General features: G+C 68.4%; 34 protein-coding genes and 1 pseudogene (1 of these 35 only partly in view). 13 read left to right on the top strand and 22 right to left on the bottom strand.

The genetic code is table 11. The features are described 5' to 3' along the window. The 8 genes from ABZV58_RS25245 to ABZV58_RS25280 all read right to left on the bottom strand — a co-directional run. Positions 1–475, bottom strand: the 5' portion of a protein-coding gene (locus ABZV58_RS25245) for an alpha/beta hydrolase (protein ID WP_355002609.1). The gene continues 488 nt to the left of window position 1, outside the view; 475 of the gene's 963 nt are visible here — the first part of the coding sequence; it begins with the start codon at positions 473–475; the stop codon falls past the left edge of the window. Between the two features lie 76 nt (positions 476–551). After that, complete coding sequence (locus ABZV58_RS25250) at positions 552–1,058, bottom strand: GNAT family N-acetyltransferase (protein ID WP_355002610.1); 507 nt, start codon at positions 1,056–1,058, stop codon at positions 552–554. 81 nt (positions 1,059–1,139) lie between these two features. Continuing rightward, on the bottom strand, positions 1,140–2,603 hold the full coding sequence (locus ABZV58_RS25255) for an NCS1 family nucleobase:cation symporter-1 (protein WP_355002611.1): 1,464 nt from the start codon (positions 2,601–2,603) through the stop codon (positions 1,140–1,142). Between the two features lie 26 nt (positions 2,604–2,629). Next, complete coding sequence (locus ABZV58_RS25260) at positions 2,630–4,138, bottom strand: CoA-acylating methylmalonate-semialdehyde dehydrogenase (RefSeq protein WP_355002612.1); 1,509 nt, start codon at positions 4,136–4,138, stop codon at positions 2,630–2,632. Then, entirely contained in the window at positions 4,135–5,463 is a 1,329-nt protein-coding gene (locus ABZV58_RS25265; protein WP_355002613.1) for an aspartate aminotransferase family protein, read from the bottom strand. The genes ABZV58_RS25260 and ABZV58_RS25265 overlap by 4 nt, the downstream gene beginning before the upstream one ends. Further along, positions 5,460–6,485, bottom strand: coding sequence for a TIGR03842 family LLM class F420-dependent oxidoreductase (locus ABZV58_RS25270; RefSeq protein ID WP_355002614.1), 1,026 nt, complete (start codon positions 6,483–6,485; stop codon positions 5,460–5,462). The genes ABZV58_RS25265 and ABZV58_RS25270 overlap by 4 nt, the downstream gene beginning before the upstream one ends. 9 nt (positions 6,486–6,494) lie before the next feature. Then, on the bottom strand, positions 6,495–7,916 hold the full coding sequence (gene hydA / locus ABZV58_RS25275; RefSeq protein ID WP_355002615.1) for a dihydropyrimidinase: 1,422 nt from the start codon (positions 7,914–7,916) through the stop codon (positions 6,495–6,497). Between the two features lie 13 nt (positions 7,917–7,929). Beyond that, positions 7,930–8,778, bottom strand: coding sequence for a nitrilase-related carbon-nitrogen hydrolase (locus tag ABZV58_RS25280; protein ID WP_355002616.1), 849 nt, complete (start codon positions 8,776–8,778; stop codon positions 7,930–7,932). 105 nt (positions 8,779–8,883) lie between these two features. Here ABZV58_RS25280 and ABZV58_RS25285 point away from each other — a divergent pair, with 105 nt between their 5' ends. Continuing rightward, a complete protein-coding gene (locus ABZV58_RS25285; protein ID WP_355002617.1) occupies positions 8,884–10,260 on the top strand; it encodes an aminotransferase class I/II-fold pyridoxal phosphate-dependent enzyme in 1,377 nt (458 codons plus the stop codon). Between the two features lie 40 nt (positions 10,261–10,300). On the opposite strand, the gene ABZV58_RS25290 is transcribed toward ABZV58_RS25285, so the two are convergent. Continuing rightward, positions 10,301–10,750, bottom strand: coding sequence for a DUF6463 family protein (locus tag ABZV58_RS25290; RefSeq protein WP_355002618.1), 450 nt, complete (start codon positions 10,748–10,750; stop codon positions 10,301–10,303). Between the two features lie 71 nt (positions 10,751–10,821). On the opposite strand from ABZV58_RS25290, the gene ABZV58_RS25295 reads away from it, so the two are divergent. After that, positions 10,822–11,388, top strand: coding sequence for a TetR/AcrR family transcriptional regulator (locus ABZV58_RS25295; protein WP_355002619.1), 567 nt, complete (start codon positions 10,822–10,824; stop codon positions 11,386–11,388). A gap of 96 nt (positions 11,389–11,484) precedes the next feature. On the opposite strand, the gene ABZV58_RS25300 is transcribed toward ABZV58_RS25295, so the two are convergent. After that, a complete protein-coding gene (locus tag ABZV58_RS25300) occupies positions 11,485–12,123 on the bottom strand; it encodes a hypothetical protein (RefSeq protein ID WP_355002620.1) in 639 nt (212 codons plus the stop codon). A gap of 37 nt (positions 12,124–12,160) precedes the next feature. Further along, positions 12,161–13,060, bottom strand: a complete 900-nt coding sequence (locus tag ABZV58_RS25305; protein ID WP_355002621.1) for a LysR family transcriptional regulator — start codon at positions 13,058–13,060, stop codon at positions 12,161–12,163. Positions 13,061–13,181: 121 nt separating this feature from the next. Here ABZV58_RS25305 and ABZV58_RS25310 point away from each other — a divergent pair, with 121 nt between their 5' ends. Next, a complete protein-coding gene (locus ABZV58_RS25310; protein ID WP_355002622.1) occupies positions 13,182–14,603 on the top strand; it encodes an MFS transporter in 1,422 nt (473 codons plus the stop codon). Here the strand turns inward: ABZV58_RS25310 and ABZV58_RS25315 are convergent. Both ABZV58_RS25315 and ABZV58_RS25320 read right to left on the bottom strand, forming a co-directional pair. Continuing rightward, positions 14,590–15,204 (bottom strand): hypothetical protein, encoded by a 615-nt coding sequence (locus ABZV58_RS25315; protein WP_355002623.1) that lies wholly within the window; start codon positions 15,202–15,204, stop codon positions 14,590–14,592. The genes ABZV58_RS25310 and ABZV58_RS25315 overlap by 14 nt on opposite strands. 152 nt (positions 15,205–15,356) lie before the next feature. Beyond that, positions 15,357–16,232, bottom strand: a complete 876-nt coding sequence (locus ABZV58_RS25320; protein WP_355002624.1) for a LysR family transcriptional regulator — start codon at positions 16,230–16,232, stop codon at positions 15,357–15,359. A 55-nt stretch (positions 16,233–16,287) separates the two neighbouring features. Here ABZV58_RS25320 and ABZV58_RS25325 point away from each other — a divergent pair, with 55 nt between their 5' ends. Continuing rightward, positions 16,288–17,088, top strand: a complete 801-nt coding sequence (locus ABZV58_RS25325) for an EamA family transporter (RefSeq protein ID WP_355002625.1) — start codon at positions 16,288–16,290, stop codon at positions 17,086–17,088. Then, positions 17,085–17,717 carry an NAD(P)H-binding protein gene (locus ABZV58_RS25330; protein WP_355002626.1) on the top strand — a complete coding sequence of 211 codons (633 nt, stop codon included), beginning with the start codon at positions 17,085–17,087 and terminating at the stop codon, positions 17,715–17,717. Before ABZV58_RS25325 ends, ABZV58_RS25330 begins: the two co-directional genes overlap by 4 nt. A 1,091-nt stretch (positions 17,718–18,808) precedes the next feature. Here the strand turns inward: ABZV58_RS25330 and ABZV58_RS25335 are convergent. Together ABZV58_RS25335 and ABZV58_RS25340 are read right to left on the bottom strand one after the other, a co-directional pair. Next, positions 18,809–19,600 (bottom strand): FkbM family methyltransferase, encoded by a 792-nt coding sequence (locus ABZV58_RS25335; RefSeq protein ID WP_355002627.1) that lies wholly within the window; start codon positions 19,598–19,600, stop codon positions 18,809–18,811. After that, complete coding sequence (locus tag ABZV58_RS25340) at positions 19,594–44,031, bottom strand: non-ribosomal peptide synthase/polyketide synthase (RefSeq protein ID WP_355002628.1); 24,438 nt, start codon at positions 44,029–44,031, stop codon at positions 19,594–19,596. Before ABZV58_RS25340 ends, ABZV58_RS25335 begins: the two co-directional genes overlap by 7 nt. A 1,134-nt stretch (positions 44,032–45,165) precedes the next feature. On the opposite strand from ABZV58_RS25340, the gene ABZV58_RS25345 reads away from it, so the two are divergent. Next, a complete protein-coding gene (locus ABZV58_RS25345; RefSeq protein WP_355002629.1) occupies positions 45,166–45,504 on the top strand; it encodes an Lsr2 family protein in 339 nt (112 codons plus the stop codon). A gap of 70 nt (positions 45,505–45,574) precedes the next feature. On the opposite strand, the gene ABZV58_RS25350 is transcribed toward ABZV58_RS25345, so the two are convergent. The 5 genes from ABZV58_RS25350 to ABZV58_RS25370 all read right to left on the bottom strand — a co-directional run bounded on the left by ABZV58_RS25350 (position 45,575) and on the right by ABZV58_RS25370 (position 49,581). After that, the gene (locus ABZV58_RS25350; protein ID WP_355002630.1) at positions 45,575–46,039 is read right to left on the bottom strand and encodes a hypothetical protein; all 465 of its coding nucleotides are present in this window, start codon (positions 46,037–46,039) and stop codon (positions 45,575–45,577) included. Between the two features lie 134 nt (positions 46,040–46,173). Then, positions 46,174–46,644, bottom strand: a complete 471-nt coding sequence (locus tag ABZV58_RS25355; protein ID WP_355002631.1) for a GNAT family N-acetyltransferase — start codon at positions 46,642–46,644, stop codon at positions 46,174–46,176. 106 nt (positions 46,645–46,750) lie between these two features. Continuing rightward, complete coding sequence (locus ABZV58_RS25360; protein ID WP_355002632.1) at positions 46,751–47,905, bottom strand: DJ-1/PfpI family protein; 1,155 nt, start codon at positions 47,903–47,905, stop codon at positions 46,751–46,753. 83 nt (positions 47,906–47,988) lie between these two features. Then, a complete protein-coding gene (locus ABZV58_RS25365) occupies positions 47,989–48,927 on the bottom strand; it encodes a helix-turn-helix domain-containing protein (RefSeq protein WP_355002633.1) in 939 nt (312 codons plus the stop codon). 90 nt (positions 48,928–49,017) lie between these two features. Then, positions 49,018–49,581 carry a PadR family transcriptional regulator gene (locus tag ABZV58_RS25370; protein ID WP_355002634.1) on the bottom strand — a complete coding sequence of 188 codons (564 nt, stop codon included), beginning with the start codon at positions 49,579–49,581 and terminating at the stop codon, positions 49,018–49,020. Between the two features lie 126 nt (positions 49,582–49,707). Between ABZV58_RS25370 and ABZV58_RS25375 the strand changes: the two genes are divergently transcribed. From ABZV58_RS25375 to ABZV58_RS25390, 4 genes are all read left to right on the top strand, one after another. Next, positions 49,708–50,124, top strand: a complete 417-nt coding sequence (locus tag ABZV58_RS25375; protein ID WP_355002635.1) for a nuclear transport factor 2 family protein — start codon at positions 49,708–49,710, stop codon at positions 50,122–50,124. After that, positions 50,121–51,608 carry an NAD(P)/FAD-dependent oxidoreductase gene (locus ABZV58_RS25380; RefSeq protein WP_355002636.1) on the top strand — a complete coding sequence of 496 codons (1,488 nt, stop codon included), beginning with the start codon at positions 50,121–50,123 and terminating at the stop codon, positions 51,606–51,608. The genes ABZV58_RS25375 and ABZV58_RS25380 overlap by 4 nt, the downstream gene beginning before the upstream one ends. Positions 51,609–51,621: 13 nt before the next feature. Then, positions 51,622–52,758 carry an FAD-binding oxidoreductase gene (locus ABZV58_RS25385; protein ID WP_355002637.1) on the top strand — a complete coding sequence of 379 codons (1,137 nt, stop codon included), beginning with the start codon at positions 51,622–51,624 and terminating at the stop codon, positions 52,756–52,758. Positions 52,759–52,825: 67 nt separating this feature from the next. Next, the gene (locus tag ABZV58_RS25390; RefSeq protein ID WP_355002638.1) at positions 52,826–53,632 is read left to right on the top strand and encodes an SGNH/GDSL hydrolase family protein; all 807 of its coding nucleotides are present in this window, start codon (positions 52,826–52,828) and stop codon (positions 53,630–53,632) included. Positions 53,633–53,716: 84 nt separating this feature from the next. Here the strand turns inward: ABZV58_RS25390 and ABZV58_RS25395 are convergent, their stop codons facing one another. Further along, positions 53,717–53,935 (bottom strand): hypothetical protein, encoded by a 219-nt coding sequence (locus ABZV58_RS25395; protein ID WP_355002639.1) that lies wholly within the window; start codon positions 53,933–53,935, stop codon positions 53,717–53,719. 146 nt (positions 53,936–54,081) lie between these two features. On the opposite strand from ABZV58_RS25395, the gene ABZV58_RS25400 reads away from it, so the two are divergent. After that, positions 54,082–54,270 (top strand): hypothetical protein, encoded by a 189-nt coding sequence (locus tag ABZV58_RS25400; protein WP_355002640.1) that lies wholly within the window; start codon positions 54,082–54,084, stop codon positions 54,268–54,270. Here the strand turns inward: ABZV58_RS25400 and ABZV58_RS25405 are convergent. Next, positions 54,252–55,451, bottom strand: coding sequence for a helix-turn-helix domain-containing protein (locus ABZV58_RS25405; RefSeq protein WP_355002641.1), 1,200 nt, complete (start codon positions 55,449–55,451; stop codon positions 54,252–54,254). The genes ABZV58_RS25400 and ABZV58_RS25405 overlap by 19 nt on opposite strands. 285 nt (positions 55,452–55,736) lie before the next feature. Here ABZV58_RS25405 and ABZV58_RS25410 point away from each other — a divergent pair. Both ABZV58_RS25410 and ABZV58_RS25415 read left to right on the top strand, forming a co-directional pair. Further along, positions 55,737–55,952: pseudogene (locus ABZV58_RS25410) on the top strand (GMC oxidoreductase); the annotation flags it as partial. Further along, positions 55,949–57,655 carry an aldehyde dehydrogenase family protein gene (locus ABZV58_RS25415; RefSeq protein WP_355002642.1) on the top strand — a complete coding sequence of 569 codons (1,707 nt, stop codon included), beginning with the start codon at positions 55,949–55,951 and terminating at the stop codon, positions 57,653–57,655. The pseudogene ABZV58_RS25410 and the gene ABZV58_RS25415, both read left to right, overlap by 4 nt. The last annotated feature ends 16 nt before the right edge of the window (positions 57,656–57,671 follow it).

A 57,671-nucleotide genomic window follows, 5' to 3' on the forward strand; every position in this document is an offset into this window, starting at 1 on the left:
CGATGATGCCGCGCAGCGTGCCACGCGGTGCGTGCGCCGCCACGTGGTAGGTGAGCATGCCGCCCGCGCTGAGGCCGTACAGCACGATCGGACGGTCGTCGCGGGTGCTTTCGTAGGCGAGGAAGTCGGTGGTGAGCTGGATCCAGTCGTGATAGCCGGGCGCGGCGCCGTCGGCGACCTGGGTCAGGCCGTAGCCGAGGTTGTCGAGCGCGACGGTCTCGAAGCCGCGCTGGGCCAGCGTCGCGCCCGCGACCAAGCTCATCTGCCTGCCGTTGGTGCCGACCCCGTGGTGCAGCACGACCTTGGCGGGAGCGTCGGGCAGGGGATACCGGTCCAGGTGCACGTGATGGCCACGCCAGTCCCAGTACTCCTCGGCGGGCTCGTTGTCGCCGGTCAGTCGGAGGCGTTCGGGCAGGAACTGCTGTAGGTCGCGCCACGCCTGTTGATCGCGATACCACCGCGGACGCTCGCTCATGGCAACTCCTCGCTCACTCAGCTAAATTTTGGCTAACGACTGAGTTGGAGTGTATTCCAGCGGGCGATCTGGATCTTCACGCCGGGACGGCGGGATCCCAGGTGTATTCGTACTCCGGCAACTCGAACCCGGCCTCGAACCGCCCGATCCGCGCGTCCGTCCGTCGTCCGCCGCGCCGTTCGTAGAAGGCGATCGCGGCGGTGTTGTCGCGCAACACCTCCAGATACACAGCGCGGCGGGGGAATTCGGTCGCCGCCCACTTCAGACCGTGCTCGAGCAGGCGGCTGCCGATCCCGCGGCCACGACTGTCGGGCCGGGCGTGCAGGTTGTCCAGCAGCACCCGGCCGTCCGCCGTGGGAACGAGATAAGCGAAGCCGAGCAACGCCGCGGCATCCTCGGCGACGAACAGTCCCGGCATCACCGCCTCGGTCAGGCGTCGACTCCAGAGCTCGGCCCGATCCGTCTCGAGCGGCCCGCTCAGGTACTCGTCCGGCATGATGCCCGCATAGGCCGTCCGCCAGCTCGCGGTGTGCAGCTCCGCGATCGCCTCCACGTCCCCGGCGCCGCCGCTCCTGATCGACATGCGGCCAGCATCATCGTCGCCGCCCGCTTTGTCACGTCGATTTCCGACCGCTCCCGCCGCGCCAACCGACCCGACTCAGGATCACTCCGCGTGCGCGTCAGCGGGCACGGACGGGCGGACGGCGTCGAACGCGTACATCAATACCGCGCCCAGCGCCGCGCCGACGGGCCACGACAGCGCGGTCACCTCCTGGGAATCCGGAGCCAGCGCGACGATCACCGCCACCGTCCCCGAAATACTCAGCGCCGCCAGGGCTTTCGGGTTGAACCCGCGGGAGAAGTAGTAGCGCCCCTCCGCGGTGTCGGAGTACAGCTCGGCGACCGCCGTGCGCTGCCGCCGCACCAGGTAGTAGTCGACGATCAGGATGCCGAACACCGGGCCCATCAGCGCGCCGACGCCGCCGAGGAAGTAGATGATGAAATCCTGGTTCTCCCAGAGCTTCCACGGCATCACCAGGATGGACAGCACGGCGGTGACGATGCCGCCGGTGCGGAACGAGATGTATCGCGGTGCGGCATTGGAGATGTCGTAGGCCGGGGACACGAAGTTGAGAACCACGTTGATGCCGACGGTCGCCGTCGCGAACAACACCGCGGCGACGACGACCACGACATCGCTGTCGATGTCGGCGACCAGCTGCACCGGGTCGGTCAGCACCTTCCCGTACACCTTCAGCGTGGCCAGCGAGATGACGATCGACAGCACGACGAACGCGGTCTCGTTGAACGGGATGCCCCAGGCGTTGCCGCGCAGCACCGCCTTCCTGCTGGGCGAGAATCGCGCGAAGTCGGCGTAGTTGACGAGCGGACCCGCCATGAACGACACCATCAGGAAGGCGACGCCCACGAACGCGGCCACCGTCGCACCGCCCGACAGCGGCGCACCGGCACGGGCGTTGAAGTCGATGCTCCACTCGGCCTTGCCGAGAATCCAGATCGCCAGCGCGATCATGCCGATCCACACCGCGGGACCCGCGAAGTCCGAGGCCTTGCGCACCACTTCCATGCCGTAGTTGATGATCGCCAGCTGCACCGTCCACAGCACGAGGAACGCGATCCAGCCCAGCGTCGACAAGCCGAGGAAGCTGGATTCGGTCCACGACGCCAACCCCGGCGACACCCGCAGCAGCAGCACCATCAGCGCGGTGGACGCCAGATAGGTCTGGATCCCGTACCAGAACACCGCGACGATCGCCCGCAGCAGCGCGGGAACGTTGGCGCCGAACACGCCGAACGCGGCGCGGGCGAAGACCGGGAACGGCACCCCGACCTTCTGTCCCGCGACGCCGACCAGATTGCTGCCCAACCACAGCACGAGCACGCCAGTGAACAGGGCGAGCATGGTCTGCCACCCGGTCATGCCGAGCGCGAGCATGCCGACGGCGAACCCGTAGCTGGCGATGCTGTGCGCCGAGGTCATCCAGAGACAGAAGATGTCCCAGGTACGCCAGGTCGCCGTCGCCTCGGTGGTGGGGGCCAAGTCGTCGTTGACCAGCGTGGAACTGCCCGGCGCGCCGTCCAGCGGCCGTACCCGAGTGTCTGTCATCGAGTGTCCTTCGTGCTTCGGTGGTGCTAACTGTTCCGCGGAAAACCGAGGTCTATGCCGCCGTGGCTGGGGTCGAGCCAGCGGGAGGTGATCGCTTTCTCCCTCGTGAAGAACGCGAATCCGTTGGGGCCGTATGCTTTCGCGTCGCCGAACAGCGACGACTTCCAGCCGCCGAAACTGTGGTAGGCCACCGGGACCGGGATCGGCACGTTCACTCCGATCATGCCGACGTGCACCTGGCGCTGGAAGCGCCGCGCCGCGCCGCCGTCGTTGGTGAAGATCGCGACGCCGTTGCCGTAGGGCGAGGCGTTGACGATCTCGACGCCCTGCTCGAAGCCCTCGACCCGCACCACCGAGAGCACGGGTCCGAAGATCTCGTCGCGATAGACCGCCGAGGTCACCGGCACCCGGTCGATCAGGCTGGGTCCGAGCCAGAACCCGTTGGGGTCGCCGTCGACGGCGCTGTCGCGGCCGTCGACCACGACCCGCGCCTGGTCGGCGACGGCGGTGTCGAGGTAGGCGGCGACACGGTCGCGGTGCTCGCGGGTGATCAGCGGCCCCATGTCGCAGCCGCGGCGGCCGTCTCCAGTGCGCAGGCCGGTCATCCGTGCCGCGACGCGTTCCACCAGGTCGTCGGCGATGGTGTCGACCGCGAGCACCACGCTCACCGCCATGCACCGTTCACCCGCCGATCCGAAGCCCGCGTTGACCGCCGCGTCGGCGGCCAAGTCCAGGTCGGCGTCCGGCAGAACGAGCATGTGGTTCTTGGCGCCGCCGAGCGCTTGCACCCGTTTGCCGTGCGCGCCCGCGGTCCGGTAGACGTAGTCGGCGATCGGGGTGGAGCCGACGAACGAGATCGCCGCGACCCGCGGATGGGTGAGCAGCGCGTCGACGGCCTCCTTGTCCCCGTGCACGACATTCAGCACGCCCGCGGGCAGACCGGCGTCGGCCGCGAGTTCGGCGAGCCAGTTCGCCGCCGACGGATCCTTCTCGCTGGGCTTGAGCACCACCGTGTTTCCCGCGGCGATCGCGATCGGGAAGAACCACAGCGGCACCATGGCCGGGAAGTTGAACGGACTGATGATGCCGACGACGCCGACCGGTTCGCGCACCGAGTACACGTCGATCCCGGTCGAGGCGTTCTGGCTGAACTCGCCTTTGAGCAGATGCGGCATGGACAGCGCGAACTCGACGACCTCGAGCCCGCGGGCGACCTCGCCCGCCGCGTCGGCGAGCACCTTGCCGTGCTCGGCGGTCAGGATGCTCGCCAGTTCGTCCTTGCGTGAGTTGAGCAGTTCCCGGAAGTTCAGCAGGAACCGGTGCCGGGTGGCGATGGAGGAGTCGGCCCAGCCGGGCAGCGCCGCCGCGGCGGCGGCGACGGCGGCGCCCACGTCCTCGGCGGTGGCCATCCGGACGCTGCGCTGCGCGACGCCGAGCGCCGGATCGAAAACCGGTGCGGTGCGTTCGGATTCGCCGGTCCACGGCTTGCCGTCGACCCAGTGGTCGACGATGTCGGTGGTCGCGGGATTCGTCATCGGATCTCCTCGGCTGGCAGGGCGGTCAGTACGTCACACAGGATGGCGGCGCCCTCGGCGATCTCGGCCTCGGTCACCACGCAGGGCGGCGTGACGTGAATGCGGTTGTCGGCCAGGAACGGCAGGTAGCCCCTGGCGATCAGGTCGGATTTCACCCGCGCCATGGTGGCGGCCGACACGGGTTCGCGGGTGGCGCGATCGGCGACGAGTTCGACGGCCCAGAACACGCCTTCGCCGCGTACCTCGCCGATCACCGGGCAGTCGTCGGCCAGTCGCGCGAGCGCGGGGCCGAGCACGGTGCGGCCGATGCGTTCGGCATGGGCGACGATGCCCTCGTCGGCCATCACGTCCAGTGCGGCCACGATCGACGCCGCGGCCAGCGGATGCCCGCTGTAGGTGAGGCCGCCGGGGAAGACGGTGTCGTCGAAGGTGCGAGCGATCGCGTCGGAGATGACGACGCCGCCCACGGGGACGTAACCGGAGTTGACGCCCTTGGCGAAGGTGATCAGATCGGGCGCCACGTCGTAGCCGTCGAACGCGAACCACCGTCCGGTGCGGCCGAATCCGCACATCACCTCGTCGAGGATCAGCACAATGCCGTACCGGTCGGCGATGGCACGGACGCCGGCGAGGTAGCCGGGCGGCGGCACCAGGATGCCCGCGGTGCCCGGCACGGTCTCCAGCAGGATCGCGGCGATGGTCGCGGGTCCTTCGCACTGCACGACCCGCTCCAGGTGCCGCAGCGCGCGTTCGCTCTCCTCTTCGGGGGTGCTCGCCCAGAACTCGCTCCGATACAGGTAGGGGCCGAAGAAATGCACGTGGCCGCGCGCGTATTCGTTCGGCATCCGCCGCCAATCGCCGGTCGCGACGATGGCGGCGCCGGTATTGCCGTGGTAGGAGCGGTAGGTGGAGAGCACCTTGTCGCGGCCGGTGTGCAGGCGCGCCATCCGGATGGCGTTCTCGTTGGCGTCCGCGCCGCCGTTGGTGAAGAACACCTTGTCCAGACCGTCCGGCGCGAGGGCCGTGATCCGCTGGGCCGCTTCGCCGCGTCGCAGGTTGGCGGTGGCCGGTCCGATGGTGGCCAGGCGCGCGGCCTGGTCGGCGATCGCGGCCGTGACCACCGGATGCTGGTGGCCGATGTTCACATTGACCATCTGACTGGCGAAATCGAGGTATTCGCGGCCCGCGTGGTCCCACACCCGGCAGCCGCGACCGCCCGCGAGCACCACCGGCTGCAGCGCGGCCTGCGCCGACCACGAGTGGAACACATGGCTGCGGTCGAGTTCGTAGGCGCGCGCGTCCAAGTCGACGCGCACGGCGGTCATGCCGTCACCTTCGTCGCCGTAATAGCTTGCCGCAGTTGCGGAATGATTGTCTCGCCGTAGACGCGCATGGTCTCCTCTTTGTTGTCGTGTTGCAGGTAGCCCGCGAACTGATCGACGCCGAGGTCGGCGAGCCGCCGGAGTTTGGCGATGTGCTCGTCGGCGGTGCCGAGCAGGCAGAACCGTTCGACGATGTCGTCGGAGACGAAGTCGGCGTGCACGTTTCCCGCCCGGCCGTGCTGGTTGTAGTCGTAGCCCGTTCGGTCCGCGATGTATTCGGTGAACGCGGGCGGCACCGCACCGCTGGCGCCGTAGCGCGCGACGATGTCGGCGACGTGGTTGCCGACCATCCCGCCGAACCAGCGGCACTGGTCGCGCATGTGCTTGCGGTCGGTGCCGATGTACATCGGTGCGGCCACGCAGATCTCGAGCGAGCCGGGGTCGCGGCCCGCCGCCTCCGCCGCCTTCCGCACGGCGCCGATCATCCACTCGGCGATGTCGAGGTCGGCGAGTTGCAGGATGTAGCCGTCGGCCACCTCGCCGGTCAACGCCAGCGCTTTCGGCCCGTAGGCGGCCACCCAGACGTCCAGCGTCGAGCCGACGCTCCAGGGGAACTGCACGGTGCTGCCGCCGTATTCGACGGGTCGCGAGTTGGCAAGTTCCCTGATCACGTGGATGGATTCGCGCAGCGTGTTCAGTGTGGTGGGCTTGCCGCCGCCGACGCGTACCGCCGAATCGCCGCGCCCGATGCCGCAGATGGTCCGGTTGCCGTAGGCCTCGTTGAGTGTGGCGTACAGCGACGCCGTGACCGTCCAGTCCCGGGTCGCCGGGTTGGTCACCATGGGCCCCACCATGATTCGCTTCGTCTCGTGCAGGATCTGGCTGTAGAGCACATAAGGCTCCTGCCACAGCAGGTGCGAGTCGAAGGTCCACAGATGGCTGAACCCATGCGCCTCGGCCAGTTTCGCCAATTGGACGGTGCGCGCCGCCGGGGGATCGCACTGTAGTACCGCTCCGAATTGCATGGCGTCTCCTCAGATCAAGTACTGGCACGGATCGCGGCGCACGAACTGCCCGTCACCCTTGCGGCCGCGATACTCGCCGTCCGCGACCACGACCTTGCCGCGCGAGAGCACGGTGTCGACGCGGCCGTCGATCTCGTAGCCCTCCCACGCCGAGTGGTCCATGTTCATGTGATGGGTCTTGCCGAGGCCGATGGAGGTGTGGCCGTCCGGGTCGTAGACCAGGATGTCGGCGTCCGCGCCCGGTGCGAGCACGCCCTTGCGCCCGTAGAGGCCGAACATCCGGGCCGGGGTGGTCGAGGTGATCTCCACCCAGCGCTCCAGGGTGATGCGGCCCTCGACGACGCCCTGGTACATCAGGTCCATGCGGTGCTCGACGGTGCCGATGCCGTTGGGAATCTTGGAGAAATCGCCGATCCCCATGTCCTTCTGTCCCTTCATGCAGAAGGGGCAGTGGTCGGTGGACACCATCTGAAGGTCGTTGGTGCGCAACGCCTGCCACACCTGGTCCTGATGCTCTTCGCGCCGCGAGCGCAGCGGGGTCGAGCACACCCACTTCGCGCCTTCGAAACCGGGCGCGCCGAGGTTGTCCTCCAAGGACAGGTACAGGTACTGCGGGCAGGTCTCACCGAAGACGTTGCTGCCCCGGTCCCGAGCCGCGGCCAACTGGGCCACGGCCTGCTTCGCCGACACGTGCACCACGTACAGCGGTGCGCCGGTGAGATCGGCGAGCATGATCGCGCGGTGCGTCGCCTCCTCCTCCAGCTGCCAGGCGCGTGCGATGCCGTGGTAATAGGGGTCGGTCTTGCCCTCGGCCAGCAGTTGCTCGACGAGAACGTCGATGGCGGGGCCGTTCTCGGCGTGCATCATGGTGAGCAAACCGGTGTTCGCGCCGATCTGCATGGCGCGCAGGATCTGCGCGTCGTCGCTGTAGAAGACTCCCGGGTAGGCCATGAAGAGCTTGAAGCTGGTGATGCCCTCGTCCGGCAGCCTGCGCAGCGCGGCCAGGGATTCGTTGTCGACGTCGCCGATGATCTGGTGGAACGAATAGTCGATCGCGCACTGGCCCGACGCCATCTTGTGCCAGGTGTCCAAGGAATCCTGCACGCGCTCACCGAACTTCTGCACCGCGAAGTCGATGATCGTGGTGGTTCCGCCCCAGGCGGCGGCCCTGGTGCCGCTCTCGAAATCGTCGGAAGCCGTTGTGCCGCCGAACGGCATCGACATGTGGGTGTGCGCGTCGATGCCGCCCGGGACGACGTACTTGCCGGTCGCGTCGATGACGGTGTCCACCGTTTCGGCCAGGTTCGCGCCGAGCGCCGTCGTGCCCGGCTCCAGCAGCGCGACGATGCGTTCGCCGTCGACCAGGATGTCGGCCGCGCCGCGCCCGGTCGCCGAGACGACCGTTCCTCCGGTGATCAGTGTGGTACCCATGGTCCCTCCTGGTTCAGGGCGCCACGATGGCGTCGTAGGTATCCGGTCGCCGGTCGCGATAGAACTGCCAGTCGCCGCGGACTTCGCGCACCAGGTCCAGATCGAGTTCGCGTACCACCAGTTCGTCGGTGTCGGTGGAGGCCCTTTCGCCGACGTAGCAGCCGCGCGGGTCGACGAAATACGAAGTGCCGTAGAAGGTCACGGCGTCGTCGCCGAACTCCTCCGTCTCCGTACCGATGCGGTTGTTCGCACCGATGAAGTACTGGTTGGCGGCCGCCGCGGCGGGTTGCTCCAGCTCCCACAGTCGTTCGGACAAACCGGGTTTGGTCGCGGACGGGTTGAAAACGAGTTCCGCGCCCGCCAATCCGTAGGCGCGCCAGCCCTCCGGGAAGTGGCGGTCGTAGCAGATGTAGACACCGACCTTGCCCACGGCGGTGTCGAAGACGGGGTAGCCCAGGTTGCCCGGCCGGAAATAGAACTTCTCCCAGAAGCCGGACAGCTGCGGAATGTGGTGCTTGCGGTACTTGCCCAGGTAGGTGCCGTCGGCGTCGATCACCGCGGCGGTGTTGTAGAGCACGCCGGGCTGGTCTTCCTCGTACACCGGAAGCACCATCACCATCCGGTGCTCCCTGGCCAGTTCCGCGAACCGCTCCGTCGTCGGACCCGGCACGGATTCGGCGTACTCGTAGTACTTCTTGTCCTGCACGTTGCCGAAATACGGTCCGTAGAACAGTTCTTGGAAGCAGATGACCTGCACGCCCGCGGCGGCGGCCTGCTCGACGAAACCTTCGTGCTTGGCCAGCATCGACTTCTTGTCGCCGGTCCACGTCGCCTGGGTGATGGCGGCTTTGATTGTCGTCACCTGTCGATCTCCCTACCGAAGTTGGTTATGTTATCTTCGAAGGTAAACATTTCCTGAATATTTCAGTCGGTGCCGAAAGTGTAAATCTCGCGAGGTGATCGAGGCATGGAAACGAACGACCGAATCCAGATCGATGACCCCACTCCCGCGGGCATCGCGGGCGCCATCGCCCGGCTGATCACCAGCGGCGAGCTACGCGCCGGTGACCGGCTGCCCACGGTGCGGGAGCTGTCGAATCGCCTCGGGGTCAGTCCGGCGACCGTGAGTCACGGCTGGCGGGCACTGGCGCAGGCCGGGCTGGTGGTGTCCCGCGGTCGGAGCGGGACGTTCGTCGCCGACGGCGGGGCCAGGGCGGGGTCCTCCCGGACCGACAGCATGACCCGCGGCGCGAGCTCCGCCCGGCTGGACCTCTCGCTCGGCACGCCCGATCCGGCGCTGCTGCCCGAGATCGGATCGATCCTGTCCCGGCTGGCCCTGAACGCCGAGACCACCGACTACCACCAGGCGCCGGTGGTTCCCGAGCTCGGGCGGTTGTTGCAGGCGGACTGGCCCACCGGGTCCGGCGCGCTGACCGTCGTCGACGGCGCCATGGACGCGGTCGCCCGCAGCCTGCAGGCCGTCGTTCGATTCGGTGATCGGGTGATCGTCGAGGATCCCACCTTCCCGCACATTCTCGACTACCTGGAATCCATTGGCGCGCAGATCGTTCCGGTGCGCATGGACGCGGAAGGGGTGCTGCCCGACGAGTTCGCGCGGGCGGTGGCCACCGGCGCGACCGCGGCGGTTCTGCAACCGCGCGCGCAGAATCCCACCGGCGCGTCGATGAGCACCGAGCGCGCCGAGGAACTCGTCGCGATCCTGCGCCGCGGCGATCACCGCTGCATGATCATCGAGGACGATCACTCCGGAGCCGTCGTCCCCGCCGAGGACATCAGCCTCGGCCGCTGGCTGCCCGACCGGGTGCTGCACGTGCGCAGCTACTCCAAATCGCACGGTCCCGACCTGCGGATCGCGGCCCTGTCCGGTCCCGAGGAGATCATCGACCGGATCGTCGCCACTCGGGTCCTCGGGCCGGGTTGGACGCCGCGCATCCTGCAGCGCCTGCTGCACGAGATGCTTCGCGACGACACCGTCACCCGCACCGTCGACCACGCGCGCGAGCAATATCAGGCCCGCCGCCGCGCCCTCGCCGCCGCGCTTCGGCATCACGGCGCCCGGCTCGCCGAAGGGCAGGGCCTCAACGCCTGGCTACCGGTCGCCGACGAGCGCACCGCCCTGATCCACTTGGCGGCCAACGGAATCCGCGTAGCACCCGGCGGCCCTTTCTTCGTGGCCGATCGCGGTCATCCGGAAGCGGTGCGCGTGACCATCGCGCCGCTGTCGGGCGGCATCGACGAGGTCGCCGCCGCCCTCGCCTTGGCCGCCCGCCCGCGGCAGTCGGAGTACTTCTCGCTCGATCCGGGGTCTCGGGACGGTCGATAGCCTCCTCGCCGCCGCCCGGCCGTGACGCTACCGGGCGACGTCAGGCCGGGTCCATCGCCCGCTCTCGTGCCGTGACCGACCGATCGCCCTGTCGCGCCGCCAAGACGACCAGGACTCCGGCGACTGTGCCGGCGAAGTACGGGGAGGGCACGAGAAGCACGCCGCCCACGGCACACCACACTGCCAAAGCCCAGCCGACCCAGGCGGGCACTGGCACGCCGCGCCGCGCGAGATGCCAAGTGAGACAGCCCAACAGAATCAACGGCACGGCGAAGCTGCCGGGGCCGCTCCAGAAAGTCAGCGCGTTCTGCGTGGACGCGACCGTCTCCTCTTCGTCGGTGAGGCCGAGCGGGACGGCCGCCCACACTCCGCGATCCACCCAGTCGGTGATGTCGCTCCACGCGAAGAGTGCCAACAGGATGAGATGGCCGGTGCCGAGGACGATCATGATCCCGCTCGCCCAGCGTAGCAACGACTTTCCGGCGTTCATCGGTTCGCCTTCCCTTTTATACGGTACCGTACAGTTCGTTTGTACGGTACCGTATAAACGAGAGGCGATCAATGGAGGTGACCCCGATTCCCGCTGTGGCCCGCACGACACGCGCCCGCTGGATAGCGGCGGGTCTCGACGCGCTCGCCGGGGGAGGCCCCGACGCGGTCCGCGTCGAAACGCTCGCCGCCGCACTCGGAGTGACGAAGGGCGGGTTCTACGGGCACTTCGACGGCCGCGCCGCGTTTCTGGCGGAGATGCTCGACGAGTGGGAACGCCGCTGCACCACGGAGGTCATCGCCCAAGCCGACGCCGAGGGCGGCGACGCCGCCGAGCGCATCCGGCGCGTCGGCCAACTGACCTTCTCCGAGGACCTGCACCGGATCGATCTCGCGATCCGGGCATGGGCCAACCGCGACGAATCCGTCGCGGCGCGGCTGCGGCGCATCGACAACCAGCGAATGGACTTCCTGCGCAAGATGTTCGGTGCCTTCCTCGACGATCCCGACGAGATCGAGGCGCGCTGCATGCTGACCTTCGCGCTGGCCATCGGCCGCCACTTCATCGTCGCGGACCATCCCGGGTACACCAAACTCGAGGCGATTCAGCTTGCCGGAGAGCATCTTCTGCGTCCGTAGTACCGCGCTGGTCTGCCGGGTTTCTTTTGGTGGACCCGCCTCGATGTAGCGGCGGTGGGCTGCGCCGCCGTCGCGGTACCCTCGTCCAGCTTCGGATCAGAATGGAAACTCGGCGTAGGCTTCTCCCGCGAACCACGACCGGGCGTGCTGACGCAACCGCCTGCTGTAAGCAGCGTGATCGAAAAGCGCTGTGTAGGTAGGAAATTCGGTACGGATGAGTCCCGCCCGGTCGGCCAGGTAGACATCGATGCCGGGATACATCAAACCGACGAACGGCAGGTCGTCGACGTCCAGGGCGAGGACGGGATACTCGCCCTCCGAATCCGTTTCGCCGACGGCGAGGATCCGGCGCGAATCCGAGCCGCCCGGGAGAACGAAGCACTCCTCGAAACGCTCGGCGAGCGGGGCATAACACTCGGCCCATGGCTCGCCGAGCTCGTCGCGGACCAGCTCGTCGAGCCGCCGGGGTGCGAAGCCGTCGTCCGTTCCGAACCAGTCGTAGCGCTCCAGCAGGCCGATGTCGAAGGCCAGCCACGCCCGCAAACTCGGCGACAACGGACGCCCGGAGGGAAAGACCGTCTCGGCCAACACCTCCGCCGCCATCGGCCGCGGGGCGCCCGTCACCCACGGCACGTGCCGGTGCGGGAGCATGGAAGCTCCCGGGTCTTGCCGCACCGCCTCGATCACGCGCTCCACCAGAGGCGCTCCGTGGGCGGAGCTTCCGTCGATCACCATGCCGCGGAAGGTAGCAGGTCGCGCCGACATCGGCGGGTCAGTCGTCCTCGAAGTGACACACCGCTGAGACGCGATCGCGCAACCACCGGTGCGCCGGGTCCGCGTCGAGCCGGACGTGCCACAGCAGAGAGATCGTCACTTCCGGGGCACGGAAAGGCAATTCGAACGAGCGCAGTCCCGCACGCAGGTTCGCCGTGTGCCGCCGCGGCACCGTGGCGACGAGGTCGGTGGCTCGGGCGAGCGCCAGCGCCGCGCCGAAGCCGTCCACGACGGTCACGACGTCGCGGCGGTGGCCGGTCGGTTCCAGCGCCTCGTCCACGAGTCCGGCGGTCAGTCCGCGACGGGAGACGTGCACGTGGCGCGCCGCGGCGTACCGTGCGGCGGTCACCTTCCCGGTGCCGAGGGGATGCTCGGCGCGGACCACGCCGATGAAGCGGTCGGTGAACAGTGGTTTGCTGAGCACATCCGGCGGCGGCGCGTTCTCGACGACGCCGGTTTCCAGGTCGACGACGCCCTCGCGTAAGGGCGCGGTGTCTTTCTTGGTCTTCTGAAGGAACCGCAAGCGCACGCCCGGCGCCGCCTCGGCGACCTCGGCAACCAGCGCGGGCCCGAATCGCTCGACGAACCCATCGCTGCCGCGCAGCGCGAAAGTCCTTCGCAGCGTGGCCAAATCGAGAGTTTCGACCGGCCGCAACACCGCTTCGGCTTCCTGGACGAGCCCGCGCACCCGTTCGCGCAACTCGACGGCACGGGGAGTGGGGACCAGGCCGCGTCCCGCGCGCACCAGCAACGGGTCTCCGGTGGCGCGCCGGAGCCGGGCGAGCGCGCGGCTCATCGCGGACGGACTCAGTGCGAGCCGTTCGCCCGCCCGCGTCACGCTGCCCTCCTCGAGCAGAACGTCCAGGGTGACGAGCAAGTTCAGATCGGGCCGCGCCATGCGGACAGGATCGCACACCTGGCGTCCGGTGCACAGTTGGCTTTACTTCTTTGCGTCTTCCGCCAGGCCGGAACGGAACCTACGTTCGAGGCACACCGTCGAAGCCAGGAGGAAGACCTTCATGTCCAGATCAGCAACACCTCCCGGCGTCGGGCACGAGCCGGTGGGCCTTCGCGCACCGAGCTGGGTGCTCACCGCACTCTCGCTGTCGATGCTGCTGCCGTCGCTGAGCATCAGCATCGCCAACGTGGGCCTGCCGTCGATGGCGGTGGCGCTGGACGCGTCCTTCCACGAGGTCCAGTGGATCGTGATCGCCTACCTGCTGGCCATCACGACGCTGATCGTCGGGGTCGGTCGGCTCGGCGACCTGGTCGGCCGCCGTCGGTTACTGGTGCTCGGTATCGCGGTGTTCACCGTCGCGACGCTGCTGTGCGGTCTCGCTCCGAATCTGGCGCTCCTGATCGCCGCGCGGGCGCTGCAAGGGATTGGTGCGGCGTGCATGATGGCGCTGGCGATGGCCTCGGTCGGCGCGGTCGTGCCCGAACATCGCACGGGTAGCGCGATGGGGCTGCTTGGCACGATGTCGGCCGTCGGTACGGCGCTCGGGCCGTCCCTCGGCGGTGTGCTGATCGATGTATTCGGTTGGCGAGCGATCTTTTTGGCTGTCGTGCCGGTCGGGGCGCTCGCGCTGGCGCTCACCCTCCGGTTGCCTGCGGACAGTGCGTCCGGAACCTCGGCCCGGCGTTTCGACACCATGGGCACCGTACTGCTGGCCGTGACGCTGGGGGCTTATGCGCTCGCCGTGACCGCCGGGTCGTTCGGGCCGCTCTCGCTCGGCCTGCTCGGCGTCGCCGGTGCGGGTCTCGCGCTGTTCGCGGTCGTCGAGAGCAAGGTGTCGTTCCCGCTGCTGACCCTCGGGATGTTGCGCGATCCGGCGCTCGCCGTCGGGTTGACGACGAGTGCCCTGGTCTCGGCCGTCATGATGACGACCCTGGTCGTCGGCCCATTCCACCTGGGCGGTGCCCTCGGTCTCGGCACCGCCGCGGTGGGGCTCGTGATGTCGGCGGGTCCGGCGGTCTCGGCGCTCACCGGCGTGCCTGCCGGGCGCGCCACCGACCGCTTCGGGTCGGGAACGATGGTGATCGTCGGGCTCGTCGGCATCATCGTCGCCACACTGACGCTGTCGGTGATGCCCGTGGCGGCGGGCGTCCTCGGCTACGTGCTGCCGTTGGTCGTCTGCACCGCGAGTTACGCGACGTTCCAAGCGGCCAACAACACCGCGGTGATGAAAGATGTTGCCGCGCAACAGCGTGGCTTGGTGTCCGGGATGCTGAACCTCTCCCGCAACCTCGGTCTGATGACCGGTGCGTCGGTCATGGGCGCGGTCTTCGCGCGCGCCGCCGGAACGCGGGACATCACGACGGGTACACCGGCGGAGATAGCGCGGGGAACGCACTGGACTTTCGCGGGCGCGGCACTGCTGGTCGGTGCCGGTTCGGTGTTGGTTCTGATGCTGCGCAGGCCTCGGGCTATGTCGCGCTGAGTCTTTCGAGCCACGGGTGCCCGGGATGAATCCGCGACAGCCATTCGGCAAGCCGAGACTTCTGCGCTGGGTTCATCGCGGGGAGCACTCGCTGGAAGTCGGCTTCGTCCTTGTCGCGCTGCGCTTTCGCCTTGAAGAGCAGCGCGGCTTCGGGCGTCGAGTACGGGATGCCCTCGGCGGTGCGCAGAATCAGGTCTGCGTACGGCAGCGTGATCGCCGGGTCGCGGCGGCACACCCAGCGATCACCGATATGCGGTTCGCGAAACACGTCGAGGTGATAGCGCCCGGTCGCCGGATTCCGCAGCCAGGTCTGATGCTGATTCTCGGCTTCCGCGGGAAACGGCCACACCCGTCCGTCGCCGACGACATCCCACTCGAAACCGGGAAAAGCGGCGACAACCTCGCCGAATCGTTCTCGCGGAATACCGATTTCGAGATCGCTGTGTTCGCGAGCATCGCCTCCGGTGAACAGATCGAGCGCCCACCCGGCGGCCACGTACCACGGCGCCGAGACGCCCGCCATACGTTCCGCGACTTCGGTGGGAGTCCACGCCGCCCACAGTTCGGCAGCCTCCTCGGCCGAAAGCGGATATCCGGTCACCTCGAGCAGCCTACCGTTCCTTCGAGTAGTGGCGTGGCTCGAAGTCTGCCGACGACGACCCGTTCGAGCCTCGCTCTCGAGAGCGCCCCTTCTTGCGCCGCGCGGTTCGATTGGCCAACCGGCGGCTTCGCGTGCCCGGCTGGTGAACTCGCTCAGGTTGGGATGTCGAGAACCGAGAGGAACGCGGTCGCCGCCGGGGTGCGGGTGGACTGGCCCCAGATGGCGTACTCGACGCGGGCGGGAGCGTCGGTGATCTCGAGGGTGACGACGCCGGTGAGCCGTGGCGCGTAGGACGAGGCGAGCAGGGCGATGCCGAGCCCCTGCTCGACGAGCCGCGACATCAGCGAGTCCGCGGTGCTCACTTCGAAGGCGACGTCCCGGGCGAGACCGGCCGCGGCGAAGGCTTGGTCGGACTGGGCGCGTCCGGCTGTCCCGGCCGGCAGGTCCACGAACACTTCGGAAGACAGCCTGCGTAGGTCGACCGCGGGTTCGCCCGCGAGCGGATGGTCTGGCGCGACCACGGCGACGAGCCGGTCGCGGGCGAGTTCGTGGGCGGCGACACCCCGCGGTTGCGTCGTGGTCGGCAGTCCTAGGAAGGCCACATCGATAGCTCCCCGCTCGACCTGCTCGGTCAGCTCCTCGCTCGCACCGACCCGCAGGTTGACGCGCACGTGCGGGTACCGCCCGCGAAATTCGCGCAGCGCCGCGGGGAGATCGACCGCGGCGACAGTCGGAATCAGCCCTACGGCGAGTCGTCCGCGCACCTCGCCGACGGCGGCGGCGACTTCGGCGGCCGCGCGTTCGGCGGCGTCCAGACACTGACGCGCGGCCGGGAGGAACGCAGCGCCCGCCGGTGTCAGCCGCACCCGGCGGCTGGTGCGCTCGAACAGCCGCGCACCGAGTTCCCTTTCCAGACGGGCGATTTGGTGACTGAGCGCGGACTGGACCACCAGACACCGTTCGGCGGCGCGGGTGAAGCTGCTCGTCTCGGCGACGGCGACCACGTAGCGCATCTGCTGAAGCTCCATGAATCAATCGTGGATCGCGATCGATGAAGTGACAAACATGTGTTGGACTCATTGATTGCCGCTTCTCCCACCGGGACACCCGCTGTTCGCGGGTCTCCTTCGCGCGTTGCCCGCCGGTGTGATCGCGCTGGCCATCACCCGGACGCTGCCGCGCGGCGCGTGGTGGTGGAAAGCCGCGGCACTCGGCGTGCTGAACATCGGCCTGCTCACCGCGCTGCTGTTCGTCTCGGCCGAACGCCTGCCGGGCGGCGTTGCCGCCACCTTGGCCGCGGCCCAGCCGCTCATTGTCGCCCTACTGGCCGTGGCTGTGCTGCACGAGCGTCCGTCCGCTTGGCGCCTCGCGTGGGGAGTGACCGGCGTGGTCGGCGTCAGCTTGGTGGTGCTCGGTCCGAGTGCGGCACTCGACTTCACCGGGATCGTGGCGGGTCTGGGCAGCGCGGCCTCGATGGCGTTCGGGCTGACCCTCACCAAGCGCTGGGGACGCCCCGCCGAAGTCGGCGCCACCGCGTTCGCCGCGTGGCAGCTCACCGCGGGTGGCCTCTTCCTGCTTCCCGTCACCCTTCTCGTCGAGGGCCCGCCTCCGGCGATCGACCCGACCGCCGCGCTCGGCTACCTCTGGCTGGGTCTGGTCGGCGGTCTGATCGCCTACGTGCTGTGGTTCCGCGGCCTCGGCACCTTGCCCGTCTCCTCGGTCGCGGTTCTCGTCCTGCTCTCGCCGCTTGTCGCCGCAGTGCTCGGCGCGGTCCTGCTCGGCCAGACACTCGGTCCGATTCAACTCGTGGGGTTCGGGCTCGCGCTCGCCGCGATCGTCGCTGGACAGCTGCCCGAACCAACAACCGATAGGACACCAGAATGAAGATCGCCGTCGTCGGAGCCACCGGCATGGTCGGCTCGCGCGTCGTCGCCGAAGCCGCGCGCCGGGGCCACGACCAGATCGCGGTATTCCGGTCCCGGCGGCCCACCGCCCTGCCTCCTGGCGTGCCGGCCGTCGAGGGCGACGCGAACGACCCCGACCGCATGAGCGGACTGTTCCACGGCGCCGACGCGATCGTCGCCGCGACCCGTCCCGCCGACGGCAACGAGCACACGGCGGCGACGACCACGACCGCACTGCTCGACGCGGCCGCGACAGCCGGGACCCGCATCCTCTTCGTCGGCGGCGCCGCTCCGTTGCGGCTCCCACGGCACCCCGATCGGCTCGTCATCGACAGTCCGGAGTACGTACCGGAAGCGATTCGCGCCATCGCGGCCGCGAGCGCGGCGCAACTGGAAGCCTGCCGAGCGCACCCGGCCGATTGGGTCTACCTCAGTCCGCCCGCCCTCCTCGAACCCGGTTCTCGCACCGGGAAATACCGGCGCGGTGCCACCACGCTCCTCGTCGGCGCCGACGGCACATCCCGGATCTCGGCCGAAGACCTCGCCGTCGCGGTCCTGGACGAGCTCGAAAACCCCGTCGGCAGCGAACATTTCACAGTCGGCTACTAGCAAGATCGGCGACGGAGGAAAGGGTGCGATGAGGCGAGTCCTCGGTATCTCGGTCGCGCTGACGTGCTTCGGCGTGACAGCGCTGGTGCCCGCGGACCGGGCGGACCACCATTTGGCGTATCCCGTCACGATCGACCTGCCCGCCGGATTCCAGCCGGAGGGCATCGCGATCGGGACGTTGCCGGTGGCCTACTTCGGTTCTCGCGCAGACGGTTCCGTCTACGCCGCGAGCCTGCTGACCGGCCGGGGTGCCATCCTGAGCCCCGGCCCTGGGACGCCGTCGCTGGGACTCGCGGTCGACGACCACGATCGGTTGTTCGTCGCGGGCGGCACCGGGGGTGACGCCCGCGTCGTCGATACCCGGACTGGCTCGCTGCTGGCCGGCTACCGGCTCGCGACGCCGCCGGACACGTTCGTCAACGACGTGGTCCTCACGCCCGCCGGCGCGTGGTTCACCGACTCGCGCACGCCCGTGCTCTACCACCTGCCCGTCGGCGACGACGGCAGTTTGCCGTCGCCCGCCGCCGTGGTGCGCCGCCCGCTGACCGGCGACATCGTTCAGGTGCCAGGAGCGATCAACGCCAACGGCATCGTGCGCACCCCGGACGGCACGGGGTTGATCATCGTGCAGTCAGTGACCGGCAAGCTCTTTCGCGTCGACCCGTCGACCGGCGCGACCCGGCAGATCGAACTCGGCGGCGAAGCGGTGCCGAACGGTGACGGACTCCTGCTGCACGGCAACACATTGGTGGTCGTGCAGAACCGGCTGCATACGATCGCTGTCGTCGCGCTCGACCCCGCGGGCGCGACGGGCGCCGTCGAGCGACGCGTCACCGACCCGCGCTTCGACGTACCTCACCGTCGCGGCGTACGGCGGGCGTCTCTACCTGCCGAACGCTCGCTTCACGACACCGCCTTCCCCCGCCACGCCCTACAACGCCGTCGCCGTCGAACGACCTCGATGAATGCCGGATCGTTCGACATCGGGGAAGGCGGCGACGACGCGGTGGCTCGCGTTCATGCCACCTATCGTCCGGTCACCTCGAGCAGCCTACCGTTCCTTCGAGTAGTGGCGTGGCACGTGATTGGTATCAGGCGGCGCGCGGTCTGGTCGCGAATACCTCGTGTATTTCGGTTCCGACCAAGCGTGGATCCTGCTGGGCTTGCACCGACATGCCGTGCTGATCGAACAGTTCGCGGACTTCTCGTAGGCGATCTTCGATGTCGTGGATCTCGGCGACGACGGCGTGAATACGTCGCCAGTCCGTGTCGGTGATGCCGCGCAAGACATCCAACTCCGCGCGCTCGACATCGACTTTGAGCAAGCCGATCTCCCGGTCGCGGCAGTGTTCGTCGAGGATTGCCGAGACGGTGGTGACCTCGACCTGCAAAGGCACGCCTTCGTGCAGCCCGTTGGTGATGAGCCCGATGGCTTTGTCGTCCAGGCCACAGTTGCGCAAATAGATCCGGGTGGCTTGATCGTCCGCCTCGCGGTCGGCGAAGAAACCGGAGTTCGCCGAAGCGCGCGGGTACCAGGTGAACGCCCGGGTACCCGGGCTCGCGCCGACCGCGAGTTCCAGGGAGAGCCCGGCCGGGACATGCGCCGCGATGTTGCGGTCCAGGCAGCGATAGGTCATCGGCGCGGGCTCGACGGCGATGACCTGGATTCCGGGGCAGATATCGGCGAACATCATCGCGGTCAGGCCGATGTTCGCGCCGATGTCCAGGGCGATATCGCCGGGTCGAAGGTGTTCGGCTGCCCGCCGGTAGAACCCGTGTGCCGAGGTCGTCTCACCCCACAACATGCGGGCCTCGGCCGGACTGGTGCAGGTCACCGTTCTGCCGTCGTCGAGCCGCAGTTGCTGCAAAGCTGTGGTCAGCATTGTTCCATGAACCTCTCCAGGACGGGGCCGATGACGGCCAGGGCATGCGGATGGCTCAGCTCGAGGTGACGGGCGTCCACGACGACGTTGTGCACCTCTCCGCTGACGTAGGGCCGCCATGTGTGGACGAGCCCGTCGTGGTCCGGGTGGTCTTTCCCGGCGGTGAAGAACACCAGGTCGCCGTCGAACACCTCGGGCCGGTGCGCGGCGGATATCTGGCTCGCGGTCCGGAAGCTCTCCATCACCCGATCGGTCTGCTCGGCGCTGAACAAGCCCGTCGCGACCACCTGATCGCGGATGATGTGCCAAGCCTGTTCATGACTGCCCGCCTGCACGTCGTCGTCGAGGCCGAACAGCTCTCGCCAGCCACCGAGCAGATCGGCCATCAGCTGTCCCGGTGCGGGTTGGTCGGTCGGCGCCGATTGCGGCGGCGCGTCGGCCGCGCAGTCGAGCAGGGCCAGCATGCCGACCAGGTCGCCGTCGCGTCGCAGCCGGACCGCCATGGCGTGCGCGATCTGACCACCCAACGACCAGCCGAGCAGGTGGTACGGACCCGCCGGTTGCACGCGGCGAATCTCGGCCACATACCGGTCGGCCAACTCGTCGACCGACCGCGCATCCGGCTCGCCGGATACGACGTGGGGATCCTGCAACCCGAACACCGGCCGATCCGGATGCAAATGTTCGACGAGGCCGCCGTAGAACCACGCCAGGCCGCCCGCCGGGTGCACGGCGAAGACCGCAGGTTCTGTTCCGCTCCCACGCAGCGCGAGCAGCACCTTCAGCCCGGAGTGGCCGTCCGCGTCGTCGGCCCGGCGCGCCAAGGTTCTCGGCGTGGCATCCTCGAACATCCAGGGCAACTCGATGGTCACTCCGCGCGCACTCGACTCGGTCACCGCCATGGTGGCCAGCAGTGAATTGCCGCCCAAGTCGAAGAACCCATCGGTCGCCCCGACCCGCGGCACACCCAGGACCCGCGCGTACACCTCGGTGAGCACCTTCTCGGTGTGCGTGCGCGGCGCGACGTACCGCTGGACCGATCCCTCGAAATCGGGCGCGGGCAACGCTTTCCGATCCAGCTTGCCGTTGACCGTCAGCGGCAGATCGGGCAAGACCATGACCACCGAGGGCACCATGTAACTGGTCAGCACTTCGGCGGCGCCCGCGCGGACCTGCCCCGGATCGAGCCGCTGCCCATTGCTGCTGACGACGTAGCCGACCAGCTGGTCCACGTCGCGCTCGTGGCGGTGCACCGCCACTGCGGCCCGCGACACCGCAGGATGGCGCAGCAGCGCCGACTCCACCTCGCCCAGTTCGATCCGGTACCCGCGTAACTGCACCTGCGCGTCGGCACGGCCGAGGTAGGTCAATTCGAGCCCCTCGGTGGTCTCGTGCCAGCGCCCGACATCGCCGGTGCGATACAATCGCCCGCCGTGTGGATCGAACGGGTTCGCCACGAAGCGGCTCGCCGTCGACGCGGGCGCTCGCAGGTAGCCGCGCGCGAGTTGCCCTCCGGCGACATAGATTTCGCCACGTACACCGACCGGCACCGCTTGCAGCCGGTCGTCGAGCACGTAAACCCGCAGCCCCGGTAGCGGCGTGCCGATCCCGGCGGCGTCCGGACTGTCGACCTCGGCGAAGGTCACGTGCACGGTCGTCTCGGTGATCCCGTACATGTTGACCAATCGCGGCGATCCGGGCTGGTGTGCGGCCAACCATCCGGTCAACCGCGCCGCATCCAGCGCCTCGCCTCCGAAGACCACATACCGCAGCGCGAGATCGCCGCAGCCGCATCCGGATTCGCGGTATCGACGCTCGGCGTCGACGAATCCGTAGAACGCCGACGGTGTTTGGCTCAACACCGTGACGCTCTCCCGCGCAACCAGTTCCACGAATGCCTCCGGCGACCGGGAGGTGGCGTAGTCGACGACGACCACGCGGCCCCCGCTCAGCAGCGCGCCCCACATCTCCCACACCGCGAAATCGAAGGCGTAGGAATGGAACAGCGTCCACACGTCGTCGGGGCGCAGGTCGAATCGCTCGGCGGCGTGGGTGAAGAGCGTGACAGCTTCGCGATGGCTGACGGCCACTCCCTTCGGCGTACCGGTCGACCCCGAGGTGTAGATCACATAGGCGAGGTTGTCCGGCCGCGCGGCCGCGGGTAGCGGGCGGTCCGCGACCAGGTCCGGGGCCGCTTCGATCAGGACCGTCGGCGCCGCGTATTCCGGTATGTCCGTCGCCGACTCGGCCGATGTCAATACCGCGGCGGGACGCGCGTCATCGAGGATGAACCGCAAACGCTGCGGAGGGTTGGCCATATCCAGCGGCAGATATCCCGCCCCCGCGCGCACCACCGCGAGCAGCCCGACGACCAGATCGAGGGAGCGCGGCAATGCCACCGCCACCAGGGTTTCCGGGCCCACACCGTGTTCGGCGAGCCGAACCGCGAGCCGGGTCGCGCGCCGGTCCAACTCGGCATAACTCAGCTGCGACACGCCGTCGGTGACCGCGATCGCATCGGGCTGGGCGGCGACCTGGGCGGTGAACAGCTCGGCCAGACTCACTTCCGCGACCGGACCGCCGTCGACTCCGGCGGCCGCGAGCACTTCGTGTCGCTGGTCGGGGTCCACGATCTCGATATCGCCCACCGCGACAGCGGGATTCGCGGTCGCCTGCTCGAGGATTCGGCTGAACGCGCGCGCGAAACGAGACATCGTCTGCTCGACGAACAGATCGGCGGCGAAGGTCAAGCGGCAGGCCATGCCGCTCGGTGCGCCCCCGGCGTCGAACTGTTCGACGAGTTTCACGTTCAGATCCGCGCGGGCCTGGTCGAAGCCTGCTTCGATCGGCTCGACGGTGAGCCCCGGCAGTTCCAACGTGGCCGCGCTGAGATCCTGGACGTCGAGGGTCACCTGATACAGCGGCATGTGCGCGGTCGACCTGCGCGGATTCACCACCTCCACGACCTGCTCGAACGGCACATCGGCGTGCGCGAACGCGGCCAGGTCCGTCTCGCGAGTGGCGGCGAGCAACTCCTCGAACGGCTGCCGGGCCGACACCCGTGACCGCAACACCAGCGTGTTGACGAACATGCCGATCAGCTCGTCGAGTTCGCGATCGCCACGACCGGCCACCGGGGTGCCGATCGCCACATCGTCCACACCGGCCAGCCGTGCCAGCAGTACGTTCAACGCGGTGTGCAGGACCATGAACACCGTGGCGTTGGCCGCGCGTGCGAGTGCCTCGATGCGGACATGCAACTCGGCGGACAGCTCGAAGTCGACCGTGCTGGCGCGCATGGAGGCGACCGGCGGCCGCGGCAGATCGGTCGGCAGCTCGAGCAGCTCGGGCACACCGGCGAGGTTGTCGGTCCAGAATCGCAGCTGCCGGGAGACCAGCGAATCCGGATCGGTCTCGGCACCGAGCACCTCGCGCTGCCACAACGCGTAGTCGGCGTACTGGATCCGCAAGGGCGGCCAGTCCGGTTGCCTCCCTTGCCGACTCGCCTCGTAGGCCACTGCCACATCCCGTGCCAGCGGCATCATCGACTGACCGTCGGAGCAGATGTGGTGCACGCAGATCACCAGCACGTGATCGCGTTCGTCGAGGGCGAACAATTCGGCTCGCACCGGTGGCGCCTTGGTCACATCGAAGCCCGCCGAAACCACGGCCGCCGCTCGTTCGAGCACCTGCCGTTCGTCGACCCGGATCGGGCTCAGCGCCGGCGCCACCTCGGCGGTGTCGACCATGACCTGCCCGGGCATTCCGTCGATCAGTGGGAACTTGGTGCGCAGCGACTCGTGCCGGTCGATGACCAGCGCGCACGCCTGCCGCAACGCATCGATGTCGAGTTCGCCGCGCAACCGGATCACCAGCGGAATGTTGTAGCCGCCGACCGAGGTGTCGAACTGGTTGAGGAACCACATGCGCTGCTGGGCCGGGGACAGCGGCACCCGCGCCGGGCGGGGGCGCGGTGTCAGCGGCACGGCGAGCCGGCGCTCGGCTTCGCCGAGACGCGCGGCCAGCTCGGCGACGGTCGGTGCGTCGAAGAGGTCTCGGATACCGAGGTTCACCTCGAGTGCCGTGCGCAATCGCGCGACCGCCCGCGTCGCGGAGAGCGAATTGCCACCGAGGTCGAAGAAGCTGTCCGTCGCGCCGACCGCGCCGATACCGAGGACTTCGCCGAAGACATCCGCGATGCGCTGTTCGGTCTCGGTGCGCGGGGCGATCCGTTCCCGTTCGTCGGGGAACCGCGGTGCCGGTAGTCCCGCCCGATCGAGCTTGCCGGTCGCGGTGAGCGGGAGTTCGGTCAAGGGCACGAGCAGATCGGGCACCATGTGCGCGGGCAGGCGCCGCCGGGCCGCGGCCTTGACGGCGTTCACATCGATGTGGCTGTCGCCGACCAGATAGCCGACGAGCCGATCGGTGCCGCTCACATCGGCGCGCGGCACGACCGCCGCGTGGTCGACGCCGGGACAGTCGGACAGTACGGTTTCGATCTCGCCGAGTTCGATGCGTTGACCGCGGATCTTGACCTGGAAATCGCGGCGACCGAGATACTCCACGGTGCGGTCGGTGCGCCAGCGGGCCAGATCGCCGGTGCGGTACATGCGCGAGCCCGGCGCGCCGAACGGATTCGCCACGAACGACCCGGCGGTGGCGCCGGGGCGGTTCAGATACCCGCGGGCCAACTGGATGCCCGCGAGATACAACTCGCCCACCACCCCGATGGGCACCGGCCGCAGCCACCGATCGAGGACGACGGCCTCGACGCCACGAATCGGCCCGCCGATCGTCACCACATCACCGGGAAGCAACGCGTCGTTGATCCCGGCCAGCATCGTGGTCTCGGTCGGTCCGTATCCGTTCGACAACCGCCTGCCCGGCGCCCACACCGAGATCAACTCCGGTGTCACCGCCTCGCCGCCCGCCATCAGCACACGCAACGAATCCATCCCGGCCGGCGTCATGGTGGCCAGCACACTCGGAGTGAGGAACGCGTGCGAAATCTGTTGCGTGCGAATGAGTTCGGCCAACTCGTCCCCGGCGAACGCGTCCGGCTCCGCGACTACCAGCACTGCGCCGCTGGTGTGCGCGAGCAGAACTTCCAGGAACATCGCGTCGAAACCGACGCTCGCGGCGTGCAGCACACGCGACCGGGTATCCACACCGAAGCGATCACGCAGGACGGCGGCGAAATTCGCCAGCCCCGCATGGGGGAGTTCGACGCCCTTCGGAATCCCGGTGGATCCCGAGGTGTAGATGACATACGCCGTGTCCTGGATCCGTGGCGTCCGCGAGCGCTCGGTGTCGGTGACGGCCGCCGCGGACTTCGCCGCGATGGCGGCCTCGGTGTCCGGATCGTCGAGGACCAGCGGGCGCACCACGTCGGGAAGCAGATCCCGGGACGCCGTGGCGGTGAGCGCGACCCGCACGCGGGAGTCCGTGATCAGATGCGCGACACGCTCTGCCGGATTGCGCGGATCGATCGGCAGGAACGCCGCACCCGTTTTGGTCACCGCCCACAGGCTGGTGACGAACTCGATCGACCGCCCCAGCGCCAGCGCGACCTGATCGCCAGGGCCGACGCCCCACTCGATCAATTGCCGCGCCAGCTGGTTCGAGCGGGCGTCCAATTCGGCGTAGGACATCGTGCGCGGACCCGAAAGCAGCGCCGCCGCATCGGGATTCACTCGCACGCCCGCGGCGAACAACTCGGCAGCGAGCTGCGGCGTTTCCGGACTGCCGCCCGTCGCGGGCACCAGCTCGCGTCGCTCGGCTGCCGACAGCAGATCCACCGAATCCAGCCGCGCGAACGGATCGGTCGCGATCGCGCGCAGCACGATGTCGAACCGGGCGGCGAGACCGGACGCCGTCTCGTCGTCGATGTGATCCGGCTGATAACGCAGGCGCACCCGCAGAAAATCGGTGTGGTGTGCCTGCACGGTGATCGGATAGTGCGCGGCGTCGCGGCCGTCCGCCGCGATCACTCGCATCCCGTCGACGTCGGCATCGCCGAGTCCGCTGCTGTCGACCGGGTAGGACTCGAACACGACGAGGGTGTCGAACAGGGCGACGGCATCCACAGCCGCCAGGATCTGCGGCAGTTCGAGATAGTGGTGGTCGAGCAGTCGGGTGTTGTCGGCCTGCAGTCGGGTCAGCGTTTCGGCGATGGTCCGGTCCCGGCGGACGTCGGCGGCGACCGGAATCGTGTTGATGAAAAGACCGATCATCGACTCGATCCCGGGCACGTCGGCGGGGCGGCCGGACACCGTGCTGCCGAACACCACGGTGTCGGTGCCGAGCAAGTCGCCCACCACCACTGCCCACGCGAACTGCACGATCGTCGCCATCGTGACCGAGTGTGCGCGGGCGAAGTCCGCCAACTCCGCTGTCGTATCGTGATCGAGATCGATCGTCAGATCGATCGGGATGGTCGCGGACGTCTCGGTGTGCGCACCGGCGATCAGTGTCGGCTCGGTGACGTGGCGTAGCGCGTCTCGCCAGACCTCGATGCTCGCGGTGCGATCACGGCGCCCGAGCCATTCCAGGTAGTCGCGGTAGGACGCGGCAGCGGGCAGCGACTGCTGCTGGGCGTCCGCGGCGTACAACCCGATGAGCTCACGCCACAGCAGTGGCAACGACCAGCCGTCGAGCAGCAGGTGATGCGCGGTCACCAGCAGCCGGAACTCGTTCGGGCGCACCGTGATCAGCAGGAACCGCAGCAGTAGGGGATCGGCCGGATCGAATCCGGTGGCCCGCTCCGCGTCGATCACCTCGTTCAGGCCCACCGCGTCCCCGGACAGCGTGATGCTGCGCCACGACACCGCCGTAGCGGTAGGAATCACTTGCACCGCAACGCCTTCCGCGGTGCGAGTGAAGGCGGCCCGTAGGTTGGGGTGGCGGTCGAGCAGGGCCCGCGCGGCGCGCTCGAGCCGGTCCTCGTCGACCGCGCCGGTCAGGGTCAGCGCCGATTGCGCGAGGTAGACGTCGATCCCGCCCGCGGCGATCTCGGCGTGGAACAGCAGCCCCGCCTGCAGCGGCGCCAATGGCCACACCTCGCTCAACGGTCCGTACCGGTCGGCGAACTCGTCCAGTTCGCGCTGGGTGAGGTCCACGAGCGGAACATCGGTCCGCGACAGCCCCCAATCCTCGGTCGCCAGCGCCGCGATCGCGGTCATGGCATCGACCCATTCGCCGGTGAGTTCGGCGACGTCGTCGTGGTCGAGCAGCCGCGAGGCGTAGCCGACGTAGGCCGAAAGCCGCGGCCCGGCAGCGCCGTCGATGACGTTCACATCGATCGTGAGCACCGCCGCCGCCGGCATATCCGGATCGAAGGCGGCTCGGCGGTCGAAGGACTCGTCGGTGGGTACCCACGGCAGATCCGACAGTGTCGCGAGGTCGACGCCGACCCGGCCGAGATAGTTGACACTGATCTGCGGTTCGGGCAGCGCGGCGAGCAGGTCGGCCGTGCCGGGATTCGAATAGCGCAGCAGGCCGTAGCCGATGCCCTTGTCCGGGATGGCGCGCAGCTGGTCCTTGACCGATTTCACCGCCGCGCGCAGGTCCGCTGGATCGATGTCGCTCAGCTCGAGCGCGACCGGATAGCGGGTGGTGAACCAGCCGACGGTTCGCGAGAGGTCGGCGCCCGCGGCGAGCTGCTCTTCGCGACCGTGACCTTCCAACAGGACCTTCATGCCCGCGTGCGCGTCGCCGCGACGGCTACGCCAGCGAGTCAGCGCCACGGTGAGCGCGGCCAGTATCACCTCCTCGACGCTGCCGCGCACGGCGCGGGGCACCTCGTCGAGCAACGGCGAGCTCACCTCGACCGGGAGCGACACCGTCAGCCCACGCACGGTCGCCTGTGTATCCCGCGTGGGATCCAGCTCCGCACGCCCGAGGAGCGGATCCGATGCCGAAGCGATCCGCTGCCAGAGTTCGACTTCCCCGGTTCGCTCGGCCGCCGCGGCGGTCAAGGCGTGCGCCCACCGACGCATGGAGGTCCCCGGAGCCGCCAGTTCGACCGCCCGGCCCTGAACGACTTGCTGCCAAGCGGACACGAAGTCGGGCAGCAGGATTCGCCACGACACCGCGTCGACGGCCAAGTGATGGATGACGATCAGTGCCCGGCCCTCGGCGTCCACACCGGACTCGGGCAGCAGGCACACGACGTGTACCAGCCTGCCCGCCACCACATCGAGCCGGTCGTATGCCGCGGCGGCCGCCGCTTCCACCACGGCGGTGAAACCGGCGCTGCCCGGAGCCTCGTCGGCGCGGAAGGTTCGCATCGAGACGGAATCGGCGGCCTCGGCGGCGCTCGGTGGCGGCACCTCCCAGCGTTGCCCATCGAGCCGCGACCGCAGCACGTCATGGTGTTCGATGATCACCCGTACGGTCGAGACCACGTCATCGATACGTGCGTCACGCGGCAGACGTACCAGCATCGACTGCGCGAACCGAGCCGGCGCCCCTAGGCACTCGACGAACCAGGACACGATCGGCGTCCACGGAAGATCGCCTACCGCACCGCCGGGCAGCTCGACAAGGCTCGCCCGTTCGGCGGTCTGCGCGACCCGCGCCAGCCCGCGAACCGTCTTGTGCTCGAGAATATCCCGGGCCGTCACGGTGATCCCCGCCGCCTTCAGGCGCGCGGCCAGCTGAATCGACATGATGGAGTCGCCGCCGAGCGCGAAGAAGGAGGTCGTCGCCCCCACCGTGGACACACCGGTGACGTCGGCGAAGGCGTCGGCGATGGTGTGTTCCAGAGGGTTCGACGCGGCGACGGCGACGTCTTCGGTGGTCTGGAAAACCGGCTCGGGCAATGCTTCCCGATCCACCTTGCCGGACGAGGTGAGCGGCAGGTGGTCGAGCACGGCGATCGTCGCCGGCACCATGTGTGCGGGCAGGGCGGCGGCCAAGTGATCGAGCACCGCGCTCGGTTCGACGACCGTCGCGGGTTCGGCCGTGACGTATGCGGCGAGCACCGGGCGCCCACCGGGGCCTTCTCGACTCACGGTGACCGCGGTGGCGACCGCCGGATGGGTCAGCAGCGCGGCGTCGATCTCGCCCAGCTCCACGCGCTGGCCGCGAATCTTGATCTGGAAATCGAGGCGGCCGACGTACTGCAGCGTGCCCTGCGCGGTCCAGCGGACGATGTCGCCAGTCCGGTACATCCGCGAACCCGGCGCACCGTACGGGTTCGCCACGAACGAACCTGCCGTCGTCCCCGGCCGATTCAGGTAACCGCGAGCAAGTGCGGCTCCGGAGAAGTACAGTTCCCCCGGCACTCCGATCGGCACCGGCCGCAGCCTCGCGTCCAATACCACCGCCTCGGCACCGCGAATCGGTCCGCCGATGGTGAGCACCTCTCCCGGCTGCACCGGGTCGCTGATCGTGATCACGATCGTCGTCTCGGTCGGGCCGTAGATGTGGTGCAGCCGCCGCCCGGCCGCCCAGGCGGCGATCAGATCCCGTGCCACCTTTTCGCCGCCGACCGCAAGCATCCGCACCGAATCCACCTCGCCGGGCGACATCGTCGCCAGCACACTCGGTGTCAGGAACGCATGCGTCACCTGATGGGCCCGGATCAGTTCGGCCATGGCCGGGCCGCCCAGCACCTCCGGCGGCGACACCACCAACGCCGCACCGGCCGCATGCGCCATCAAGGCTTCGAGCAGTACCGCGTCGAACGCGGGCGCCGCGGCTTGCAGCACGCGCGAGGTGGCCGCTACCTGATAACGCTCACGTTGCTCGGCCGCGAAGGCCGCCAGCCCCTCGTGGGTGACCATCACACCCTTCGGTGTCCCGGTCGACCCCGACGTGTAGATCACGTATGCCGTATCCCTGATCCGAAGAGGGCGAGGGCGATTCGCGTCCGACACGGCATGGCCGGGACGCGCGGTGATCTCGGAGGCGGTGCCCGGGTCGTCGAGTATCAACCAGCGGACGCCATCCGGCAGGGACGGCCGCGCGGCCGCGACGGTGATGCCGACCTCGGCACCGGAATCATCCAGCAGATATGCGATCCGCTCCGGCGGATAACGCAGGTCCACCGGCACGAACGTGGCGCCGGTCTTCGTGATCGCCCACATCGCGACGTGGTAGTCGGCCGAGCGCGGCACGACCAGTGCGGCGCACGTCCCCGGACCCACGCCCCAGGAAAGCAGCTGCGCCGCGAGCTGGTTGGCGCAGTGGTCGAGCTCGCCGTAGCTGAGCGTGCGGGTGCCGTCGATCAGGGCGATCGCCCCGGGAGTCGTCGCCACGGCCGAGGCGAGCAGATCGGGTAGCAGACGCGGCGCTGGGGCGTCACCGCCGCGCGCGGGGAGCAGCCGTTCGGCCTCCTCGTCACCGATCAGTGACACCTCGCCTATCGGCCGGGCCGGATCGGCGACGACCGCGTCCAAGACAGACACGAACCGCTCGGCCAGCGCTGCTGCCGTAGTCTCCACGAAAAGATCTGTCGCATAGACGATTTCACCATCGAGCCCGGCCGGTCTGGTACCGTCGAGGCGTTCGTTCAGCAACACCGTGAGGTCGGTCTTGGCTTGGGCGACATGGGGATCGAGCACTTCGACATCGACGTCGGACAGCTGGAAACCGGCAGCCGCGGTGTTCTGCAACCCGAACAGCACCTGATACAGCGGCGTGTAAGCCGTCGACCGTGGCCGGTCGAGCACATCGACCAATCGCTCGTAGGGGAGATCCGCGTGCGCGAGCGCCTCGAGGTCGATGTCGCGCAACTCGGCCACGAATTGCCGGAACGACCGGTCGTCGCGGACCGGCGTGCGAAGCACCACCGTGTTGACGAACATGCCGACCAGGTCCTCGAGCGCCGGGATGCCACGGCCCGCGACCGGTGTACCGACCGACACGTCGTCGGTATGCGCGGTGCGCGCCAGCACGATCGCGAGCGCGGCGTGCAGAACCATGAAGACGGTCACGCCCTCGCGACGGGCCAGCCGCACGACCTCCTCGTGCAGCCGCTGCGGGATGTCGAAGCGGACACTGCCGCCGACCATCGACATGGTCGCGGGCCGAGGGTGGTCGGTCGGCAGGTCGAGCAACTCGGGGGCGTCGCCGAGAGTATCGATCCAATAGGGGATCTGCCGCGCGATCATCGATGCGGGATCGTCCTCGGCGCCGAGGATCTCCCGCTGCCACAACGCGTAGTCGGCGTACTGAACCGGCAGGGGTTTCCATTGCGGCGCAGAGCCTTGCACGCGCGCGTGGTAGGCGGCGAAGATATCGCGCGCCAACGGCGCCATCGACGCGCCGTCGGCGGCGATGTGATGGACGACCAGCACGAGGACATGCGCGTCGGGGCCTGTCCGATACAGCCGTGCTCGCAGGGGCACCATGTGCGCGACGTCGAAGCCCATCTCGACGGTCTGCTGTATCCGCTCGGCCAGCACGGTCTCGTCGGCGACCGGCTCCGGGTCCAGCGCCGAGCCGTCGACCACCTGCGCCACATCCCGCACGACCTGACATGGCTCGCCGCCGATTGGGGGATACACCGTCCGCAACGGTTCGTGCCGAGCCACCACATCGCCGAATGCCGCGCGCAGCGCCTCGACGTCGAGCGCGCCGGTCAACCGGGCCGTGAAACTGATGTTGTAGGCCGCCGAGGCGGTGTCGAACTGGTTGATGAACCACAACCGGCGTTGCGCCGTTGCCAGCGGGACAGTCGCCGGGCGTGGCCGCGCTGCGAGCGGAATCAGCGCCGCCCGCGGCCGCTGCGCCAGCCGTGCCGCCAAACCGGCGATCGTCGGTTCCGCGAAGATGTCCCGGATGCCGACTTCGACGCCGAGCGCTGTCTCGGACCGTGCGGCGATCCGAACGGCCGACAGGGAGTCCACACCGATTTCGAAAAGGTTCGCCCGCACGCTCACTTGCCCGGCACCGGTGACCGCGGCGACGATATCGACCAGTGCTGCTTCGCTTTCGGTGCGTGCCGGGACGAATTCCTCGCCGTCGTCGAAGGTAGGCGCCGGCAAGGCGGCGCGGTCGAGTTTTCCGTTCGAGCTGAGCGGCATGACGTCGAGCACCTCGACGCTGGCCGGTACCAGATACGACGGCAGCAGTCGCGAAAGCCGCTCGCGGATCGTGCGCCCATCGGTCACCGCCGCGGGCGCCAGCGTCACATAGGCGACGATGCGTTCGGAGGTCGCGACGACCGCGGCACGGGCCACCTCCGGCAGCGCGCACGCCGCCGCTTCGATATCGCCCGGTTCCACCCGCTGACCGCGCACCTTCACTTGGAAATCGCTGCGGCCCAGGTATTCCAGCTCACCGCTGCGCGTCCACCGCACCAGGTCACCCGTGCGATACATCCGCTCCCCGGGCGCCCCGAACGGGTGCGCGAGAAAGGCTGCGCAGGTGAGGTCGGCTCGCGCGTGGTATCCGCGCGCCACCTGCACACCCGAGACGTACAGCTCACCGACGACCCCGACGGGCGCCGGTCGCAGCCGCTTGTCGAGCACGTAGACCCGCATCCCCGCCACGGGCGCGCCGATCGGGACCGTCGCCGAGGTCCGCGCACCCGGCAGGCAGCGCGCGGCCGTGACCACCTCCGCCTCGGCCGGGCCGTACCAGTTCACCACCTCGGCCTCGGGGAATACGCGCAGTGCGGCGTCGACGGTGTGCTGTGCCAGCGCCTCACCGGCGACGAAAATCTGTCGGACGGAGCGTAATTCGGTATCGCCCTCGGATTCGAGCAAGACCTCGAGCATCGACGGCACGAAGTGCACCGTGCTGACGTCACGGCTCGCGATCAGGTCGGCGAGGTAGGCCGGGTCCCGGTGCCCGTCGGGTTCGGCCACCACGATCTGCGCGCCGACCTGCAACGGCCAGAACAACTCCCACACGGCGATGTCGAAGGTGATCGGCGTCTTGTGCAGGACCGTATCGGACGCCGTGTGCGGCCACTGCTGCTGCGCCCACGCCAATTGACTCGTGGTCGCGGCGTGGGTCAGGGATACGCCTTTGGGAACCCCGGTCGAGCCGGAGGTGAACAACACGTAGGCCACGTTCTCCGGCCGCAGCGGCGCGAGCCGTTCCGCGTTTGTGATCGGGAGGCCGGACACTTCGGCGAGTTCGAGTCGATCGATGCGAACGGAGTCGAAACCGGCGGGCAGACCATAGTCGTCTGCCGAGGTGGTGAGCACCAGCAGCGGACGTGCCGTGCCGAGCACACTGGCGATGCGCGCACTCGGTTGGTCCGGGTCTATCGGTAGGAAGGCGGCACCCGCCTCGACCACCGCATACAGTGCGGTGACCAGCTCGATCGAACGCCGAACACAGACCGCCACAATACTTTCCGGCCTTGCGCCGCAGGAGATGAGCCGCCTCGCCAACCGGTTGACGCGGTCGGCGAACTCCCGGTAGGACAGCGCCTCGCCGTCCGCGAGCCGAATCGCCGGGGCCTCAGGGGTGCGTTCGACCTGGTCGGTGAAGGCGTCGACCAGGGTCCGGCCGACCGAGGCGGGGTCGCCGGTGTCGTTCCAGTGGTCGAGCACCAGCTGCCGCTCTCCGGCATCGAGCAGATCGATAGCGCCGATCGGCGAATCGGCGTCGGTCGCGAGACCGTCCAGCAGGCGCACGAACCGATCGGCGAAACGCTGCGCGGAGTCGGCATCGAACAGGTCGGTGGCGTAGGTCAGGCGCAGCGTCATGCCGCTCGGCTCGTTGTCGGGCCCGTGCTCCTCGGTCATCATCAGCAGCAGGTCGTAGATCGCGGCGCTGTCCCCGGGATCGATGGTCTCGATGGTGAGGCCAGGAAGTTCCACGTGCGCCCGCACCATGTTCTGGTAGGCGAGCATCACCTGGAACAACGGCGCGTGTGCCGTCGATCGTGCCGGATTCAGCGCCTCCACCAGTTGCTCGAACGGCACGGCGGCGTGATCGAAATCCTCGATGTCGTTGTGCCGCACCGCGTTCAGCAGGTCGGTGCCGGTCTGCTCGAGCCCGACGCGGGTGCGCAGCACCAAGGTGTTGACCAACATTCCGACGAGATGGTCGAGTGCCCGGTGCCCGCGACCAGCGTGCGGCACGCCGATCGTGATGTCGTCGCTGCCGGACAGCCGCGACAGCAGCACCGCGAGTGCGGTGTGCACCACCATGAACGTCGTGGCTTTGGCTCGCTGGGCCAACGCCTCCACCCGGCCTTGCAATTCGGCCGAAATCTCGACCCGCAGCAACGCGCCGCGGTGGGACTGCTCCACCGGGCGCGGCCGATCGGTTGGCAGTTCGAGGAGTTCGGGGATACCCGCCAGTCGGGTTCGCCAGTAGGCGATATCGCGGAACAGGGGCGAGTCCGTGGTGTCGGGCGAACCGAGCACCTCGCGCTGCCACAAGGCGTAATCGGCGAATTGGACGGTGAGTGGCGCCCAATCCGGGAGATTTCCGCTGGTCCGTGCCCGATACGCGGTCACGATATCGGCGGCGAGCGGTGCCACCGAATAGCCGTCACAACTGATGTGGTGCACGGCCACCGCGACCACCCAGGCCGTATCCGACAGCTGATACAGCGCGACCCGAAGCGGCACGCCCTTCGAGACATCGAACCCGGTGCTCGAGAACGCGGCCAGCCGGGGGACCAGCTCGCGCTCCGCGATCCGCCGCGGGGTCGGATCCAAGCCCGCGACGACGTCGGCCGCGTCCAGCACCACCTGCGTGGGCATGCCGTCGACGGGCGGATACATGGTCCGCAAGCTCTCGTGACGGGCGACGACATCACCGACGGCCGCGGCGAGCGCATCGACATCGAGCGCGCCCTCGAGCCGAATCGCCAGCGGCACGACGTAACCGGGCAAGGCCGGATCGAACTGGTTGAGGAACCACATGCGGGCCTGCGCCGTCGACAACGGCAGGCGCGGCGGTCTCGGCCGCGGCGTCGGGTCGGGCAGCGCGGGCACGCCACGCAGCTGTGCGATCCGTTCGGCCAACTCGGCGACGGTGGGCGCCTCGAAGATCATCCGGACCGGCACGGTCGCATCGACGACGGCCCCGATCCGGCTCAGCGCGCGTGTGGCCACCAGCGAATTCCCGCCCAGGTCGAAGAAGTCGTCGTCCGCGCCGACCGCGGGCAGACCGAGCAACTCGGCGAAGACCTCGGCTACGACTTGCTCCACCAGCGAACGCGGTGCCCGGTAGCCGGCCTCGTGGTCGCTCGGCTCCGGTTCGGGCAAGGCCCGATAGTCGACCTTGCCGTTGGCCGTCAGTGGCACGGTGTCGATCCGGACGATCGCCGAAGGCACCATGTACGCCGGCAGCCGCTCCAGCAGGAAGCGTCGAATCTTTTTGGTGTCCAGAGCTTCCGGGGAGACAACATAGGCGACCAAGCGGTGCTCGTCACGGCCGGGACGCACCCGGGCGACGGCCGCGCTCACCTGCTCGTGCGCGAGCAGGGCGGCCTCGACATCGCCCAGCTCGATTCGCAGTCCGCGGATCTTGACCTGGTTGTCGGCGCGGCCGACATAGTGCAGGGCGCCGTCCTTACCCCAGTGAACCAGGTCGCCGGTGCGGTAGAGGCGGGTTCCGCGGGCACGGTCGAACGGATCGGCGACGAACGTCGCCGCCGTCAGCCCTGGGCGCTGGTGGTATCCGCGGGCCAGCTGGATGCCGCCCAGATACAGCTCGCCGGTCACGCCCGCCGGTACCGGATGCAGTCGCGAATCCAGCACGTGAACGATCACATTCGGCTCGGGAACACCGATCGGAACGGCGGCGCCGTTCATCCCGTCGACCCCGTCGACGTGGTACGCGGTGACGCTGACCGCGGCCTCGGTCGGCCCGTACAGATTATCGATGCCCGCGTCGCTGACTTCCCGCAATCGCCTGACGGTTTCGGTGGGCAGCGGTTCGCCGATGCACAGCACTCGCCGCAGATCCGGGAAGTCGCGGCCGGTGGCCGTCTCCTGGAACACCGAGAGCAGCGACGGCACGAAATCGGCTGTCGTCACATGATGTTCGGCGATCAGCCGGGCCACCGCATGCGGATCACCGCTTCCGTCGGGGCCTGCGACAACCACTGTCGCGCCGGATACCAAGGGGCAGAACAACTCCCACACCGACAGATCGAAGGTGACGGGCGTGCGCAACAGCATGACGTCGTCGCCGAGGTGGTAGTGCTCACGCAGCCAGCGCAGCTGATTGACCACCGCGGCATGCGCTATCGCCACCCCCTTCGGTACCCCGGTCGAACCGGAGGTATAGATGACATAGGCCAGATTCTCCGGTCGCAGCGGCTCGAGCCGATCGGCGTCGGTCAACGGCGAGGGATCCTCGTGCGCGGCCTCGAGATCCGCGAGCGTCCATACCGGAACGTGGCCGGGCAGATTCGCGTCGTCGCCGGGACGGGTGAGCACCGCCCTCGGCCGCGCTGCGGTCAGCACGGCGCGCACGCGCTCGCGCGGATGGTCCTGGTCCAAGGGCAGGTACGCCGCGCCGGCCGCGTGGATGGCATACAGCGTGATCAGAAGGTCGACCGAGCGCCGCATGGCCACGGCCACAGTGGTTTCCGGGCCCACACCGCGTGCGATCAACGCGCGGGCCAGCGCGTTCACCCGTCCCGCGAACTCACGATAGCTGAGCCGCGCGCCGGTCTCGGCGTCGAGCACGGCGGTGTTGTCCGGCGTCGCCGCGGCCTGGGCGGCGAACAGGTCCGCGACTGTCGTCGACGGCAGTGGGGTCCTCCGCCCGGTCTCTCGCGCGACGAGCTCGCGCGCTTCCCGTGCGGTCAGCAGCTCGACGTCGCCGACCGGCTGGGCGGGATCGGCGACCATCGCCCGTAGCAACAGCACGAAGCGTTCGAGCATGGAGGTGATCGTCGCCTCGTCGAAAAGATCTGTCGCGTAACCGAATTCGACGGCCATCTCGCCCGGTTCACCGGCGCGCGCCGCGGTGTCGACGAGGTTGAGATGCAGATCGTACTTGGCCACACTCGGATCGGCGGCCCGCGCCGACACCGTCATGCCCTCGAACTCCACGGTGGGTATCTCGATGTTGTGGAACGAGAATCCGACCTGTGTCAACGGCGCGTGCGCCGTCGTGCGAGGCGGATTCAGCACCTCGACAATCCGCTCGAACGGGATGTCGGCGTGGTCGAAAGCGGCCAGATCCCTCGCTCGCACCTGCTCCAGGACCTGCAGGAAGGACGCGCCGGGCTCGATGCGGGTGCGCAGCACCAGAGTGTTGACGAACATGCCGATCAGGCGCTCGAGTCCCGGCTCGGCCCGACCGGCTATCGGTGTGCCGACCGCGATGTCGCCGGTTCCGCCCAGCCGGGCCAGCAGTACGGCATAGGCGGCGTGCAGCACCATGAAGACTGTCACGTCGTGGCTGCGGGCCAGCGCGACTATGTCGCGACCGAGGTCGGCGGGCAGCGTCGCCGACACCGTCGCGCCGCGGAACGATTGCCGGGCCGGGCGCGGCCGGTCGGTGGGCAGGTCGAGCACTTCGGGCAGATCGGCCAGTGCCGTGCGCCAATACTCGATTTGGGTGGCGGCCGGGGAGTTCGGCTCGTCCTCGGCGCCGAGCCATTCACGTTGCCACAGCGCGTAATCGACGTACTGCACGGGTAACGGTGGCCACTGTGGCGGCCGCTGCCGGACGCGGGCGTTGTAGGCGGTCACCAGGTCCGCGGCCAGCGGTGCGAGCGATGATCCATCGAAGCTGATGTGATGGACGATGAGGACCAGCGTGTGCTGCTCGCAGGCCTTGCGCAGCAACGTGATTCGGAACGGCACGTCGCGGGTGACGTCGAATCCGGCCGCGGCGGCCGCGGCGATGTGCGCCGCTATATCGTCGGCCGCCACCTCGATCGGCTCGAGCATGGACATCTCGGCTCGAACCGGCACGATCAGCTGGTGTGGTCCGTCGTCACTGTCCGGATAGATGGTGCGCAGCGTTTCATGGCGGCTGAGCACATCGGCGATCGCCGCGCGCAGGGCGCGCACGTCGAGTGGTCCCGCCATGTCCACGACCAGCGCGATGTTGTACAGCGCCGAGCTCGTGTCGAACTGATTGAGGAACCACATCCGAGCTTGGGCGGGCGCGAGCGGAATCCGCGTCGGCCGCTCCCGCGCGACCAGCGCTTCTCGACCGGGTGCCTCGATGGCCTTCAGAGTTTGCGCGAATGCCGCGAGGGTCGACGCGTCGAAGACGGTGTGCAGCGGAACGTCGACGCCGAATACGGCGCTCAGCCGCGCCGCCAGCCGCGTCGCCGACAGCGAGTTGCCGCCGAGGTCGAAGAAGTTGTCGAGCACGCCGACGCGATCGAGGCCGAGCACAGCGGCGCACACATCGGCGACGATCTGCTCGGCCGCGTCTCGAGGCGCGACGAATTCGGTCTCGGTGGTGAATACCGGCGCGGGTAACGCCGCGCGGTCGACCTTGCCCACCGAGGTCAGCGGCAGCGAGTCGAGCATTGTCAGCGCGTCCGGAACCATATGCGACGGCAGGTGTTGTGCGGCGTGGGTCCGCAACTGCGCGATGTCGACGGCCTCGGCCGCCGGCGTGACGTAGGCAGCGATTCGCGGCCCGCTCTCCGTGGCCACACTGACCGCCACCGCCGCCGCCACGGCGGGATGCCCGGCGAGAACGGCTTCGATCTCGCCGAGTTCTATGCGCTGGCCGCGGATCTTCACCTGGAAGTCGGTGCGCCCGTGGTATTCCAGCGTGTGCTCGGGCGTCCAGCGGGCGAGGTCACCGGTACGGTACATGCGGGTACCGGGCTTGCCGAACGGATCGGCCACGAACGCCGAAGCGGTCTCCCCGGGCCGATCGAGGTAGCCGCGAGCGAGGTGGATGCCACAGAGGTACAGCTGTCCCGTCACCCCGACCGGTACCGGCTGCAGATTCTCGTCCAACACCAGGGCCGCGACACCGCGAATCGGGCCACCGATCGTGACGCGGGCATCGGTGCGCAGCGGGTCGCTGATCGCGACCATGATCGTGGTCTCGGTGGGCCCGTAACCATTGAACAACCGACGGCCCGGACCCCACACCGCCGCCACCTCCGCCGACACCGCCTCGCCACCGGCCACCAGATCCCGCAAGGAGTCGGCACCGTCGGGCGACATGGTCGCGAGCACGCTGGGTGTGATGAACGCATGCGAAACGCGCTGTTTATGAATCAATTCCGCCAATCGGTCACCGGCGAAGACCTCCGGTGGCGACACCACGAGCGCGGCGCCGTTCGGATGGGCCATCAGCAGCTCCAGCACCAGCGCGTCGAAGCCAGGAGCCGCAACCTGCAACACCCGGGCGGAACTGTCGATCCGATAGCGGTGACGTTGTTCGGCGGCGAAATTCGCCAAGCCCGTGTGCGTCACAGTGACGCCCTTCGGCTCACCCGTCGACCCCGACGTGTACACCACGTACGCCGCATTCGAGACCCGGCAGGGCCGGATCCGATCGGTGTCGGTCACGGAGCCGGAAGATTGTGCGGCAATGCGGATCTCGCTGGCCGGATCGTCCAGCAGCAACCGGGGTGCCGTGGGAGGCAACAGATCCTGGGTGGCCCGCGTCGTCAGCACCACCCGCGCCCGCGCGACCATGAGCGCGACACGCTCGGCGGGATTGCGCGGATCCACCGGGACGAATGCCGCACCGGCCTTCGCCGTCGCCCATATCCCGACCACGAGTTCCACCGACCGGCCGAGTACCAACGCGACCTGGTCGTCCGGACCTATTTCCCACTCGATCAACAACCGGGCGAGCTGATTCGACCGGACATCCAACTCCCCATACGTCATCGTGCGTTCCGCGGCTACGATCGCCACGGCGTCCGGATTCTCGACCGTCAGCAACTCCGCCAGCACCAGCGGCTGCTCGGCAGCGCCGCCCGACGCGGGCACCAGCGCGGCTCGCTCACGCGGTGACAGCACATCGATCACACCGACGCACTCGTCCGGATTCGACACGACCGACGCGAGGATCCGATTCAGTCGCCCGGCGAAATCCTCGATCGTCGCCCGATCGAACAGGTCCGTGGTGAAGTTGATCCGTAGTCCGAGATCACCTGCGGCGCTGGTGTTCTCGGCGACGGTGATGACGAGATCGACCTTCGCCGGTTGCGGTCCCGGATCCAGGACCTCTACGGTGAGCTCGGACAGTTCCAGGCGCGGGCGGTCCATGTTCTCGAAGGCCAGGTACACCGAGCACAGCGGGTCGCGCGCCGCCGACGGCATCGCATCGACCACCTCCGTGACACGTTCGTAGGGCAGATCGCTGTGGGCGAAGCCATCGATATCGATGTCTTTGACCCGGGCCAGGAACTCGGCGAACGGCTCGTCGCCGCGGACCTGGGTGCGCAGCGGCACGGTGTTGACGAACATGCCGATCAGCGGTTCCAACACGCGCTCACCCCGGCCCGCGACCGGCGTCCCGATGGTGACGTCCGCCGAGCCCGACAACCGGGCGAGCACGACCGCGACCGCGGCGTGTACGACCATGAAGCTGGTGGCGTTCGCCGCGCGCGCCAACCGCTCTATCCCGGCGCGTGTCTCGGCAGGGACGACGGTGTCGACGACATCGGCGAGCATGGATCGGCGAGCTGGCCGCCGACGGTCGGCGGGCAGTTCGAGCACTCGCGACATTCCCGCCAATCGCGTTGTCCAATACCGCAGTTGGCGTGCGGCGAGCGAGTCCGGGTCGTTGTCGTCGCCGAGAACGTCGCGGTGCCAGATGGCGTAGTCGGCGTATTGCACGCTCAGCGGTTGCCAGTCCGGCGCGTATCCCTGAGACCGTGCTCGGTAGGCGGCCGCGAAATCCGCTGCGAGTGGTGGCAACGACGATCCGTCACAGCAGATGTGATGCAGGACGACGACCAAGGTGTGTCGGCGACGGTCGGTGGATGCGAACAGCGCGATCCGGATCGGCGGACGTCGGCGCACGTCGGTGCCGGTCGAGGCCAACTCCCGGATTCGGTGCTCCAGTTCGTCCGGCTCGGTGACTCGCGGGGTCGGATCGAGATCGGCGGCGACCTGCTCGGTGGGCAGAATCACCTGCGTGCCTCGACCATTCACTGCCGGGTACACGGTGCGCAGGGATTCGTGTCGTCGCAGCAGATCGGTGAGCGCCGCACGTAGCGCCGTGGCGTCGAGCTGTCCGGTCAGCTGCAATACCAGTGGAATGTTGTAGGCCGCCGAGGTCGGATCCGCCTGATTGATCAGCCAGATCCGATTTTGTGCCGGTGCCAGCGGGATCGGCTCGACGCGTGGCTGTGCCCGCAGGGCGGGGCGGCTGTAGTGCGGCCCGACGTCGATATGGGCGGCGAGCCGGGCGACGGTGGGATTGGCGAACAGGTCGCGCACCGATACCTCGGCGCGGGTCAGCTCGGCGATCCGGACCGCGGCGCTGGTCGCGGTGAGCGAATTACCGCCCAGTTCGAAGAAGTTGTCCAGCACACCGATCCGCGGGACACCGAGAACTTCGCCGAAGACCTCGGCGACGGTCTCCTCCGCGACGGTGCTCGGCGCGACGTACGCCGCGACCGAATCGATGACCGGTTCGGGCAGCGCCCGATAATCCACTTTGCCATTGACGGTCAAGGGAATCGCCGGCAAAACGACGATGTGTGCCGGGACCATGTACTCCGGCAGCAACGACCCGACGTGCGCGCGCACCGCCTCGGGTTCGAAGACCGCTTCGTCGGTGGGCACGACATACGCGACCAGCCGAGCCGCTTCCGTCCCCGGCAGGTGCACGATGACCACCGCCGCCGCGACCGCGCTGTGACTCAGCAGCGCACTGCGGATCTCGTCCAGCTCGATCCGGAATCCGCGCAGCTGCACCTGCTGGTCGGCGCGACCGCGATATTCCAACTCGCCCTCGGTATTTCGGCGAGCGACGTCGCCGCTGCGATACAGCCGCTCGCCAGGGCGGCCGAACGGATCGGCGACGAAGCGTCCCGCGGTCAATCCGGGGCGGTCGAGATAGCCGCGGGCCAGTTGGCCGCCCGCGACGTAGAGCTGCCCCCAGGCGCCAAGTGGCACCGGGCGCAGGTGCTCGTCGAGAATGTAGACACGCAACCCCGACAGCGGCGGCCCGATCGTGCTCGGCGCGCCCGGCACGGCGATATCCGGTGTCAGCTCCAGATAGGTGACGAACACGGTGGTTTCGGTGATGCCGTAGCTGTTGGCCAGCACGGGCAGATTCGGATTGTGCCGGTACCAGGTCGACAAACCGGCCGGGTCGAGCGCTTCGCCGGAGAGCACGACCAGCCGCAGTCCGAGCGCGCCGTCGGGCTCGCCCGCATCCGCGTAGCGCCCCCGGGCGGTGACGAATTGATCGAAGGCCGAGGGGGTTTGGCTGAAGACGCTCACCCGCTCGCGCGCCACCAGTCGCACCACGTAGTCCGGCGAACGCGTGGCCAGGCTGTCCACCACGACAACGCGACCGCCGGTTGTCAGCGCGCCGAAAATCTCCCACACCGAATAGTCGAAAGCGAATGAATGGAACAGTGTCCAGACATCGTCGCGGCGGATTCCGATGCCGGCACACGCGTTCGTCAAGTAGGTGGCCACCGCGCGATGGGTGATCGGCACACCTTTCGGCCGCCCCGTCGACCCGGAGGTGTAGATGACGTAGGCGATGTTGTCCGGACGCAGCGGGCGGAGGCGCTCGGCATCGGTGATCGGATGCGCGGTCTCGACTTCCCGGTCGTCGCCGAACAACACCACTCGGCCCGGATCTCCAGGCACCCGCTCGCGCAGACTCCGTGTCGTCACGACCGCGATCGGATCGGCATCGCGCAGTACGTAGTCGAGTCGATCGACCGGGTGCGCGAGATCCAGCGGGAGATATCCGGCGCCCGACTTCAATACGGCCAACGCCACGACGATCAGGTCGGCATCGCGCGGCATCGCGATCGCCACCAGCGATTCGGGCCCAGCGCCGCGGGCGATCAGCGTGCGGGCGAGCCGGTTCGAACGCTCGTCCAACTCGCCGTAGGTGAGGGCGATCGTGCCCGCCGTGACGGCGACCGCGGACGGGGTGGCCACGGCCTGCCGGGTCAGCATATCGACGAGCGTCGCGGTGGTCGCCACGCCGTCGCGGCCGGCGAGCTCGCCGAGAATGCGCTGCCGCTCCGCGGAAGCGGCAAGCGGGATGTCGAGCACGTGCGTGTCGACGGGCGCGGCGATGATCTGCTCCAGGAAGTCGACGAATCGGTTGATGTGCATGTCGAGTTCGTCATGGCTGTACAGGTTGGCATTGCCGTGCAATTCGATGAGCAGGGGCGCATCGGACCCGGAGCGGTAGAGGTTCAGCTGCAGATCGTCCAGGGCGCCGGAGGTCAGGGCACGATAGCGGCCCACCGCCGAACCGAGGCGAATCTCGGAATCGAAGAACAGGATGTTGACGATCGGGCCGAACGAGGTCGCGGCCGGGTCCAGGGCGGCGGAATCACGGCGAAGGTCCTCGAAGCGGTAGAGCTGATGACGCATCGCCAGGACGAACTCGGACACCGACGCGCGAATGAGTTCTTCCACGGTGGTCGTCGCGTCCACGGTGAATCGGATCGGCACCATGTTCGCCAACATCGCGGCGGCATTGCGCAGTCGCATGGTCACCCGTCCGGTCACCGGCAGTGACAAGACGACGTCGTCGGTGTCGGTCATGCGGGACAGGAAGGCGGCAAAAGCGGCTCCGAGCACCTGTGCGGGCGAAGCATCCAGATCCTCGGCGAAACGGTCGAGCCCGGCGGTCAGCCGTGACGGCAGCCGCCGGCCGGCGAAGCGATCGTCCTCGCTCCATTTGGCGGTGCGACCGGACAGACTCGTGGTCGGCGGCAGATCCGCGACCTTGTCGAGCCAGTACGCCTTGTCCTTGTCGAATCGGGCGCCGGCGCGATACTCCTGCTCCATGGCGATGATGTCGGCCAGCCGCGCCGCCACCAGCGGAGCAGGCGGCCTTCCCTCGAGCAGCGCGTTGTAGTGCTCGGCCACCCGGTTCAAGCCGTTGAACGCGCCGTAACCATCGATCACCAGGTGGTGGGCGCGCCCGTACCACAGATACCGGTCCTCGCCCAGCCGGATCAGGCGTGTCTCGGCGAGCCGGTCCCTGGCCAGATCGACGATCTTGGTGTTGTAGTCCCGCCGCATCCATTCCATCGCCGCCGCGTAGGGGTCGTCTTCGGCGCTGAGGTCGAGCAACGGTTCGTCGTAAACGAAGCTGTGATCGACGAATTGATAGGGGTGGCCGGCGGATTCGACCACACGGACCACGAGCGACTCGGATTCGTGGGCGGCGATGTTTACCGCCTTGGTGAACGCGGGGTAGTCTATCGGTCCCTCGATCTCGACGTAGTGCGCGATATTGACGTTCGGACCGCCCGGCAGGTTGTTAGCGAGCCACATTCCGTACTGCGCCCTGGAAAGCGGAATCAGATCCGGATCTCGGTCCGCAGACGTGGCTGAATTCGAACTCATCGTCTAACCCCTCCTAGAATTCCGGACACGGGAACAGCGCACAACAAAACCCCGCCCGTGCCGGGCATTTCCTGAACGTCCAGATGCACTTACATACGCACTTCATCTGCATTGTGAATGGCAGCACGACGCCGCGGCCGCTCCTCGACGGATACGGCTCCAGGCGTCGGCGCCTTTCAAATGTATTTCGACCCCCTGTCCCCCGACCCTGTCTACAACAACTGTGCAACAAATTCGTCGTGAGGCGGCACGACGATGCCACTGTAAACCCGTTGCGGCCGAAAAACACCTGGCCACGCCGGTCGTTGCGGATCCCGTTAGACGTGTCGAACTAAGTACGTTTTGTCCGAATTCGAATGCGATTCGTGTTGTCGGCTCCGGCGATCCCTGTGCCACACCGGGTTCGCGACGTCAAACCAATGTTCGACTCCGACCCGCTCGGCTGCCGCTTCGAACATAGATATGCCCCTTCGTTCGTTCGAAAAGACAACATGCTCACAACATCCCCGCGCCGATACGGTACGGGAACCTGATGCGGCCGCGGTGTAGGAAAACCCGCTGCACCGTACCTATTTAATGCTACTGAATACCTGCTTTCTTGTCTCGCACTCCATGCGAATCGATCGGCTAACGAATGCCCTCGGCGCGGCGAGCGGTGCCCGTGTGCGACTCGAACACCGGCGCGCCCAATGCCGGTGAAATTGCGACGATGTATTTCGGCTGTCCCTTATCGGTGAGACGGTGGAGTGCGAATCACGCGTGTGGGTTCCCTGCCGGTGGGCCGCGCCCTGAACCGCCCCGAAACCTCACTGTCCCACTACGGGCCGACCAGTGGACCCGGCCGCTACACCTGACCGCGCCTGGCGGAATCGGCGCAGGCCAGCGGCGGCCGTCGGATAACCCTGTTGCAGCGCAACAACTCACACCGGCACGCGTACGACGAGACGCGCCGAGCGCCGGGCTCCGAGCCACTGCCAGCGGCCTCGATTCTGCGGAGCGGAAGAACGCGCGTACCATCCTGCGTCTGGATGAGGGGTCCGGGACAGTGGCGGTTTCGCCCTGTCTGGTTTGCGTTGCTTTCCCGATTCGTCAGGGGACGGTCGGTCGGTTCAATGAGTTGGGAGTGGATGTTCGGTGGCACGCAAAGTGGTAGTCACGGTCGTCGATGATTACGACGGTCGCTCGCCGGCGGTGGAGACGGTGTCGTTCGGCATGGACGGTGTCGGCTACGAGATCGACCTGTCGGAGGAGAACGCGGCCCTCTTGCGGGAGGTGTTCGCGGAGTGGACGCCGTTCGGCAGGCAAGTCGGCCGGGTCGGGCGTCGCCGCAGCAAGCCCGTCGAGCCGAGCGGTGCGCGGAAGCCGGAGGCGGGCGTGGTCCGGAAGTGGGCTCGGGCGAACGGTTTCGAGGTGCCCAGCCGCGGACGGGTTCCGTCGGAGGTCGTCGCGGCGTACGAGAAGGCCGCTTCGTAGGGCGTCGGCGAGTCCGCCCTCCGCGGGTCGTCGCGGAGGGCCGGTCCCGTCACCGGCGGGTCGGCCCCGTTCAGGTGGTAGGTCCCCACTGCGCGGCTTCGACCAACTCGCGCCACCGCCGTAGCACCAGCTCCGTGTACTGGTCCGCGGCAATGTCATAGGCGCCATAAAAGCTCTTTCGCCGCTCCGACGGCTTCACGAATACCGCTGGGGCGGACCCGTTCTCTACCGCGCGCTCGATCTCGCCCAGTGTCGACGTCCACACCCTGCGCCGGAGAAACTCCCGCAGGCTCTCCGGGTAGTCGTCGGGTCGCGGGACCGGGATGCGCAGCTGCCGCATGGCGCCGTGCATCGCGTCCATATCACCCGCGATGAACGTCTCCGGTCCCAACGGCAACTGTCTGCGATGGATGCGTTCGACGCTGTAGTACCGGACCGGGATCCCGCGCCGACCCAACCCTTCCGCGAGCAGCTTCTCCTCGTGCCGCATCGCACCGGATCCGGCGTACTGCAGGAACGCGACGCTGAACATCATCTTTCCGATCGACTGTCTCCCACGAAAAGTCAGGAGGGAAGTTACCGTCCGGCACCGACAAGCGCCGTCGATATTCGAGTACGGGGAATCCGGGGTCGGGGGAGTGGTGATCCAGATCCGCGGGGGAAACGCGCTCACCAGCGCAGGACGGCCTCGGTTTCGTCGTCGACCAACTCACCGGTGGGTTCGAAGCCGAGCGCTCGGTAGAAGCCCTCCGGGCTGCCGGGGCCGAGGCCGTAGCTCGTGTAGAGCGTGTTGGTGCCACGTGCTTTCAGGTGCGTCACCAGGCTCTCGATCGCCCGGCGGCCGTATCCCTTGCCTTGGTGCGGGCCCGCGATCATGAAGCGCCACAGGGACACGCCGGGTTCGTCGAAGTCCATACCGAGGTCGAGCATGAGGAAGCCGACCGGCTCGTCGCCGGAGTAGATACCGCGAAACCAAGCGGCATCCGCGAAGTGCGCCTCGGCGATCGATATGCCGTTGTCGGCCACCATCTTCCGCTGCTCCGGCGACAGTGTCTCGCTGAGCTTGCACACTTCGTACACGGTCTCCGCGGTGATCCTGCGCAGTTCCACGGTTCGCTCGGCGACGGCTGATGGGCTCACCCGCTCTTCGTACCCCACCACGCCCGCGGGTTCAACGGAATTTGCGAACCACCCGAGGCTGCCGGAACGGCTCTGTCTCTTCAGGAAGTCGGTGACCGCGGACGTCCTAGGGGGAGGGAGTGTCGCCCTTCGCACGTGTCGTCACGGCGCGCAGGACCGCGGGCGTGCAGCCGACGGCGATCGACACCACCAGCGTCAGAGCCGCCAGGACAGTTGGACGCCAGGGCCATACGGCGCCGTCGATCTGTAGGTGAGCGTCCGGATACTCGGTGAACTTCGCAGCGACCCTGGCGGTGGCGCGATCGGTATGCGCCGCTAGGTCCCGCAGCGCCGGGTCGAAGGCGAAATCACCCGGACGGCGATCCGTTCCGGGGCGGATCTCCCGATCGACCTGCGCGGCCGTGTGCGCGAGAAGGGTGAGACCGTGGCGCGAGGTGACGTGCGGTGTATCGCCCACCGGGACGAGGTGCGCGGCGAAGGAGCTGCCCGCGTAGACCTCCAGCACCGCCGCCAAGTCCAGTTCGCCGACGCCGTCACCGAGTCGGACCCCGATCCGCGGTTGGAAGTACGGGAACGCCACACCGAGGACGTAGGGCAGATCGGACAGTCGCCTGCCGTGCGCCGGAATGTCGGTCGTCCCCTCCGGCGTCCAGCCGGGAAAGGCCACCTCCGCGCCGATCCGAGCGGCCTCCGGGCGGCCCGCGAGGCGTTCGACGACCTTCAGCGCGCCGACGACGCCCGAGGTGACACCCGCGGTGCTGATGACGTTCGCGTCCTCGACATAGCGTTTCCCCGCCACCCACCGGGTGTCGGGGTACGCGTCGGCGAGGCCGTCGATCGAATCCCAGAACGAGGTCGCGGTGCGATCGCGCAGCACCCCGCTCGCGGCGGCTAGCTTCGCGCCCGCGCAGACGCTCAACACCAGCGCGCCCTGACCGGATCGATTCGAAATGTATTGGCGTGCCGCGGATTCTTCGGGATCCGCGACGGCGGGCACGACGACGACATCGGCGGGCGGTGCGTCGTCGAACGTCCGGTCGGGCACGATCGTCAGCCCGCCGGACAGCGCGACCGGTGTGCGATGCGCCGCCACGGTGAACACGGTGAACCCCGCCGACCGCGCGAACACCTCGAACGGCGCCAGCGCGTCGGCCGCGACGGAACCGCGGTGCCCCAGCACGACCGCGACAGTGATCCGGCCCTCGGGGAGCGGACGCGGCGCCGGAACTTGCCCGGGAGCGATCGTGTAGTTGCGAGACATCGATACATGGACACCGATCGCGCATACGCCTGCGAAAGTCGCTGCGGCGAGGACGATTCCGAGCACTACTCGCAGCCCCTTCCTCATCGCCGCGCCGCCGGAGTGGTACCGAATCGGGCCGCGTACAACCGGCGCAGGTGTCGCGCATCGCCGAACCCGCACCGCGCGGCGACGGCTTGCACCGTCAGATCCGTCTGTTCGAGCAGATTCGCGGCCAACTCCAGACGCAGCCGCTGGCGATATTCCAACGGCGTGATCCCGATCGTGGACTTGAACGCACGGCTGAGCCCGCGTGGCGAAAGATGTGCGATGGCAGCGAGTTCGGCGAGGGTGTGACTGGAGTCGAGGTTCTGGGCCAGATGGTCCTGTACCCGGTGCACCGCCTCGTTCAGGTGGGCCCGATCTCGCAGAAACGGACTGAGCTGGGCATGGCGACCGTCGCGCCGCAGATAGACCACCAGTTGGCGTGCCACGGCGGCGGCCAGCGCGGCGCCGTGATCACGTTCGACGAGGGACAGCGCCAGATCTATCCCGGAAGCGATTCCCGCGCTGGTGCTCACCGGCCCGTCGTGCACGTAGAGCACCGAATCCGCCACGCGCGCAGCGGGATAGCGCGCCCGCATCGCGTCGAGCAGCTCCCAGTGGGTGGTGCATCGCCGCCCGTTCAGCAGCCCGGCGTCGCCCAGCGCGGCCGCGCCGCTGCACACCGAGGCGAACCGCGCGCCGCGCTCGGCCTGTGCCCGCAACCAGTCGGTCACCTCGCGCGACACCGGCGGGCGGTCGCCTCGAAGGCGAGGCCCCGGAACGAGAACGAGATCGCCCGCCGAGGTCGTCGGTAGCGGCGCGAGGTCCGACAGGACCAATCCCTGGGCGGATCGCACGCTCGAGTCGGCGCCGACGTGCTCGATCCGGTAGGCGCCGCCCAGCACCGTCGCGGCGTCGAAGACCTGCACCGGACCGGCGAGATCGAGCAAATTCACCTGGGGGAGGACGAGGACGACCACTCTGCGCGCTGTACTCACCCGCCCAACGTAAGCAAGAGGACCTGCGCCGACGAGGGCTTGCACGGCCGAACGGCGGACGGATCAGGCACTCCAGTGCGCTGGTCGCGCTCACGCGTGCGCGGCGATCCTCTTGTCGATCACGGAGAGCGCGAACTCGCTCCAACGAATGTTCTCCTGTTCGAAGGAGATTCCGCGCAGCAGCGTGAGATAGGGGCCGACCCGTTCGGCCTCCTCGAGGTACGCCTGCTCGCTGCGGCCGGCCAGCAGGCGGGTGCGCAGCCGCTCGTAGCGGGCCAGCTTGGCTTTCGACCACTCCAGCTTGTCCAGGACCGCGGCGCGCACGGCAGGCGCGTCCTCGACGTCCATGCCCTGCACCTTCACCATCATCTCGTCGCGAATGGCGGTGGGTTTGGGGGGCGCTTCGATGAATTCGCGCAGGACCGCGCGTCCGGCGGGGGTGATGGCGTGCAGGCGCTTGTTGGGACGGCGTTCCTGCTGCACCACCCGGGTCTCGATCAGGCCGTCGGCCGCCATGCGCTCGAGTTCCTTGTACAGCTGCTGCGGGGTCGCCATCCAGAAGTTGGCCACCGAGGCGTCGAAGCCCTTGGCCAGGTCGTAGCCGGAGGCCTCGCCTTCCAGCAGGGCCGCGAGTACCGCGTTACGTAGCGCCATCAGCCCAAGATACCAGCAGGGATGACTAGGCAAATAATTTACTAATCATCTCTGGACAACTATCCGCACGGCTCATTATCGTCCATGGACGTAGTACTCAACTAGTTGCATATGAAAGGTGGGGACATGCATCCCTTCCGGGCAGCCGTGGAGGCCCGCGACGAGGCCGCCATCGAGGCATTGCTGGCCGACGACGTCGTGTTCACCAGTCCGGTGGCGTTCAAGCCGTATCCGGGCAAGGCGATCACCGCGGCCATCCTGCGCGCGGTGATCCGAGTCTTCGAGGACTTCCGCTACGTCCGCGAGATCGCCGACGCCGACGGTCACGACCACGCCTTCGTGTTCGAGGCCACGGTCGACGGCAAGCAGCTGACCGGCTGCGACTTCCTGCACTTCGACGCGGACGGGAAGATCGACGACTTCATGGTCATGGTGCGCCCGCTCTCCGCCGCGCAGGCCTTGGCCGCGCGCATGGGGGAACAGTTCGAACGCATCAAAGCCGAAGCCACCGCGCAACTCCAGCGAGAGGCGACCGGCGCATGACCGACTACGACGCCATCGTCGTCGGTGCGGGCAACGCCGGTCTGACCGCCGCGGCGACGCTGCAACGCGCGGGCGCGCGGACCCTGCTGGTGGAACGCCACAACATCCCCGGCGGATGTGGCACCTCGTTCCGCCGCGGCCGGTTCGAGTTCGAGGTGGCGCTGCACCAGCTGTCCGGCGTCGGCGTCGAGGGACAGCCGATCTCCTTGCGCGAGGGATTGTTCCAGCAGCTCGGCATCGCCGACAAGCTGGAGTTCGTCCAGGAGCACGACCTCTACCGGGCGGTGATTCCCGGGCAGCTGGACCTGACCCTGCCCGCCGACTGGGATGCCGCGATCGACGCCATCGAGGCGGAGTTCCCCGGCAACCGCGATCGGGCGGCGAAGTTCTTCGAACTGCTGAAGCAGGTGAGCTTCTGGCAGATAGCCGCCATGCGCGGCATGCCGGTCGAGCAGATCGATCCGGTGCTGTTCCGGTACGGGCTGCGTCCGCTGAAGGACGTGCTGGACGAGTACTTCGACGACGACCGCATCAAGGTCGCGCTCGGTATGTATTGGACCTACCTCGGCCAGCCGCCGTCGAAACTGCGCTTCCAGGACCTGGCGTTGACGCTGTTCGCCTACTTCGAGTTCAAGCCGTGGCACGTGCGCGGCGGTTCGCAGGCCATGTCCACCGCCATCCTGGACGCCTTCCTCGCCGCGGGCGGTGAAGTGCGGTTCAACACCGGCGTGGCGGCCGTGCTCACCGCGGGCGGCCGGGTGCTCGGCGTGCGGCTCGACGACGGTACCGAAGTGACCGCGCCCGACGTGGTGTCGAATGCCTCGCTGCCCACCACGTACGGAATGCTCGAGGGTATCGATATGCCCGCAGCGGTCCGAGAAGACTTGGCGACCAGGCGAATCGGCGTCTCCGGGTTCGTGCTGCACATGGGCCTGGACGCCACTCCCGCGGAGCTGGGCTTCACCACGAGCACCACCTTCGTCAACATGGACGCCGACGACGATCGCACCTACGACGCCTGGCGCTCGTTCGAACCCGCGCGTGGAATCTGCGTCAGCTCTTACGATGTAGCGCCGATCGGCTTCGCGCCGTCCGGCGCCACGCACGTCAGCTTGATGACGCTGCAATACGCGGACATCTGGAGGAACGTCGCCCCCTCGGAGTACGCGCGCACCAAGTTCGCCTACGCCGAGACTCTGCTCGACCTGTGCGAGACCATCACCCCCGGCATCCGCGACGCCATCGAGGAGGTCGACGTCGCGACGCCGTTGACGATGATGCGCTACCTCGGCCACCCGGGTGGCGCGATCTACGGCTACGACCAGGACGCCACCGAAGGCTGGCTTTTCCGCGACAGCGAACGCCGAACCCACGTTCCCGGACTGCATCTGGCCGGTTCCTGGGCCGGTATCGGCGGATTCCAACCCACACTCGAGGCGGGCGCCCGCGTCGCCCGCCGCCTGCTGCGCACCAAAGCCGCCTGAACGGAGCATTCTCGTGAAACACCCCTTGGCCGAACGATTCGACGGCGCGAGCGAGATCCTCGCCGAGATCGACTCCCGCATCTCCGACACCCGCGATCACCTCGCCGAAACCCGGGCCACCGTCGACGCCTATCACCCCAAGCGGCTGCGGCTGGCGGTCACCGCGATCATCGATGAAACCCCGACTACCAAGACTTTCCGGCTGACGAGTCTCGACCGAGGCCCGCTGCCGCCGTTCCTGGCCGGGCAGTACGTCAACGTCTTCTTCGACGGCACCAGCCGCCCGTACGCCATCTCCTCCAGCCCCACCCGGCTGGATCACTACGACCTCACGGTCCGCCGGGTGCCCGGCGGCCGCGTCAGCAACCTGCTCATCGACACCGTCGAAGTCGGCCGAGTCCTCACCACCACCGGGCCGATGGGCACCTTCCATCACAACCCGCTCTTCCACGGCGACGACGTCGTGTTCCTCGCGGGCGGTTCCGGTGTCGCGCCCGCCATGAGCATGATCCGCGAGATCGCCGAGCTCGGCCTCGACCGCACCTTCCACCTGATCTACGGCTCTCGCGATGCCGCCGACGTGATCTTCCGCGACGAACTGGACAAGCTCGCCGCTGGGCATCCCGGCATCGACGTCGACCACGTCATCGCCGAGCCCGACGCCGAATGGACCGGCGCCACCGGGTTTCTCACCGCCGACACCATCGGCTCCCTCGCGGGCACACTCCACAACCGGATGGTCTATGTCTGCGGTCCGCAAGCCCTCTACCCCTACGCCCTCACCCAGCTGACCGCGCTCGGCCAGCCGCGCAAGCGCATCCGCTTCGAGGCCAACGGTGCTCCGAACGATCCCACCGCGCAACCGCATTGGCCTGCGGAGGCCGATCCGGCAGGCGAGGTCACTGTCACCGTCGGGACTGTGTCCTTCCGTACTCCCCGCAATCGTCCGTTGCTGGACGCTCTGGAGGACAACGATCTTCGTCCGGAGGCGGCGTGCCGCTCGGGCGAATGCAGTTTGTGCCGAGTGCGCGTCGTGAAAGGTCGGGTACATACCGCGGAGGAGGCCAAGCTCCGCCTCTCCGACGCGCAGTTCGACTACACCCACTCCTGCGTCGCCTATCCGATCAGCGATGTGGAACTCGATCTGTGAGCGCGAGCAAGATGGCCGAGCTGTCGCACCGGTGCGACGACGAACAGCGGCGCGGGAAGCGTGCCGCATGACCGCCTATTCGCGCTATGTCGCGCTCGGCGACAGCCAGACCGAAGGCGTCGGCGACGGCGACGACCGGACCGGACTGCGCGGTCTGGCCGACCGTCTCGCCGACCGGCTCGCCGCGATCGAACCGGATCTGCGCTACGCCAACCTCGCCGTGCGCGGCAAACTGGCAGGCCAGGTGCGCGCCGAACAGCTCGACGCCGCACTGGCGCTGCGGCCCGACCTGGCCACCGTGGTCGCCGGGTTCAACGACCTGCTCCGCCCCGGATTCGACGCCGACGAGGTCGCCGGACACCTGGACGCGATGTTCGCGGCGCTGACCGGCAGTGGCGCGGTCGTCGCCACGCTGACCTTCCCCGACGTCGCCCGCATCACCCCGCTCGCGCGTCCGATCAGCGGGCGGGTCACCGCGCTCAATCAGCGCCTTCGTGCCGCCGCGGAACGGCACGGCGTCATCGTCGCCGACACGACCCCCTACGCCGTCGTCACCGATCCCCGCCTCTGGAGCCCGGATCGGCTGCACGCGGGCCCGATCGGGCATCAGCGCATCGCCGACGCACTGGCCTACGCTCTGCGCCTGCCCGGCGCCGACGACCGCTGGACCGAAGCCCTGCCGCCGCTGCCCGCCCGCGCCGCGCTTGCCACCGCCGCGAGCGAAATACGTTGGGCCGCATCCTTTCTCGGTCCCTGGCTCGGGCGACGGCTGACTGGACGGTCCTCCGGCGACGGCCGCACCGCCAAACGCCCCGACCTGCTGGCGGTTCGGCGCCGTATGGACGCCGCGACCACCGATCGACCGCGGGCGTGATCACGGCGACCGTCCGTGCCGTGGGGCGCTTCCCCGAACACGAAGTGATCGTCGGCTCGGGCGGCGATACCGGGTCGATCGGCGCTACTGGGCGAGGTTCGGGCGCCGCTTCGCGCGGTACGGCAGCGCGAACATGTACAGACCGGTGCCCATGAGCAGGAAGAGCGGGGGCAACGGCAGGTAGAACAGCCAGACCGCGGACTCGGTCAGCCCGAGTGCGGCGGCGATGAAACAGAGGACGACGGTCGTCGTGAAGACGATGGACGTCCAGCGGTGCAGCTGCCGGTAGCGCTTGTTGTTCATCGGTATCGCCCTTTCCGCGCACGATCGAATCGGTGACGACTGCCCTGGCGGACGTCACCGTACTCGTGCGTTGGTCGATTCGCGGCGATAAGGTCGAGGCGGCGAGACCGGTGCTTTCGCCAGGGGGTGGAATGCGATCGAGGAGGGTGCCCGCCGATGACGGGTCCTTGCTGCGTGTCGGTGTCACCGGACGTGGGCCGGATGTCGTGGTGCTCTCAGGTGGGCCGGGGTGCGTTCATTACCTGGAGGACGACGCGCTGGCGCCGCGAGATCAGGTGTGGGTCGACGTCGTCACGAGAGTCTGCCGCGCGCAGGTTCAGGAGTTCGCGGTGTGATCGGCGTCCATGAGGCGGGCCGCGCGCAGGGCGATGTACAGCTCGGCGGCCGCCTTGGGGTCGGCGCACCGGCGGTTGGTGAGATTCTCGATGCGGCGCAGCCGGTTGTGGATCGTGTTGCGATGGAAGTGGAGTCGGCGGGCGACCTCGAGATTCGAGCCCGCGCACTCGAACCACAAGTCGAGTGTGTCCAGCAGTTCGTTCCGGTCGGTGGCGGGCAGTTCGAGGATCGGGCCGAGGATCTCGGTGGCCAGCTCGCCGCTCGGATGCGGTGCGTGTGCCAGCAGCAACGGAATCGGCTCGGCGCCATAGCTCGTCACGGCGGGCACGCCCGGAGTCGTACAGCGACAAGCGATTTCGGCTTCACGCAGCGCCGCGGCGGCGTCGATGGGACGGGTGAACAGCCGGCTGACCCCGATGCGAGACGTCGCGCCGAGCGTCAGCAGGTCGAGTGCCGGACCCAGGCCGCGCGGCGTGACGAGGCTCAGCAGGCCGATCCGCTTGTCGGGCTCGGTGCTCCAGAACGAGTCGACGAATCCGGCGCGCAGCCGGTCCTCGATGGCGGGCAGCACCTCCGCGGCGGGATCGCTTTCGGCGTGCACCACGACGAAGGACCCGGTCTGCGGCAGATGCAGGGCACGGCAGATCCCCCACAGCGTCGCGTTGTCGGCCGTGCCCGTGAGCAGGGTGCGCAGCATGGTCCTGCGTCGTTGGTTGTCGCGGTGCACACGGTCGGCGAGGTAGTGCTCGTAGGAGTCGGCGGCCGCGCTGGAGTAGTCGTCGACGAGCCGCCAGATCTCCGAACCCAGCGCGGGCAGACAGTCCTGGGTGCTCGGCGCGGCGCCGCGCAACGATCGCTCCCAGATCAGCCGACCGGCGAGGCGGTACGCGTGCAGCAGCGCCGCGAGCGGTATCCCGAGCTCGGCTTTCAACCGGCCCGCGACTATCGCCGGATGCAGGCGCCGCGCCGCGGTGCCCGACAGCTGACCGAGGAGCGCGGCGAGATTGTCGTGGACCGTGCTGTGCAGCTGCTGATCGGTCAGCGATGTCGATTTCGCATAGATCTCGTCGCCGACGCGGATTCGGTCGACCAGGTCGTCGGTGAGTTGATCGAGCTGGTCGAGCAGATCGCGGGCGAGTAGCTCGGCCCCCTCGGGCACCGATCCGATCACCGTCGTCATGCACCGATGATACGTACCGCCGTGAGCGCCGTGGATGTGCTGCAGCACATCGCGGGGCGCGGAATCGTTGGCTGCGGCCCATGGCGCGCCACCTCGGACTGATTGCAGGATCGACCTCGAAAGTGACCTGGGCCATACGTGGGCCGGGTCGATGGTGAATCGAGAGAGGTGCCGATCGTGTACGACTACGTCGTCGTAGGCGCGGGGTCCGCCGGATCCGTACTGGTAGCGCGGCTGTCCGAGGACCCGGCCGTCCAGGTCGCGTTGATCGAGGCGGGCCGCACCGCACAGACGCTCTACCACCCCACCTCGACCTGCGCGATCGGCGCGGTGGTCGATCCCCGGCTGCGCGTGTTCGGCCTGCGCGGCCTGCGGGTCGCCGACGCCTCGGTGATGCCGAGCGTCGTGCGGGGCAACACCAACGCTCCGACGATCATGATCGGCGAGAAGGCCGCCGCGATGATCGCCGAGGAGCTCGAATCGGAAGGATCCGCACGATGACGATGACGACGGCACAGGAGATCGACTCGGCAATCGCGGCCCTGCGACTCGGCGAGATCGAATGGAGCAGGACACCCTTGCGCGGCCGACGGCAGCTGCTGGAGGAGATCCACGCCGCCACAGCGGAATTCGCGCGGGAATGGGTGGAGACCGCCGCCGGGATCAAGGGTCTGGCCGCGGACTCCCCGCTGCTCGGCGAGGAATGGGTCAGCGGCCCGTACTCGCTGCTGACCGGCGCGGCCGCTCTCGCGGAATCGCTGGCCGCTCTCGAAGACGGCGCGAGTCCGGTCGACGGATATCGGATCCACGAGGCGCCCGGCAACCGCACCGCGGTCGACGTCTTCCCGGCGAGCGGCTTCGACCGGTTGCTGCTCAACGGTTTCAGCGCTCAGGTGTGGTCGAAGCCCGGCGTGGACGCCGCCACGGTGCGGGCGCGCGCCGGACTGGGGCAGCGCACACCCGAACGGACCGGCGGCATCGCGGTGGTCCTCGGCGCGGGCAACATCTTCTCCATCGCGCCGCTGGACGTGCTCTACCAGCTCTACGCGGACAACAGGGTCGTGGTGCTCAAGCTGAACCCGATCACCGACCCCTTGCTTCCGGTCTTCGAGAAGATCTTCGCTCCGGCCATCGCCCGCGGTTTCGTGCGGATCGTCACCGGCGGCGCCGACATCGGCACCGCACTGGTGCACCACCCCGACGTCGAGTCGGTGCACATGACCGGCAGCGCGCTGACCCACGACGCGATCGTCTTCGGCGCCGGAGAAGACGGCGCCCGGCGCAAGGCCGCGCGAAAGCCGGTGCTGAACAAGCCCATCACCAGCGAGCTCGGCGGCGTCTCGCCGACCATCGTGGTGCCGGGTCGATGGTCGCGCGCCGATCTGCGGTTCCAGGCCGAGCACCTGGCGACCCAGCGACTGCACAACAACGGCTACAACTGCGTCGCCGCCCAGGTGGCGGTCGTCAGCGCGGACTGGCCGCAGAAGCAACAGTTCCTGGACGAGCTGCGAGCCGCCATGAACCGCGCGCCCGCGCGCAAGGCCTACTACCCCGGATCGGCGCAGCGGGTGGCCGCGGCACGAGCCGAATACCCCGACGCGCAAAAGCTCGGCGCGCACGGTGAACGCACGCTCATCACGGGTCTCGCGCCGACCAAATCGGAACCCGCGCTGCATACCGAGTACTTCGCACCGGTTCTCGGGGTCATCGAGATCCCAGGAACCGCGGCGGAATTCCTCGCCGAGGCGGTGCGGGTGTGCAACGACGAGTTCGAGGGGACGCTCGGGGCCAACATCATCGCCCATCCTCGGACGATGAAGTCCTTGGGCGCCGATTTCGACACCGCCGTCGCGACACTGCGCTACGGCACCGTGGCGATCAACGCCTGGACCGGCCTCGGCTATCTCACGGCCCGGGCGAGCTGGGGCGCCTTCCCCGGGCACAGCGTCCACGACGTGCAGAGCGGAATCGGCGTGGTGCACAACGCGTTGCTCATCGCCGACCCCGAACGCACCGTGGTCCGCGGACCGTTCCGGCCGTCGCCGCGCTCGGTGCTGCACGGTGAGTTCACGCTGTCGCCGAAGCCCCCGTGGTTCGTGACGAACCGCACCGGCGCCACCACGCTGCGCCGGTTGACCGATTTCGCGAAGAAGCCCAGCGTGGCCGCCCTGCCCGGCATCTTCGCTTCCGCGCTCCGCGGTTAGGCGTACCTCCGCCTTC

Origin of the sequence: Nocardia sp. NPDC004654 (genome assembly GCF_040609595.1) — a bacterium.
GTDB lineage: Bacteria > Actinomycetota > Actinomycetes > Mycobacteriales > Mycobacteriaceae > Nocardia.

Coding starts and splice junctions, on each gene's coding strand:
- ABZV58_RS25305 (WP_355002621.1), bottom strand. CDS start 13,060: ATGGCGCGGCCCGATCTGAACTTGCTCGTCACCCTGGACGTTCTGCTC.
- ABZV58_RS25300 (WP_355002620.1), bottom strand. CDS start 12,123: ATGGTGATCGACGGAAGCTCCGCCCACGGAGCGCCTCTGGTGGAGCGC.
- ABZV58_RS25290 (WP_355002618.1), bottom strand. CDS start 10,750: ATGAACGCCGGAAAGTCGTTGCTACGCTGGGCGAGCGGGATCATGATC.
- ABZV58_RS25405 (WP_355002641.1), bottom strand. CDS start 55,451: ATGACGACGGTGATCGGATCGGTGCCCGAGGGGGCCGAGCTACTCGCC.
- ABZV58_RS25295 (WP_355002619.1), top strand. CDS start 10,822: ATGGAGGTGACCCCGATTCCCGCTGTGGCCCGCACGACACGCGCCCGC.
- ABZV58_RS25310 (WP_355002622.1), top strand. CDS start 13,182: ATGTCCAGATCAGCAACACCTCCCGGCGTCGGGCACGAGCCGGTGGGC.
- ABZV58_RS25380 (WP_355002636.1), top strand. CDS start 50,121: ATGACCGACTACGACGCCATCGTCGTCGGTGCGGGCAACGCCGGTCTG.
- ABZV58_RS25330 (WP_355002626.1), top strand. CDS start 17,085: ATGAAGATCGCCGTCGTCGGAGCCACCGGCATGGTCGGCTCGCGCGTC.
- ABZV58_RS25370 (WP_355002634.1), bottom strand. CDS start 49,581: ATGGCGCTACGTAACGCGGTACTCGCGGCCCTGCTGGAAGGCGAGGCC.
- ABZV58_RS25415 (WP_355002642.1), top strand. CDS start 55,949: ATGACGATGACGACGGCACAGGAGATCGACTCGGCAATCGCGGCCCTG.
- ABZV58_RS25265 (WP_355002613.1), bottom strand. CDS start 5,463: ATGACCGCCGTGCGCGTCGACTTGGACGCGCGCGCCTACGAACTCGAC.
- ABZV58_RS25335 (WP_355002627.1), bottom strand. CDS start 19,600: ATGCTGACCACAGCTTTGCAGCAACTGCGGCTCGACGACGGCAGAACG.
- ABZV58_RS25340 (WP_355002628.1), bottom strand. CDS start 44,031: ATGAGTTCGAATTCAGCCACGTCTGCGGACCGAGATCCGGATCTGATT.
- ABZV58_RS25350 (WP_355002630.1), bottom strand. CDS start 46,039: ATGATGTTCAGCGTCGCGTTCCTGCAGTACGCCGGATCCGGTGCGATG.
- ABZV58_RS25250 (WP_355002610.1), bottom strand. CDS start 1,058: ATGTCGATCAGGAGCGGCGGCGCCGGGGACGTGGAGGCGATCGCGGAG.
- ABZV58_RS25375 (WP_355002635.1), top strand. CDS start 49,708: ATGCATCCCTTCCGGGCAGCCGTGGAGGCCCGCGACGAGGCCGCCATC.
- ABZV58_RS25360 (WP_355002632.1), bottom strand. CDS start 47,905: ATGTCTCGCAACTACACGATCGCTCCCGGGCAAGTTCCGGCGCCGCGT.
- ABZV58_RS25390 (WP_355002638.1), top strand. CDS start 52,826: ATGACCGCCTATTCGCGCTATGTCGCGCTCGGCGACAGCCAGACCGAA.
- ABZV58_RS25260 (WP_355002612.1), bottom strand. CDS start 4,138: ATGACGAATCCCGCGACCACCGACATCGTCGACCACTGGGTCGACGGC.
- ABZV58_RS25255 (WP_355002611.1), bottom strand. CDS start 2,603: ATGACAGACACTCGGGTACGGCCGCTGGACGGCGCGCCGGGCAGTTCC.
- ABZV58_RS25395 (WP_355002639.1), bottom strand. CDS start 53,935: ATGAACAACAAGCGCTACCGGCAGCTGCACCGCTGGACGTCCATCGTC.
- ABZV58_RS25285 (WP_355002617.1), top strand. CDS start 8,884: ATGGAAACGAACGACCGAATCCAGATCGATGACCCCACTCCCGCGGGC.
- ABZV58_RS25320 (WP_355002624.1), bottom strand. CDS start 16,232: ATGGAGCTTCAGCAGATGCGCTACGTGGTCGCCGTCGCCGAGACGAGC.
- hydA (WP_355002615.1), bottom strand. CDS start 7,916: ATGGGTACCACACTGATCACCGGAGGAACGGTCGTCTCGGCGACCGGG.
- ABZV58_RS25270 (WP_355002614.1), bottom strand. CDS start 6,485: ATGCAATTCGGAGCGGTACTACAGTGCGATCCCCCGGCGGCGCGCACC.